The 54499-nt window shown below is 68.3% G+C and carries 57 protein-coding genes and 3 pseudogenes (1 of these 60 cut by a window edge); 12 read left to right on the top strand and 48 right to left on the bottom strand.

What is annotated here, in order from left to right:
- The 33 genes from ACK59X_RS16670 to ACK59X_RS16510 form a co-directional block, all read right to left on the bottom strand.
- Positions 1-125: the start of a hypothetical protein gene (locus tag ACK59X_RS16670; protein ID WP_409958931.1), read on the bottom strand. It extends 298 nt beyond the left edge of the window; only the first 125 of its 423 coding nucleotides appear in the window; its start codon is at positions 123-125; the stop codon falls past the left edge of the window.
- Positions 126-130: 5 nt separating this feature from the next.
- On the bottom strand, positions 131-1378 hold the full coding sequence (locus tag ACK59X_RS16665) for a beta-ketoacyl-ACP synthase (RefSeq protein ID WP_409958929.1): 1248 nt from the start codon (positions 1376-1378) through the stop codon (positions 131-133).
- Entirely contained in the window at positions 1375-2133 is a 759-nt protein-coding gene (locus tag ACK59X_RS16660; RefSeq protein WP_409958927.1) for a 3-ketoacyl-ACP reductase FabG2, read from the bottom strand. The genes ACK59X_RS16665 and ACK59X_RS16660 overlap by 4 nt, the downstream gene beginning before the upstream one ends.
- A gap of 58 nt (positions 2134-2191) precedes the next feature.
- On the bottom strand, positions 2192-2668 hold the full coding sequence (locus ACK59X_RS16655) for a hypothetical protein (protein ID WP_409958925.1): 477 nt from the start codon (positions 2666-2668) through the stop codon (positions 2192-2194).
- A 21-nt stretch (positions 2669-2689) separates the two neighbouring features.
- Positions 2690-3886 (bottom strand): beta-ketoacyl-ACP synthase, encoded by a 1197-nt coding sequence (locus ACK59X_RS16650; RefSeq protein WP_409958923.1) that lies wholly within the window; start codon positions 3884-3886, stop codon positions 2690-2692.
- A complete protein-coding gene (locus ACK59X_RS16645) occupies positions 3886-4470 on the bottom strand; it encodes a DUF3261 domain-containing protein (RefSeq protein ID WP_409958921.1) in 585 nt (194 codons plus the stop codon). Before ACK59X_RS16645 ends, ACK59X_RS16650 begins: the two co-directional genes overlap by 1 nt.
- Complete coding sequence (locus ACK59X_RS16640; RefSeq protein ID WP_409958919.1) at positions 4467-5741, bottom strand: NAD(P)/FAD-dependent oxidoreductase; 1275 nt, start codon at positions 5739-5741, stop codon at positions 4467-4469. The genes ACK59X_RS16645 and ACK59X_RS16640 overlap by 4 nt, the downstream gene beginning before the upstream one ends.
- Positions 5741-8092, bottom strand: coding sequence for an MMPL family transporter (locus ACK59X_RS16635; protein WP_409958917.1), 2352 nt, complete (start codon positions 8090-8092; stop codon positions 5741-5743). The genes ACK59X_RS16640 and ACK59X_RS16635 overlap by 1 nt, the downstream gene beginning before the upstream one ends.
- Positions 8089-8727, bottom strand: a complete 639-nt coding sequence (locus tag ACK59X_RS16630; RefSeq protein ID WP_409958915.1) for a LolA family protein — start codon at positions 8725-8727, stop codon at positions 8089-8091. The genes ACK59X_RS16635 and ACK59X_RS16630 overlap by 4 nt, the downstream gene beginning before the upstream one ends.
- A complete protein-coding gene (locus tag ACK59X_RS16625; protein ID WP_409958913.1) occupies positions 8724-9164 on the bottom strand; it encodes an acyl-CoA thioesterase in 441 nt (146 codons plus the stop codon). Before ACK59X_RS16625 ends, ACK59X_RS16630 begins: the two co-directional genes overlap by 4 nt.
- Positions 9165-9209: 45 nt before the next feature.
- Positions 9210-10205, bottom strand: coding sequence for an acyltransferase (locus ACK59X_RS16620; protein ID WP_409958911.1), 996 nt, complete (start codon positions 10203-10205; stop codon positions 9210-9212).
- Positions 10202-10975 (bottom strand): glycosyltransferase family 2 protein, encoded by a 774-nt coding sequence (locus tag ACK59X_RS16615; RefSeq protein ID WP_409958909.1) that lies wholly within the window; start codon positions 10973-10975, stop codon positions 10202-10204. The genes ACK59X_RS16620 and ACK59X_RS16615 overlap by 4 nt, the downstream gene beginning before the upstream one ends.
- Positions 10972-12699 carry an AMP-binding protein gene (locus tag ACK59X_RS16610; RefSeq protein WP_409958907.1) on the bottom strand — a complete coding sequence of 576 codons (1728 nt, stop codon included), beginning with the start codon at positions 12697-12699 and terminating at the stop codon, positions 10972-10974. Before ACK59X_RS16610 ends, ACK59X_RS16615 begins: the two co-directional genes overlap by 4 nt.
- Before the next feature lie 62 nt (positions 12700-12761).
- A complete protein-coding gene (locus ACK59X_RS16605; RefSeq protein ID WP_409958905.1) occupies positions 12762-13313 on the bottom strand; it encodes a hypothetical protein in 552 nt (183 codons plus the stop codon).
- A gap of 35 nt (positions 13314-13348) precedes the next feature.
- Positions 13349-13612 (bottom strand): acyl carrier protein, encoded by a 264-nt coding sequence (locus ACK59X_RS16600; RefSeq protein ID WP_409958903.1) that lies wholly within the window; start codon positions 13610-13612, stop codon positions 13349-13351.
- Between the two features lie 29 nt (positions 13613-13641).
- On the bottom strand, positions 13642-13902 hold the full coding sequence (locus ACK59X_RS16595; protein WP_409958902.1) for a phosphopantetheine-binding protein: 261 nt from the start codon (positions 13900-13902) through the stop codon (positions 13642-13644).
- Positions 13889-14665 (bottom strand): lysophospholipid acyltransferase family protein, encoded by a 777-nt coding sequence (locus ACK59X_RS16590; RefSeq protein ID WP_409958900.1) that lies wholly within the window; start codon positions 14663-14665, stop codon positions 13889-13891. Before ACK59X_RS16590 ends, ACK59X_RS16595 begins: the two co-directional genes overlap by 14 nt.
- Entirely contained in the window at positions 14658-15485 is an 828-nt protein-coding gene (locus ACK59X_RS16585) for a beta-ketoacyl synthase chain length factor (protein WP_409958898.1), read from the bottom strand. Before ACK59X_RS16585 ends, ACK59X_RS16590 begins: the two co-directional genes overlap by 8 nt.
- 235 nt (positions 15486-15720) lie before the next feature.
- Positions 15721-16029 carry a hypothetical protein gene (locus ACK59X_RS16580; protein WP_409958896.1) on the bottom strand — a complete coding sequence of 103 codons (309 nt, stop codon included), beginning with the start codon at positions 16027-16029 and terminating at the stop codon, positions 15721-15723.
- Between the two features lie 5 nt (positions 16030-16034).
- Complete coding sequence (locus ACK59X_RS16575; RefSeq protein ID WP_409958894.1) at positions 16035-16478, bottom strand: hypothetical protein; 444 nt, start codon at positions 16476-16478, stop codon at positions 16035-16037.
- A 26-nt stretch (positions 16479-16504) separates the two neighbouring features.
- On the bottom strand, positions 16505-18553 hold the full coding sequence (locus tag ACK59X_RS16570) for a hypothetical protein (protein ID WP_409958892.1): 2049 nt from the start codon (positions 18551-18553) through the stop codon (positions 16505-16507).
- A complete protein-coding gene (locus ACK59X_RS16565; RefSeq protein WP_409958890.1) occupies positions 18550-19248 on the bottom strand; it encodes a hypothetical protein in 699 nt (232 codons plus the stop codon). The genes ACK59X_RS16570 and ACK59X_RS16565 overlap by 4 nt, the downstream gene beginning before the upstream one ends.
- Before the next feature lie 18 nt (positions 19249-19266).
- Positions 19267-19608 (bottom strand): hypothetical protein, encoded by a 342-nt coding sequence (locus ACK59X_RS16560; RefSeq protein ID WP_409958888.1) that lies wholly within the window; start codon positions 19606-19608, stop codon positions 19267-19269.
- A gap of 69 nt (positions 19609-19677) precedes the next feature.
- Entirely contained in the window at positions 19678-20670 is a 993-nt protein-coding gene (locus tag ACK59X_RS16555) for a N4-gp56 family major capsid protein (RefSeq protein WP_184862000.1), read from the bottom strand.
- A 97-nt stretch (positions 20671-20767) separates the two neighbouring features.
- A complete protein-coding gene (locus ACK59X_RS16550; RefSeq protein ID WP_409958886.1) occupies positions 20768-21847 on the bottom strand; it encodes a hypothetical protein in 1080 nt (359 codons plus the stop codon).
- Between the two features lie 244 nt (positions 21848-22091).
- Positions 22092-22232, bottom strand: a complete 141-nt coding sequence (locus ACK59X_RS16545) for a hypothetical protein (protein ID WP_157405894.1) — start codon at positions 22230-22232, stop codon at positions 22092-22094.
- 21 nt (positions 22233-22253) lie between these two features.
- Positions 22254-22400, bottom strand: a complete 147-nt coding sequence (locus ACK59X_RS16540) for a hypothetical protein (RefSeq protein WP_409958884.1) — start codon at positions 22398-22400, stop codon at positions 22254-22256.
- Positions 22401-22488: 88 nt separating this feature from the next.
- On the bottom strand, positions 22489-22917 hold the full coding sequence (locus tag ACK59X_RS16535) for a hypothetical protein (RefSeq protein ID WP_007855371.1): 429 nt from the start codon (positions 22915-22917) through the stop codon (positions 22489-22491).
- Positions 22902-23564 (bottom strand): hypothetical protein, encoded by a 663-nt coding sequence (locus tag ACK59X_RS16530; protein WP_409958882.1) that lies wholly within the window; start codon positions 23562-23564, stop codon positions 22902-22904. The genes ACK59X_RS16535 and ACK59X_RS16530 overlap by 16 nt, the downstream gene beginning before the upstream one ends.
- A gap of 162 nt (positions 23565-23726) precedes the next feature.
- Complete coding sequence (locus tag ACK59X_RS16525; protein WP_409958880.1) at positions 23727-24599, bottom strand: hypothetical protein; 873 nt, start codon at positions 24597-24599, stop codon at positions 23727-23729.
- A 60-nt stretch (positions 24600-24659) separates the two neighbouring features.
- On the bottom strand, positions 24660-25394 hold the full coding sequence (locus tag ACK59X_RS16520) for a hypothetical protein (RefSeq protein WP_409958879.1): 735 nt from the start codon (positions 25392-25394) through the stop codon (positions 24660-24662).
- A gap of 198 nt (positions 25395-25592) precedes the next feature.
- Complete coding sequence (locus tag ACK59X_RS16515) at positions 25593-26105, bottom strand: hypothetical protein (protein ID WP_409958877.1); 513 nt, start codon at positions 26103-26105, stop codon at positions 25593-25595.
- Between the two features lie 236 nt (positions 26106-26341).
- Complete coding sequence (locus ACK59X_RS16510; protein ID WP_409958875.1) at positions 26342-27145, bottom strand: SHOCT domain-containing protein; 804 nt, start codon at positions 27143-27145, stop codon at positions 26342-26344.
- Positions 27146-27240: 95 nt separating this feature from the next.
- Between ACK59X_RS16510 and ACK59X_RS16505 the strand changes: the two genes are divergently transcribed.
- Positions 27241-27393, top strand: a complete 153-nt coding sequence (locus ACK59X_RS16505) for a hypothetical protein (RefSeq protein ID WP_409958873.1) — start codon at positions 27241-27243, stop codon at positions 27391-27393.
- A 141-nt stretch (positions 27394-27534) separates the two neighbouring features.
- Positions 27535-27939, top strand: coding sequence for a hypothetical protein (locus tag ACK59X_RS16500; protein ID WP_409958871.1), 405 nt, complete (start codon positions 27535-27537; stop codon positions 27937-27939).
- Positions 27940-28008: 69 nt separating this feature from the next.
- Here the strand turns inward: ACK59X_RS16500 and ACK59X_RS16495 are convergent, their stop codons facing one another.
- Positions 28009-28371, bottom strand: coding sequence for a VOC family protein (locus tag ACK59X_RS16495; RefSeq protein WP_409958869.1), 363 nt, complete (start codon positions 28369-28371; stop codon positions 28009-28011).
- Positions 28372-28384: 13 nt separating this feature from the next.
- On the bottom strand, positions 28385-29110 hold the full coding sequence (locus tag ACK59X_RS16490) for a class I SAM-dependent methyltransferase (RefSeq protein WP_409958867.1): 726 nt from the start codon (positions 29108-29110) through the stop codon (positions 28385-28387).
- 224 nt (positions 29111-29334) lie between these two features.
- Between ACK59X_RS16490 and ACK59X_RS16485 the strand changes: the two genes are divergently transcribed.
- Both ACK59X_RS16485 and ACK59X_RS16480 read left to right on the top strand, forming a co-directional pair.
- Positions 29335-29787: a MarR family winged helix-turn-helix transcriptional regulator gene (locus tag ACK59X_RS16485; RefSeq protein WP_409958865.1), complete on the top strand. Its 453-nt coding sequence runs from the start codon at positions 29335-29337 to the stop codon at positions 29785-29787.
- An 11-nt stretch (positions 29788-29798) separates the two neighbouring features.
- On the top strand, positions 29799-30908 hold the full coding sequence (locus ACK59X_RS16480; RefSeq protein ID WP_409958863.1) for an FUSC family protein: 1110 nt from the start codon (positions 29799-29801) through the stop codon (positions 30906-30908).
- A gap of 116 nt (positions 30909-31024) precedes the next feature.
- Here ACK59X_RS16480 and ACK59X_RS16475 read toward each other — a convergent pair whose 3' ends face one another.
- Together ACK59X_RS16475 and ACK59X_RS16470 are read right to left on the bottom strand one after the other, a co-directional pair.
- A complete protein-coding gene (locus tag ACK59X_RS16475) occupies positions 31025-31237 on the bottom strand; it encodes a hypothetical protein (protein WP_409958861.1) in 213 nt (70 codons plus the stop codon).
- Between the two features lie 496 nt (positions 31238-31733).
- A complete protein-coding gene (locus ACK59X_RS16470; RefSeq protein WP_409958859.1) occupies positions 31734-32636 on the bottom strand; it encodes a LysR substrate-binding domain-containing protein in 903 nt (300 codons plus the stop codon).
- A gap of 203 nt (positions 32637-32839) precedes the next feature.
- On the opposite strand from ACK59X_RS16470, the gene ACK59X_RS16465 reads away from it, so the two are divergent.
- The gene (locus ACK59X_RS16465) at positions 32840-33781 is read left to right on the top strand and encodes a tripartite tricarboxylate transporter substrate-binding protein (protein ID WP_409958857.1); all 942 of its coding nucleotides are present in this window, start codon (positions 32840-32842) and stop codon (positions 33779-33781) included.
- A 14-nt stretch (positions 33782-33795) separates the two neighbouring features.
- Entirely contained in the window at positions 33796-34950 is a 1155-nt protein-coding gene (locus ACK59X_RS16460; protein WP_409958855.1) for a trans-sulfuration enzyme family protein, read from the top strand.
- A 52-nt stretch (positions 34951-35002) separates the two neighbouring features.
- On the opposite strand, the gene ACK59X_RS16455 is transcribed toward ACK59X_RS16460, so the two are convergent.
- The 8 genes and pseudogenes from ACK59X_RS16455 to ACK59X_RS16420 all read right to left on the bottom strand — a co-directional run bounded on the left by ACK59X_RS16455 (position 35003) and on the right by ACK59X_RS16420 (position 40733).
- Entirely contained in the window at positions 35003-35584 is a 582-nt protein-coding gene (locus tag ACK59X_RS16455) for a hypothetical protein (RefSeq protein ID WP_409958853.1), read from the bottom strand.
- Positions 35585-35862: 278 nt separating this feature from the next.
- Positions 35863-36231 carry a DUF1428 domain-containing protein gene (locus tag ACK59X_RS16450; RefSeq protein WP_409958851.1) on the bottom strand — a complete coding sequence of 123 codons (369 nt, stop codon included), beginning with the start codon at positions 36229-36231 and terminating at the stop codon, positions 35863-35865.
- A gap of 260 nt (positions 36232-36491) precedes the next feature.
- Positions 36492-36995, bottom strand: coding sequence for a hypothetical protein (locus ACK59X_RS16445; RefSeq protein WP_409958850.1), 504 nt, complete (start codon positions 36993-36995; stop codon positions 36492-36494).
- The gene (locus ACK59X_RS16440) at positions 36992-37417 is read right to left on the bottom strand and encodes a DUF4375 domain-containing protein (RefSeq protein ID WP_409958848.1); all 426 of its coding nucleotides are present in this window, start codon (positions 37415-37417) and stop codon (positions 36992-36994) included. Before ACK59X_RS16440 ends, ACK59X_RS16445 begins: the two co-directional genes overlap by 4 nt.
- 25 nt (positions 37418-37442) lie before the next feature.
- Positions 37443-38438 carry an alpha/beta hydrolase gene (locus ACK59X_RS16435; RefSeq protein ID WP_409958846.1) on the bottom strand — a complete coding sequence of 332 codons (996 nt, stop codon included), beginning with the start codon at positions 38436-38438 and terminating at the stop codon, positions 37443-37445.
- Between the two features lie 64 nt (positions 38439-38502).
- A pseudogene (locus tag ACK59X_RS16430) lies at positions 38503-39078 on the bottom strand (substrate binding domain-containing protein); the annotation flags it as partial.
- A 266-nt stretch (positions 39079-39344) separates the two neighbouring features.
- Positions 39345-39689 (bottom strand): annotated as a pseudogene (locus ACK59X_RS16425) (LysR family transcriptional regulator); the annotation flags it as partial.
- Between the two features lie 54 nt (positions 39690-39743).
- Positions 39744-40733 carry a quinone oxidoreductase family protein gene (locus tag ACK59X_RS16420; protein ID WP_409958844.1) on the bottom strand — a complete coding sequence of 330 codons (990 nt, stop codon included), beginning with the start codon at positions 40731-40733 and terminating at the stop codon, positions 39744-39746.
- Positions 40734-41583: 850 nt separating this feature from the next.
- On the opposite strand from ACK59X_RS16420, the gene ACK59X_RS16415 reads away from it, so the two are divergent.
- Entirely contained in the window at positions 41584-43380 is a 1797-nt protein-coding gene (locus ACK59X_RS16415; RefSeq protein ID WP_409958842.1) for an RCC1 domain-containing protein, read from the top strand.
- 187 nt (positions 43381-43567) lie between these two features.
- On the opposite strand, the gene ACK59X_RS16410 is transcribed toward ACK59X_RS16415, so the two are convergent.
- Positions 43568-43852, bottom strand: coding sequence for a hypothetical protein (locus ACK59X_RS16410; RefSeq protein WP_409958840.1), 285 nt, complete (start codon positions 43850-43852; stop codon positions 43568-43570).
- Positions 43837-44829: a hypothetical protein gene (locus tag ACK59X_RS16405; protein ID WP_409958838.1), complete on the bottom strand. Its 993-nt coding sequence runs from the start codon at positions 44827-44829 to the stop codon at positions 43837-43839. Before ACK59X_RS16405 ends, ACK59X_RS16410 begins: the two co-directional genes overlap by 16 nt.
- A 139-nt stretch (positions 44830-44968) precedes the next feature.
- Between ACK59X_RS16405 and ACK59X_RS16400 the strand changes: the two genes are divergently transcribed.
- Positions 44969-45805: a dienelactone hydrolase family protein gene (locus ACK59X_RS16400; protein ID WP_409958836.1), complete on the top strand. Its 837-nt coding sequence runs from the start codon at positions 44969-44971 to the stop codon at positions 45803-45805.
- An 82-nt stretch (positions 45806-45887) separates the two neighbouring features.
- On the opposite strand, the gene ACK59X_RS16395 is transcribed toward ACK59X_RS16400, so the two are convergent.
- A complete protein-coding gene (locus ACK59X_RS16395; protein WP_409958834.1) occupies positions 45888-47930 on the bottom strand; it encodes a tetratricopeptide repeat protein in 2043 nt (680 codons plus the stop codon).
- A gap of 204 nt (positions 47931-48134) precedes the next feature.
- Between ACK59X_RS16395 and ACK59X_RS16390 the strand changes: the two genes are divergently transcribed.
- The 4 genes and pseudogenes from ACK59X_RS16390 to ACK59X_RS16375 all read left to right on the top strand — a co-directional run.
- Positions 48135-49982 carry an RCC1 domain-containing protein gene (locus tag ACK59X_RS16390; protein WP_409958832.1) on the top strand — a complete coding sequence of 616 codons (1848 nt, stop codon included), beginning with the start codon at positions 48135-48137 and terminating at the stop codon, positions 49980-49982.
- Between the two features lie 84 nt (positions 49983-50066).
- On the top strand, positions 50067-51914 hold the full coding sequence (locus ACK59X_RS16385; protein WP_409958830.1) for an RCC1 domain-containing protein: 1848 nt from the start codon (positions 50067-50069) through the stop codon (positions 51912-51914).
- A gap of 281 nt (positions 51915-52195) precedes the next feature.
- Positions 52196-52456 carry a hypothetical protein gene (locus ACK59X_RS16380; RefSeq protein ID WP_409958828.1) on the top strand — a complete coding sequence of 87 codons (261 nt, stop codon included), beginning with the start codon at positions 52196-52198 and terminating at the stop codon, positions 52454-52456.
- A 1092-nt stretch (positions 52457-53548) separates the two neighbouring features.
- A pseudogene (locus ACK59X_RS16375) lies at positions 53549-54499 on the top strand (hypothetical protein); the annotation flags it as partial.

Genomic DNA, 54499 nt, shown 5'->3' with positions numbered 1-54499 from the left:
ACGACCTGCGGCGCGTCGGCAAGTGCTTCGGCGCGCGCATGGACCGTGCCACTGTGCAGGGCCAGTGCCAGCACGGCCGCCGTGGCCAGGGCGGTCCCGCGGCCGATGTGCTTCTGAATACCCATGTTTGCTACTCCCTCCATCGTTTGAAAATCAAGGACGTGTTGATGCCGCCAAAGGCGAAGTTGTTGCTCATCACCACGTCGGTATCGAGCTGGCGCGCCTGGCCCATGATGTAGTCCAGCGCGCCGCAGCGCGGGTCGGGCTCGGTGAGGTTGGCGTTCTGGGCGAACCAGCCCTCGCGCATCATCTGCAGCGTCATCCAGGCCTCCAGCGCGCCGCAGGCGCCCAGGGTGTGGCCCATGTAGCCCTTGAGGGTGCTCACGGGCACTTTGCTGCCGAAAACCTCGTGCGTGGCATGGCTCTCGGCGATGTCGCCCTGGTCGGTGGCGGTGCCATGGGCGTTGATGTAGCCGATGTCGCCCGGCGCCAGGCCTGCGTCGTCGAGCGCCATGCGCATGGCCTGGGCCATGGTGGCTGCGTTGGGGTGGGTGACGTGGGTGCCGTCGGAGTTGGTGCCGAAGCCGATGATCTCGCCCAGGATCTGCACGCCGCGCGCCTGGGCGTGGCCGAGTTCTTCGAGCACGAAGGTGCAGGCGCCCTCGCCCAGCACCAGGCCGTCGCGCGCCGCGTCGAAGGGCCGGGGCGTGAGCTCGGGCGTGTCGTTCTTCGTGCTGGTGGCGAACAGGGTGTCGAACACTGCCGCCTGGATGGCGTCGAGCTCTTCGGCCCCGCCGGCCAGCATGGCCAGCTGCTTGCCGCTCTGGATGGCCTCGTAGGCGTAGCCCAGGCCCTGGCTGCCCGAGGTGCAGGCGCTGGAGGTGGTGACGATGCGCCCCGTGGCGCCGAAGAACACGCCGATGTTCACCGCCGCCGTGTGCGACATCATCTTGAGGTAGGTGTTGGCGTTGATGCCCTCGGTGCTCTTGCCGGCGATCATGCGGCCGAAGTCGCCAATGGCAGCCGGCGTGCCCGCCGATGAGCCGTACGAAATGCCCATCTGCCCGCTCTTGACGAAGGGGTCGCCCAGCAGGCCGGCGCCCTCCAGCGCGATCTCGGTGGCGCGCGTGGCCATCACGGCCACGCGGCCCATGCTGCGCATGGTCTTGCGGTTGTAGTGCGCGGGCAGCTCGAAGGGTGCGGCGGTGCAGGCCAACTGCGTGTTCAAGCCCTCGTAGACCGCCCAGTCGGGCATGCGGCGGATGACGTTGCGGCCGCTTCGCAGTTGGCTGCACACCGTGGCCCAGTCGTTGCCCAGCGGGCTGATGGCACCGATGCCGGTGATGACCACGCGGCGTTTGCTTGGGGAACTGCTCATCCGACCATTCCCCCATTGACCGAGATCACCTGGCGCGTGATGTACGAGGCTTCAGGCCCCATGAGGAAGGCGACCGCGCCAGCCACCTCGTCCACCGTGCCCATGCGGCGCATGGGGATCATCTCCAGCGCGTGCTTGAGCACGTCTTCGCTCACCATCTCGGTGTCGATCAACCCCGGCGCCACGCAGTTGACGGTGATGTCGCGCTTGGCCAGCTCGATGGCCAGGGACTTGGTGGCGCCGATCACCCCGGCCTTGGCCGCGCTGTAGTTGGCCTGGCCACGGTTGCCCATGAGGGCCGAGACCGATGCCAGCGTGACGATGCGCCCGGGCTTGCGCCGGCGCACCATGGGCATGACCACGGGGTGCAGCACGTTGTAGAAGGCGTCGAGGTTGGTGTGCACCACGCGGTCCCATTCCTCGCCGGTCATGGCGGGGAAAGCATTGTCCATGGCGATCCCGGCGTTGCAGACCACGCCGTAGTAGGCGCCATGGGCTTGCATGTCGGCCTCCAGTGCGGCGGCGCACGCGGCGCGGTCGGCCACGTCGAACTGCAGCACGCGGGCACCGCGGCCCAGGGCCTGGATCTCGGCCACGGCGCTGTGCGCCTGCTCGATGCCGCTGCGGCAGTGCACCACGATGTCGTGGCCGTTGCGGGCCAGGCGCAGCGCGATGGCGCGGCCGATGCCCCGGCTGGAGCCGGTCACCAGCACGGTGGTGGCTGTGGTGCTTGTCTTCGTTGTCTGCTCGGTCATTCTCGCTGTCGGTTGCCTGTTGTGTGTTGTTCTGTTTCTGCCCGCCCGGCGCGCCCGGTCACGCGCCCGTGCCGGCGGATGGGGAAATATAGGCGCTGCCGTCCTCTGGCTCAAAGACGGAAATGCGCGCACATGCCAATTCCTTCTCATCCGCGCCATGGATGCGGCAGTCGAACATGCCCAGTCCGTTGTCGCCCATCATGTCGCAGTCCACGCGGATCCGGAGCACTGCGCCCGGGGCGAAGAAGGCCTGGGTGGTCTCGTACCTGCGCGACCCCAGCAGAAAGCCGATCTTCACCGCCTGGCACTTGCGCAGCGCGTTCCAGCCAGCCCAGGCGGCCACGGTCTGCGCCATGTACTCCATGCCCACCCAGGAGGGCATGCCGGCATCGTGCAGGAACAGGCCGCCGCGCGGTACCGTGACCTCGGCCACGGCGCTGTCCACGTCGGCGGCCAGCAGCCGGTCCAGCAGCAGCATGGCGCCGCGGTGCGGCACATAGTTCTCTACGGGTAACAGTTCGGTGGTGGTGCTCATCGATCGGTGTGTCGTCAGTCCTCAGGCGGCCTCGAACAGCAGGCTGCTGTTGCTGCCGCCAAAGGCAAAGGAATTGCTCAGCACGGCCCGGGCCGCGCGCGACAGCCGCGTGCCCGGTGCCACGGCGGCCAGGGCCGGCATGGCGGGGTCGGCCACCCCGTCCCACCAGTGCACGGGCAGCACGCCCTCGGGATTGTCGTGCAGCACATGCCAGGCCACGGCGGCCTCCAGCGCACCGGCCGCAGCCAGGGCGTGGCCGGTGAGCGGCTTGGTGGAGCTTACAGCGACCTCGCTGCCCAGCACATTCTGCACGGCGCGGCTTTCCATGGCATCGTTGTGCGGCGTGGCCGTGCCGTGCAGGTTGACGTAGTCAACAGCCGCGGGCTGCATGCCGGCGCGCGCGAGCGCCTGCTGCATGGCCGCTGCCGCGCCCTGGCCCGTGGGGTCGGGCGCGGACATGTGGTGCGCGTCCTGCGACTCGCCCCAGCCCGCCAGACGCACCGGGCCGGCCTCGCGGCTCAGCACGAAGAAGGCCGCCGCCTCGCCCAGGTTGATGCCCCGGCGGTTCGCAGACAGCGGGTTGCAGCGCTGGTCGGACACGGCCTCCAGCGCGCTGAAGCCGCCCACGGTGAAGCGCGCCAGCGCATCCACGCCGCCGGCCAGCACCGCATCGGCCATGCCCGACTGCAGCAGCCGCGCGGCCGAGGCCAGGGCCTTGGCGCCCGAGGAGCAGGCGGTGGAAATGGTGTGGGCAGGCCCGCGGATACCGAGCTGCTGCGCCAGGAACTGGGCCACGTTGCCCATCTCCTGCACGGCATAGGCAAAGCCGGGCGGAAAGTCGCCCTCAAGCAGCAGGTGGCGCGCGGCCATCTCGCCTTCTTCGATGCCGCCCGTGCTGGTGCCCACCACCAGCGCCACACGCGTGGGGCCGTGTCGCGCAATGGCCTGCGCCACATCGCCCTGCAGCGCCTGCACGGCACCCCAGGCCAGCGCGTTGTTGCGCGATCGCTGGTGCACGGGCGCAAAGTCCAGCGCGGGCAGCACGGCATGCGCCGGCAGGCAGCCCAGGGGCAGCACACGGCCGGGGGAATAGCGCTCGGTCCACTGCAGGGTGGCGGGGTCGGTGGCGGTAAACAGCTGCGCGCGCATGGAGGGCGCATCCAGCCCCAGCGCGCTGTGGGCCGAGGCGGCGTTCAGGTAGACATGCGGGCGTGCCATCACGAAGGCTCCTGCGCCGGGGCGCACAGTCGGGAGCCCCCGGGCGATTCGACGCGCAAGGTGAAGGGCCCCTCTGGGTAGACGATCTCGACGGCCGAGCTGCCGACGAACTGCACGCGCACCTGCTCCTGGCCGTTGCGCAGCAGGCGCCGCCCGGTGGAGGATGCCTCCACACTCCAGGGCGGCTGCACGGCGCGCTGCACGGCGCGCGCGGGCCAGAAGGCCAGCTGCAGATCGCTGAGCACCTGCTCGGGCGTGAGCTGCGCGGGCCACTGGCGCGAGAGGTCTTTGTCCCACTGCCAGCCGTCCCACACCATGCGGCCCACGCCCTGCCCCACCACGAAGAAGGCCAGGCGCACGGCCTCGGCATCCACCTCGAGCAGGGCATCGAGCTGCTGCGCCGGCCGGCCGGGCAGCTGTACCGTGATGCGCTGCTGCACCGCCACCTCGCAGCGCAGGGCGGCGGGCGCCAGGGCCAGCGGCGGCGTGCGCGCGGCCTGTGGCGCGCCCAGGGAGGCACAGCCTGCCAGCAGCGCCAGCGCCGACACGGTGGCCGCCCGGTGGCCTGCCTTGGCGAACCTCATGCGGGCGTGCCCCTCGGTTGCGGCGGCTGCTGCCTGCGGCACAGCTCGGCCAGCACCTGCAGGCGGCGCTGCGGCTCGGCCACATAGGGGTTCTTCGCGTCCCAGGCATAGCCGGCCAGGATGGAGGCAATCATGCGGCGGATCTCGGGGTTGCTGTGCCGGTCGTGGAAAACCACGTCCTGGAAGCTGCCGTCGTACCAGCCCTGCACGAAGGCGCGGAAGGTGTTGACCCCGGCCTGCAGCGGCGCGGCGTAGTCCTGCTGCCAGTCCACCGCCTCGCCGCGCCAGGCACGATCAATGCAGCGCGCGGCCAGACTGGCCGACATGACGGCAATGGTCACGCCGCTTGAGAACACCGGGTCCAGGAACTCGCCCGCATTGCCCAGCAGCGCATAGCCCGGGCCCCACAGCGAGGTGACGTTGGCCGCATAGCCGGTGATGGAGCGGCCCGGCGTGTCCCACACGGCGTTGCGCAGCACGTGGGCCAGGCTGGGCGTCTCGGCGATGATGGCGCGCAGGCGCTCGACCTCGGTGCCCTGGTAGCGCGCCAGGAACTCGGGCGTGGCCACCACGCCCTGCGAGCAACGGCCGTTGGAGAATGGGATGGTCCAGAACCAGACCTCGTGGTGCGCCGGGTGCACCGAGATCAGGATCTTGCCGCGGTCCATGTCGCCATGGGCGATGCCGTCCCCTATGTGCGTGAACAGCGCACCCCGCACAGGGAAGTCCGACGGGCGCTCCAGTTGCAGCAGGCGCGGCAGGATGCGCGCGAAGCCGCTGGCGTCAAGCAGAAAGCGTGCGCGCACGGTGTACTCCTCGCCTTCGGGCGAGGTGACCGACACCTCGGGCTGCTCGCCCGACACATCCACTGCCGTCACGGTGTGGCGGTAGCGCACCTCGGCACCGGCCTTGGCGGCGGCGTCGGCCAGCACCTTGTCGAAATCGCCGCGCTGCACCTGGTAGGTGGTGCCCCAGCCGGGCGAGAACTTGTCGCGGAAGTCGAACTCCGTGCGCAAATCGCCCTTGGCAAAGGCAGCGCCGTTCTTGTACTGGAAGCCCGCCTCCACCACGTCCTGCAGCATGCCGGCCTCCTCGATGCAGGCCATGCTCTGGGGCAGCAGGCTTTCGCCGATGGAAAAGCGCGGAAACGTCTCCTTCTCCAGCACCAGCACCTGGCGGCCCTGCTTGCGCAGCAGGCCGGCGGCCACGGCGCCCGAGGGGCCTGCGCCCACGATCAATACCTCGGTCTGTTCGATGCGGCGTTGTGCCATCAATGTTCCTTGTTCCCGGTGGTGCTGCGAAACAGCGGCGCCCGCACCAGCACCAGCGGCAGGCCCAGCATGAGTGTGAGGCCAAAGGCCTTGAGCGCGGGCGTGGCCGACAGGCCCAGCAGCCCGAAGGACAGCCAGGTGCTGCCCGCACCGATGACCACGGCCAGCCATGCATGGGGGTCGTCCTCGTGCTCCTGCAGGAAGATGCCGTAGTCGATGCCCACGCCCAGCAGCAGCATGAGCGCCAGCACGTTGAACAGCTGCCAGGGCGCGCCGGTGGCCGTGAGCACGGCCACCACCACCAGGCTGGCCAGCACGGTAGGCATCCAGGCGCGCCAGGCCTTGCGGCCAAAGCGCAGCCACAGGGCGGCCAGCACCAGCGCATGGCCCAGCAGCAGCAGCTCGGTCATGGAGATGCGGTAGCGCTGCAGCAGGGCCGAGATCTCGGCCGGCTTGTCCACCCAGGCCACGCCCTCCAGGCCCTGGGCCGCGCCGGCCAGTGCGGGCAGCGACTGCAGGTCGGCCACGCCGCGCAGCATGACCAGGCTGCGGTAGTGGCCCTCGCGCTCGCCCAGCCACAAAGGGCGCGCGGCGGTCGCAATCGGCTGCGCAAGCCAGGCCTGCACGGTGAGCGGTGCGGGTGCCGGCGTGGCGGCCCGGGCAAAGCTTTCGCCCAGCGCGGCGTTCACGCCCTGGTAGACGGCATCCTGCGCGCGCGCCACCAGCTCGCCATCGCTGTCCTGGCGCCGGGCCGAGGGCACCCAGTCGGATACCGCGCTGTAGCCCGCCAGCAGCTGGCGCGCGACCAGGGCATCGAGCTTGTCCTTGAGCTCTTCCTCGCGCTGCAGCACCTGCTCGGGCGTGTCGCCCTGCACCAGGTAGAACTGGGCGGGGCTGGGCAGGCCCAGCATCTCGCCCACCAGGCGCTGCTGGGCCACCAGGGCAGGCGAGCCGTTCTGCAGCTGGCGCACATCGTCCTGTGCGCGCAGGCCACCCAGCAGCCACAGCGCCAGCGCCATGGCCGCACACACGGCCAGCGAGCCGGGCAACGCCTGGCGCCAGCGCGGCCAGGCCATCAGGGTCCGGCCGATGCGCCGGGCCACGCGGCTTTCGGGCATGCGGCCCCGGTCCAGCCAGGGGAACCAGCAGACCACGGTGAGCATGGCGGCCGTCAGCCCCACCACCGAGAACACCGCCATCTGGCGCAGGCCCGGAAAGGCCGCAGCCCCGAGCGCCAGGTAGGCGATGGCGCTGGTGCCCAAGGCCAGCCACAGCGCCGGCATGAGCCCGCGCATCAGCCCGTGTGGGCTGTGCCCGGGGGCGCCCTGGCGGCTGGCGAAGTAGTGGATGCCATAGTCTTCGGCCACGCCCACCAGGCTGGCGCCGAACACCAGGGTCAAGAGGTGCATCTGCCCGAAGAGCAGCGCCGTGACCGACAGCGCCACCGCGCAGCCCACCAGCAGCGACACCCCCACCAGCGCCACAGGCCGCAGCGAGCGAAAGGCCAGCCAGGCCAGCAGCAGCACACCGGCGAGCGAGCCCCAGCCGATGGTGTTGATCTCCCAGTTGGCCTGCACGGCAGCGGCCTCGGCATGCAGAGGTACGCCGGCCGTGACCATGCGGACGCCGGGCCATTGGGCGCGCACCTGGGCCAGCGCGGCCTGCAAGGCGCCATCAAGCACCGGCTCGCCCGACAGGCGGAAGGCCGAGCCCTCCAGCGTGTACTGCAGCACGGCCCACTGCAGGCCATCGGCCGCCACCCACAGCTCGCCATCGCGCGGGCGGGCCTGGCTTTGCGCGCCGCGCGCGGCCCACCACTGGGTCCACAGGCCCAGCGGGTCGTCCACCCAGTCGGACAGGCGGGCCTGCACGGCGGGCTGGTACAGGTCCTGCAGGGCCTTTTGCACCAGGGCGGCGTCGGGCGTGCCCGCCAGCATGGCGCGCTGTTGCGGGGTGAGCAGGCGCTCGCGCCAGGGCTGGTAGAAGCCCAGCGCGGCGTCCATGGAGGTCTTTTGCGCCACCGCATCCTCGCGCAGGCGCGCGCCGGCGCCGCTGGCCAGCGACTGGCGCAGCACCTGCACGGCAGCGCGCGCGTCGGCCCACTCGGCCGCGCCGAGCAGCACCACCACCTGGCGCGACATCTGGCCCACCAGTTGCTCGGTGGCCAGGGCCACGTCGGGGGCCTGCTCGTTCACGGGCAGCAGGGCCATCACGTCGGTGTCGATGCCGTCGTGCTTCCAGAACTGCCATTGGTGCACACCCACGGCCAGCACCGCCAGCAGCCAGGCCAGCGCGGCTGCACGCCACAACCAGCCGGGAGCGGCGTCCTGCGCGGGGGAGTGCACGCTCATTCGAACTGCGCCGCGTCCTGCGGGCGCAGGGCGTTCTCGGCCACGGGCGCGAGGATGCGGATCACGCTGGCGTCGCCGCGCGCCTCCTGCAGCTTCACCTCCTGCACGAACTGGTTGCCCTGCAGGTCCACGGCGGCCAGCCACTGGGCCAGCGTGGGGTCGCGCGGAACCAGATGCAGCGACCAGCCCTTGGCCGCCACCTGCCCCGTCACCTCGAAGTGCTGGGCGAGATCGGCCAGGTTGGCCGACATCACGGCGAACAGCATGGCGTTGACGGTGCGCAGCACGGGCTCGTCCTGCGCGCGCATCTGGGTGGTGAGCTTGCCGGCGCTGCCGCGCGACTGAAGGCTGTCGGGCCGCACCACCAGAGTCGATTCGAAAGGTTTGAGCACATGCCAGACAATGCCCTTGCCGCGCGCCACGATGAAATCGCCGCTGGAGCGCAGCGGCTGCTTGAAGCCCTTGACGGTTTTCAGCTGCTCGAACCCGCCGCGCACCACGGGGGCATCCTTCACTTGCTGGCGCACCTGGGCCAGCAGCTCCTGCGCCGTGGGCTCCGCCGCATGGGCCGGCAATTGCAACGCCAGCGCGCCCAGGGCCAGCACAGCAGCCCGCAGCCACAGAGTGATTCTCATGGTGCCACCCCCAGCCGCTCCCACAGCACGGGCGGGCAGACAAAGCACATGGCACGCGTCTGCATGTCCACCGCCACCTGGATGGTGTGGGCGCTGTTGACCTTCTGGCCCGTGGCGGCATCGGTGATGAGGTAGTCGATTCGCAGGCGGTTCTCCCACTCGGTGATGGTGGCGCGCACCTTGAGCACCTGGCCGAAGGTGGCCGGGCGCACGTACTTCAGGCGCATGTCCACCACGGGCCAGCCGTAGCCCGACTCGCGCATGCGCGGGTAGTCGTAGTCGAACCTGCCGAGCAGCGCGCTGCGCGCCAGCTCGAGAAAGCGCACATAGTGGCCGTGGTAGACGATCTCCATCACGTCGATGTCGTAGAACGCGGGCGTGATCTCGATCTCGTGGGTCAGCCGCTCGCGCGAGGCCAGTTCTTTCTCAGTGGACATGCGCGGGCCTCCAGGCGGGCGTGGTGGCGGGGAAGTGAGTCATGCTCATGCAATGTGGGCAGGGCGCGCGGGCGCGCCCTGCTCCCAAAAGGGGAAGAAGTTGAACCAGTCGCAGGGCGACCTGCGCAGCATGCGTTCAAGCTGTTGTGCGAACAGGCCAGCGTACCCGGCCATGGCCTCGTCGCGCCGGCCACGCGGCAGCAGCACGCGCTCGGCCAGCGGCACGAACTCCACGGCATAGCCGGCACCCTCGTGCACGCAGCCCATGAAGAACAGCGGGCATTCGAGCACCGAGGCCAGGATGTAGGGCCCGCAGGGAAACGGTGCCTGGTGGCCAAGGAAAGGGGCGTGCGTGATGCGGCTTTCGCGCACGGGCACGCGGTCACCGGCAATGGCAATGAGCTCGCCGCGCGCCACACGCTCGGCCAGCAGCATGGCGGTGGCGGCGTTGAATTCGGTCACCTGCAGCAGCTGCACGCCGCTGTCTGGGGCCAGGCGCTGCAGTACGCGGTTGAAGCGCTCGGCGTGTGCCGTGTGCACGAGGATGTTCAGGCGCAGGCCCGTGCGCCGTTCGGCCAGGGCCCGGCACAGCTCGATGCAGCCCATGTGCGCGGTGACCACCACGGCGCCCTGGCCGGTGTGCGCCAGCGCGTCCAGGCGCTCGCGCCCGGTGACGGCCACGCTCTCGAAGCGGTAGCGCCCGGTCAGGGCCAGGAGCTTGTCCAGGATCACCTCGGCAAACATGCGAAAGTGCCGCTGGCTCTGGCGCCAGCCCGGTGTGGTGGGCCACAGCCCATGGGCGGCCTGCATGCGCTGCAGGTACTGCAGCGAGGCGCGGCGCGCCACCGGGCTCACCAGCCAGTAGTAGGCGACGACGGGGTACAGGCACAGCCGGAACGGCCAGCGCCCCAGGAACCGGTGCACCTGGTAGAGCAGCCACATGCCGGCGACGAAGGTGTTCTCGCCCAGCTGCGCCCAGTGCGGGGCGGCGGGTGCGGCTGCAGCAGCTTCGGCCTGCGGCTTGGGCGCGGAGGCCGTCATGCCGCCTGCCCTGCCCCGCGCCGGCCCAGGAGCTTGCGCGCCAGCAGCAGCGGGCTGCGCAGCAGCATGCCGCCGAACAGGCGCGTGTGCATGCCCGAGATCAGCACGTTGTCGCGCCACACGCGAAAGTGCGACAGCCCGTCCTGCGGGTAGGTGACGGCCGTGCGCTGGGTGATGAAGGGCACGCCCTTCCAGTGCATGCGCACGAGGATCTCGGTGTCGAACTCCATGTGCTTGCCGATGCGCGCGCCGTCCATCACGGCGATGGCCTCGCGCAGCGGGTAGACGCGAAAGCCGCACATCGAGTCCTCGATGTCCAGCGACAAGGTGTTGATCCACACCCACACGTGGGTGGCGTAGCGGCCGTACAGGCGCGCCTTGGGCACGCTGGCGTCGTAGCGCGGCGCGCCGCAGACCATGGCCCCGGGCTGGGCCCGCGCCAGCGCGATGAAGGCAGGGATATCGGCCACGGCGTGCTGGCCGTCCGCATCGATCTGCAGGGCGTGGGTGTGGCCCGCTGCCAGCGCATGGCGCATGCCGGTCATCACGGCGCCGCCCTTGCCCTGGTTCTGCGCCAGGCGCAGCAGTGTGACCTGGCTGCCGTGCTGCACCGCCAGCGCATCGAGCACGGCAGCACAGCCGGGCTCGGAGCCGTCGTCCACCAGCATGCAGTGCAGGCCCGCGGCCAGCACGCCCTGCACCATGGCGCCGATGGTGGTGGGGTGGTTGTAGACCGGGATGATGGCGACGGGGTTGAACGCGGTCGTCATGCGGCCTCTCCCCCCCGCACCAGGCGGCCGCTGGCGTGCGGCCCGCGGCCGGAGGTCAGCGCGAACTGCAGCTGGCCCTTGTCGGGCACCCATTGCAACTGCACCTGCACGCGGGTACCGGGCAGGATGGGCTGCTGGAACTTGACCACCTCGGCACGCAAAAATGCGGCCGGGATGCCGAAGGCCTGCTGACCCAGCGTGACCACCCAGTGCAGCTGCGCCACGCCGGGCACGATGGGCGCGCCAGGGAAGTGGCCGTCCAGCACGCGCAGGCCGGGGTCGACCAGCAGGGTGGCCGTGGCCTGGTGTTCGCTGCGCTCGGTCCACTCAGGCGCGGGCATGAGCGGGCGGAACAGGTCCAGCAGGTCGTGCTGCGTGGTCTTGCCCTGCGCGTTCTGCGGCAGCGCGGCCACATAGCGCCAGCTGCGCGGCAGGGCCACGCGGTCCACCACGGGTTCGAGCAGGGTACGCAGCGCGGCGCCCATCTGCTTGCGGCCCTGCTGCTGAAGTGCCTGCCAACCGGCGCCGTTGAGCGCCAGCACCATGCCCACGCGTGCGGCGGCGGGCGACGCTTGCAGCACCACGGCCCGGGCCGCGGCCACCCAGCCGCTGGCCAGCAGCGCGTTTTCCATGGCGGTCAGCGAGATGCGCTTTTCGGCGATCTTGGCAATGCGGTCGGCCCGGCCCTGCAGCACGAAGCCGGCACCGCCATCGCCACCGTCTTGCGGCAGGGCGCGGTCGGCCGTCTCCCACCAGGCCTCGGCATCGGGCAGGTGGCCCGAGCGCACCGACAGGCAGCCGCTGTCGGCCAGGCGCACCTGCACGCCCGGCAGGGGTTGCCAGGCATCGCCCTGCTCCGCACGGCGGCGCCAGGCGATGCCGCCGGTTTCGGAGCTGCCGAAGACCTCGGTGGGGGAATGGCCGAGCAAGGCCAGCGCATGCGCCGAGGCCTCGGGCGGCAGCGGGCCGCCCGACGAGAAGATGCCGCGCAGGCCCTGCGACGCGGCCGCCCAGCCAAGCTGCTCCGGCAAGCGGCCGAGCCTGGCGGGGCTGGAGATGAGCAGCGTGGGCCCGGGCTGCGAGAGCTGGGCCACCAGTTCCTCGGGGTAGCGCGCGAACTCCATGCCCAGCAGCCGCCCTGCGGCCAGCGGCCACAGCACGCGGAACAGCAGGCCGTAGATGTGCTGGTGCGACACGGTGGCCAGCGTGCGCAGGCCCGGCGCATCCCGGGCCAGGGGGCCGAACACGGCCTGCAGCGCATGCACCTCGGCATCGAGCTGCGACAGGTGCTTGGCAATGCGCTCGGGCACGCCCGTGGAGCCCGAGGTGAACAGCACCACCTGCGCCGCACGCAACGACAGGGGCTGCAGCACCACCGCCAGGGCGCCGGACTCGTCGGGCTGGATGGCACCGGGCAGTTGGCCTGCACAGGCCTGCACCTGGGGCAGCAGATGCGCCAGGGTGTGGGGCTGCAGGTCGCTGGCCAGCACCGGGGTCTTGCCCGCATGCCAGGCGCCCCACAGGGCTGCGGCAAAGGCCAGCGGGTCGTCGAAATACAGGCCCACCTCGGTGCCCTGCACCTGCCGGAAGGCTGCGCACCAGGCCTGCACGCTGCGCACCCAGTCGGCATGCGTCACGGTGCGCCCGCCGGTGGCTGCAACCCCGTGCGCGGCGGCACGGGCCTGCGGCAGGGCCACGTCGGACAATGCGGAGAAAGTAGTCACCTTGCTCGATTCCTGGATTCTTGGAGTTGTTGGAACAGGGAAAGCAGTTTCTTGGGCCGGGCTCAGGCCATGGCGCCGCGGCGTTTCACCCACTGGCGCACGCACCATTCACCCCCCATGAGGCAGCCCATCAGCACATAGGCGATGAGCCCGTTGTACAGCGCCCAGGTGGCATTGCTGCTGAAGGCGGCGGTATAGGCCGCGGCAGCGCCGTTGGCCACGAAGAACGCGCACCACACGGCGGTGACCTTGCGGGTGTAGCGCACGCCGGACGGGGGCAGGTCCGGCGCGGTCAGCCGGGCCAGGCGCTCGATCACCGTGGGCGGGTAGCGCAGGCTCACCGCGAACACCACCAGCAGCACGGCGTTGACCAACACCGGATAGAGCTTGACGGCCAGCGCATCGCCCTGCCACCAGGCGGCCAGGGCCAGCACCGCTGCGCCCGAGGCCACGGCCCACCAGAAGCGCTGGCGCGTGACCACGGCGCGCGCCATGGCCAGCAGCACCAGCAGCACGGCCAGCCACTGCGGCGCCACGTGGCCCATGGCCAGGTACACGCCCAGCGGGTACAGCACCGTCAGCACCACCAGCACGGCGGTCACAAGCTTGTGCATGGCGGGCATGCTTGCGTGCTTGCAGCCGGCCCCGCTCAGGCCGTGGAGGCGGAAGCGTCGTTCACCAGCCGGTGCAGTGCGTCGACCACGTCCTGCACAGTGCGCACGGACTTGAAGGCGTCGGCGTTCAGGCGCTTGCCCACCCAGGGCTTGAGCTGCACGATCAGGTCCACGGCATCGATGCTGTCGATGTCCAGGTCGTCGTACAGGCGGGCCTCGGGCGTGATGCGCGCAGCGTCGATTTCAAACGTCTCCTGCAGGATGGCGGCGATGCGTTCGTAAATGGCTTCTTTGTTCATGTCAGGTTTTCCGTGAATGCCGCCCGCCTTCAGTGCGTGCGGCTGGCGGCCACGAAGGCGGCCAGCGCCTGCACGCTGCCAAAGTGCTTGCGCGTCTGCTCCGAGTCGGCCGACATGCTCAGGCCATAGCGCTTTTGCAAGGCCAGGCCGAGCTCCAGCGCGTCGATGGAATCCAGGCCCAGGCCCTCGACGAACAGCGGTGCGGCGGGATCGATGTCGTCTGGCGCGATGTCTTCCAGCGCCAGGCTGGAGATGATGATTTCCTTGATTTCTTGCTCAAGTTGAAGCACAGGCAGGTCCCTTGAAAAGTTGTACGGACAGGTGCTCGGTCACATGGCGCGCAGCCAGGGAATCGCTGGCAGCCGAGTCACAGAATTCTTCCACCGCGATGTCGGGCCGCACCTCGATGGTGACGTGCGGCTTGCGCACGGGCACCCTCCACCAGGGCGTGCCCTTGCTCAGCATGGGCAGGCTGCTGTGGATGTGCACGGGCGTGATGTCGATGCGGCCCTTCACCGCCACGTGGGCCGCGCCGCGCTGCAGCTTGGCGTTGCCGTGCAGCGGCGTGCGCGTGCCCTCGGGGAAGATGATGAGGTTGTTGCCGTCCCTGAGCGAGCGCACGCAGTCCTCCAGCAGGCCAGCGCCATCGCCGTTGGTGATGAAGCCCGCCGCGCGGATGGGGCCGCGCGTGAAGGGGTTGCGCGACAGCGCCTCCTTGACGATGCAGTCCGCATGGCGCACGAAGGAGATCAGGAACACCACATCGATCAGCGAGGGGTGGTTGGCCAGGATCAGAAGGCCTCGGCGCTGCAGGCGCTCGCGGCCATGCACCTCGTAGGAGATCACGCCCACGAAGTTCATGAGGCCCACGAACCAGCGAAAGCAGTGGTGGATGATGGTCTGGCACAGCTGCTGCTGGCGCGCGGCCCCGCGCACGAAGAGCATGACCACGGGGCACACCACGATGCCCAGCACGATACCGCCCAGGCCGAACACGGAAAAGCAGAAACCCGTGGCCACGATGCGCCAGGCCCGGTTGATCGCTTCACGCATGTACACGCTCCCACATCCATTGGCCCGTTGCATGGCCATGCACCAGGCTCTGGCGCTCGCCCTGCAGCAGAAAATGCAGCGCATCGAGCCCATGCGGCAGGCCGGAAGGCGCGCCGCCCTCCGAATGCGGCAGGCCGGAAGGCACGCCGACCTCCGAATGCGGCAGGCCGGAAGGCGCGCCTTGCTCCGCAGCCGGGCCCTCACCGTCGACTGCGTGCAGCGCAAAGCCTGCTTCGCCGGCCTGCAGGGGCGCAAGGCGCACGGCCCAGGCGTACTGCGCGGCGGGCTCGTCGTGGAAGGCTGCGTAGTCGGTCCGCAGGGGTTCGTCGTAGCAGACCAGCAGCACCTCGGCGGGCGCCTGGGCATCGCTCAGCAGGCCGACGGCCTCGACGATGCCGGCCTCGGGCGCGCAGTGCGAGGACGCCACGCAGACCGCGTTGGCGCGCATGCCGCGCAGGATGGAGTGCTGGGCGCCCACGGCGTTGTGCACCGACAGGCCGAAGGCCGTGGGCGACAGGGGTTCATCCTGCGCCTGCGAGCGCAGCAGGCCCAGGGCCTTGTCGGCATCGCCATAGCGCGAGGCCCAGACAACCGGAATGTCGGCACCCTCTTCGGGCGGCAGCACGCTGTCGGCCACGGAGACGGCCATCTTGGCCAGGTGGCCCAGGCGGCGCCGCGCCATGGCCGGCACACGGGGCAGCTCGACCGCCGTGTCCCCCACGGGGCACACCGGTGCGTCTGCCCACTGCAGCCATTGCTCCTGACTTTGCAGGCCTGGTGCTATCGCAGCCCACGCCCGAACGGCGAACGCAGCGCGCACGGCCCTCTCCCGAATGCATTGATGGATTGAACGCGCGCAATGTACGCGCAATGCAATTATCTCAGAAAGACCCTTTGCAGCGGCAGTTTTACCGTTACAAAAATACACAAATACCCACCCTGATGCGGGTTGCGCGTGCTGGCGCAACGGTTTAAGGCCCGGCCCCCACCCGTTCGGGTGGGACCGAGGTGCCGTTGCATAGAGGCGACAGCGCCCGCAGCCCGGCGGGTGCCGCCTATTCCTCGAAGCCGAAGCCCACGGCCGATACCCCGGCCGCGCTGGCCCGGGCCACCAAGTACTGGCCCGGCCCGACCACAATGGCCGTGCGCTCCAGCACGCCCGAGGGCGGCAGGTACACGTCGTACTCGATCCACTCCGCATCGGTGGGCGTGGCCGCAGCCGCCAGGGCCACGCGGGCCAGCACGGCCCAGGTGTTGCGGTTGACCAGCGACAGCGTGAGTGTGGCAGTCTGCGTGGCGGGCTGGTAGAGGGTGGTGGCCGTGGCCGCAGCCAGGTCCAGTGCAAAAAGGCGTCCGTTGGCCATGTCGATCAAGCTCCTGAAAGATAGAAAACCTTGCTGCGCGATTGCACCGGCGCCCACTGGTGCACGCCCTGGACCACGAACAGCGCCAGCGGCCGGGCCTGCACCGGTGCCACGGGCAGGCCAATGGTCTCGCCGGCCCGGGCGCTGACCCATGCCTGCACCCAGTTCGTGCTGGCCAGGGCCTGGCTGTTGTCGCCCGGGGGCAACGGCGTGTTGGCGGTGACGGCGCCAGCCACCGTGAGGTTGCCGGCCATGGACTGATCGCCCGTGAAGGCGTTGCCGCCGGCGAGGTTGGCCTTGGTTGCCAGGCCGGCATCGGTCTGCCCGGCCTTGGTGGCCACGCCGTCGAAACCCAGCTCGATGCGCTGGAATTCGTCCTTGAGGACCTGCTCGTCCACCCGCTGGCCGGGCAGCGGGTTGAAGACGCGGTGGTAGTAGGTATTGGCCATGGGGCTGCTGTTCCTTTGTGGGAGGGTTACCGGTCCAGGCGCCGGGGCGTGTACACGATGGACACGCTTTGCAGGGTGTGGGGCAGCTCGTCGCGCGCGCTGCTCACGATGTTCAGGCTGAGGTCGGTGCCCACGCCGTCCAGGCGCACCTTGGAGAGCACGTTGGCCGGCACGCTGTAGTAGCTCTGGCCATAGTTGCTCACGCTGTAATAGGCGCCGCCGGCGCTCTGCAGCACTGGCACCACGTCGGTCAGGCCCACATCGGGCTTGCCCAGGCTGTACTCGCCCTGCACCAGCAGGCGGCAGGCGCTGCGGTTCTTGCTTTCCAGGTCGGCGCGCCGAAAGCGCTTTTTCTCCATCGGGCTCCGGGCGTGGTTGAAGGCCAGGCGCATATAGGCCTGGATCGGGGCGCCGTCGAAGCTGCGGCCACGGTCGGCCTCATAGACGAAACCATCGTCGCTGCCGAAGAAGTTGCGGTGCTCACCGCCCACCACGGCATCGCAGGTGCAGCGCACGCTGCGGCCGTAGTCGATGGGCATGAAGGCCAGCGCGCTGCCGCCGTCCTGCGTGGGGATGGGCGTCACGCTCAGGCTCTCGCCCGTAGCGAAGAAAAGGCGCATGCGCTTGTCGGCGCGGTTGACCACCGAGGCCGTGACCTGCCGCGCCTTGAGCAGGCGCTGGATGCGCGAGGACAGCGGCAGCCGCTCGAAGTTGCCGAAGGCCTGTGTGGCGCTGACTACCGCCACGCCCAGCGTATCGAACACCAGCACGCGGCCCAGGTTCTGCACGCTGCCGCGCTGCGCGCCCACGTCGTCGGCAAAGTTCACGAAGCGCCAGTCGGCACTGCTGCTGCCGTACAGCACCCAGGTGCGCTCGGCCGCAAACACCATGAGCGCGCCGCCCTCGGCGTCGGACGGCAGTACCTGGAAGCCGGTGACCACGTCGCCGGCTGCAATCTCGGCCGCGCCCACCACGGCGGACCAGCGGTACGGATCGCCCACGGCGCTGTGCTGTACCGAGCCCTCGAAGCTGAAGAACAGGTGGTTCTTGTGCGCCACGCAGTGCACGGGCTTGTCCACCGCCATGCCGGTGGCCAGCGGCACCAGCAGCTCGCCATCGAACTCAAAGCCGCGGTTCACGCCATCGGCGCCGTAGATGCGCTGCTGGCCTGCCCGGCCGTTGAAGTTGTAGACCACGGCATCAAGCCGACCACCGGGCAGTTGGGTGATGGCCGCCTCGGCCCCGCCGGCCACGGCTGTCACACCGGCCGTGAAGGCCCCCGCGGTGAACGCCCCGCCCGAAGGCGCGCTGATGATGAAGCGCCCCTTGGCCGTGCCGGCCTGCCAGGTCCCCGACTCCACCACCACGCGCTTGACGATGGCGGACACCGCGCCCTTGGTGATGTTGGCCCCCACCGCGGGCTCGGCCCCGCTGCCACCGCTGAAGGCCAGCTCGTGGTGGTGGAACACCGGCGCCCAGCCGGTGGCAGCGCTCTTGTAGACGCTGCAGGCGGTGGCAGCCAGGTTGTCGCGCCAGGCGTAGACGGTGCCGTTCAATACGGCGATGCCCCGGATCGGCCCCGACCCTGGCACAGCGCCAATGGCCGTGCGGTAGTGGTCGGCGGCCAGCGCCGCAAAGGCGTTGTCGTCAAAGCCATCGATGTCCGAGGCATCGCCATCGAACACACCCACGGCGCTGCCTGCCACGGTGAGTGCCTCGCCCACGGCGAACACACCCGAGAGCCGGGTCACCACCATCTGCGCCGCGGTGCGCAGCAACAGCACCACCGCCGTGGCGCCCGAGGTCGCGCCCGTCACCGTGTTCCCGACGGCAACCCCCGTGAAGGCGGTGGCGGCGCGCAGGCACTTGTAGACCGCATCGCTGGGCCGGGGCCGGCCGTCAAAGCGCTCGTAGCCGCCGATGCGCTCATAGCCCTCCAGGGCCGAGCTCTCGTAGTTGATCGCGCCCGTGACCATGCCCGGGCGCAGCGTGAGCTGCGCGGACTCGGCATCGAGCCCCCCGGACAGCGGGAAGTACTGGGTCTTGAGCGCAGGCATGCGCACTTCGCCCGTCATGCCAAAGGCCTCGCGCCAAAGCCGAGGCGTGGCAGCTGCGACTGCGCCAGCGCCGGAAAGCCCATGCTGTAGTTCTGCTCGGCACGCTGGTAGACCTCGCTGGCGGCATCGAAGCCGCCATATTCGCGCAGCGCGCGCCAGACGATCAGGGGATGGAAGCGCGCCGGCAGGGCCGGCTCGTCGGCATCGAGCACCAGGCTGGCCACGTCCTTGACATAGGCGGCCCGCACCATGTGCGCCGCATCGGGCGTGGGGCCCACCAGCAACTCGCCACCGGGCGCCATGCTCCAGTACTGCAATGCGCCCGGTGCGTGCGCTCCGGTGAGGAAACGCCGGCGAAACGCCTCGTAATCGAGCCAGGCCAGCGCATGCTCGCTCACCTGGCCATCGGCCACGCGCCAGGCGCTGGGGCGGTAGCCGTCGGCCGCGGGCTTCCAGGCCGCAAAGTCGGCCAGCGCAAAGCCCGGGGCCGCGGCCTCGGGCACCATTACCAGGGTGCCTGCGGGCACCTGGCCCAGCGCCTCGCCACGGCGGAACAACCAGGACTCGTGCGCCAACGCAATGTCGCGCCAGGCCCAGTTCACCCACTCGAACACGCGGGCATCGTCGCCACTGGCCGTGCTGGCCGAGGCCGGTGGGCCGCCGGACAAGCCGCTTTCGCGCTTGACGGCCCGGGCCAGTTGCAGGAAGTTCATGGTGTGCGCCCTCCCCGCTCAGCTCTTGCGTTGGAGGGGGAAGCGCGGCTTCTCGACCCAGCGCATCTTGTCGATGTTCTCGGGCTCCTCGGGGTCGGCTTCGCGCACCGTATAGGCCAGGCCTTCGATGTGGTCGGCCATCTCCACCGGCACGCGCACCCAGCGCTCGCGCTGGATCTGGATCTGGTAGTTGTTGAGCCCGAAGAAAGGCTGCTGCGGCTCGTGCAGTTCGCCCTTGAAGAGCTTGATCTCGCAGGTCTGGCCCGAGAAGCCATGCTGCTGCACGGCCACGTCGATGTCGGTGTCGGTGCCGGCGATGGGTTCGGCCAATGCGGCGGCCTTGACGGGTGCTTTTGCCATGGGTGTTCCTTGTTCGGTGAATGAATGAAGGGGCAGGCTGCATGCCTGCCCCGGGGTTTCAGGCAGGCGTCACGAAGACACGCCGTGCTCGATGCGGGTCATCCAGGCGTCGTTCAGGATGGCCGCCGCCGACCACATCTTGAAAGCCACGTGCCCGCGCTGGCCCATGGGGTCGCTGTCGCTGGGCTTGGGGTTGACCACGATGGGCGTAAGGCCCGAGCCCGATGCCGACAGGTTCACCGTGGCATAGGCCTCCTTGCCCACGATGACCGACTGGTACACATCCACCGCCGTGCCGCCCAGCATGCCATTGAGCGTGGCGTTGCCGGCGTTGGCCAGCGGCGCGTACAGCGTGGACGAGACGAAGCGGATGTTTTCGAACGAGCCGATCTCGTTCTCGCACAGCGGCTTGAAGGTGCCGTAGTTCTGGATGCGCGTGTAGCCGGCCGGGAAGAACGCGGGGTTCTGCAGATCCATCTCCACGTTGGGGTGCACGAAGCACACGTAGCACGGCGGAATGGGCAGCGTGCCCACGCCGTCGGTGGCGTTGAGCACGGTGGTCAGCGGCCGCGCGTCCTGCGCCTTGAGCTGGCGGATGGCGCGGCGTGCCACGTTGGCCGTCATCGTGGTGTTCACCGCGTTGCGCGCCACGCCGTTGGCATACAGCACCTGCGTGCCGGCCTTGATGGTGTTGTAGAGGATCAGCTCCTGCGTCTGGCCCGCGGTCTCGCCCAGCGAGGCGCTCAGCTCGCTGAGCACCGGGTCCTCGTGCGTGTCGGCGATCACGTCGGTGATCTGCACGCGCTGGCCATACTGCTCCAGGTTGGCCGACACGTCGGTGCTGGTGATGTTGCCCTGCACGGGCGTCACGCCCTCGGTCAGCGGCGTGGTGGTGGGCGCCAGGCGGCCATAGCGGCGCCACTTGACCACCTTGGTCTTGCCCTTGGGCACGGCCGTCACCACGGCGAACTTGGCCATGTTCAGGGAGGGCTGGGCACGCTCCAGCATCTTGTCCACCGCATAGGCGGCGGTACGGGGGGTGATGTCACCGTAAACGGTCATGTCGATTGCTCCTCATCGGGAAATTGGGGTGTGGGTGTTCCAGGCGCTGCGGGTGGCCGCAGCGCCGGGAGGGCGCACTGCCGTAGCGGGCCGTCAGTCAGCCCGCGCGGTTCAGGCGCTGGCGCCGAAAGAAATCCAGCGACGCCTCGAAGTCGTCCTCAGGCGGCAGGCCGCCCTTGGCGCCGCTGGCGCGCGAAGGCAGGCCCGCCGCCGATTGCAGCCGCGCGGCATTGGCACTCGCGCGCTGGGCGGCCGGCTGCTGGGGGTAGCGGGCAATGGGTGCGCGGCCCGCGCGGCGCAGATGGGCGTCGTAGGCGTCCATCACGGCGATGGCCTCGCCCGGGTCCTGCCCCTGGTAGAAGGCTGCCTGGATGGGCTGCGGCTGCGTGCCGATCCAGGCGCTGAAGTCGGCGCTGCGCACCACCTCCACCGCGTTCGGGTAGGTGGCCTCGAAGGTCTGCATCGCGGCTTGGTAGGCGGCGCTGCGTTGCTCCTGGGCACGCTGCTCGTGCTCGGCGCGCAGGCCGTGCAGCGGCTCGACCATGCGGGCGGCGGTCTGCTCGGCCACCGTCTCGGCCTTGGCATCCACGGCCTGCAGGGCCTGCTGTACGGCGCCCACCAGCCCCTGCAGTTCGGGGAACTGCTGCACCTTCTGGGACAGTTCGGCCAGCCGGGCAGCGGCGGCGGATCCATCAGCGGCAGCGCCCGGCGCGGCCTTGCCGCTTCCCTTGAGCTGGGCGTTCTCCTGCAGCAGGCGGTCGCGCTCGGCCCGCGCCTGGTTCAGGTAGCGGTTGAGCTGGCCCACGCGGCCCATCTCGCTGCGCGCCTTGTGCAGCTCTTCCTGCGTGCGGCGCAGCTGCTCGGCGGGGTCGGGGCGGCCATCCCTGCCGGCTTGCTGCGCAGCGGCTTGGTGCGCACGGGCCTGCGCCGCATCGGTGCCAGCAGAATCGGCGCCCACCCCCATGACTGCGGGCATGCCCCCGTCGGGGCCTGCCGGCATCGCGGCGGTTGGCGCTTGTGCATCCCCACCCGTTTCCGCACGCTCCTGGCGCAGCGCATCCAGCGCCTGCGCCATCTGGTCCTCGGCATCCATTGCGCTGGCGGCGCCCTCGCCGGGTTCCTGGCTGGCCACGAAGGTGGAGTGGTTGCTGTTGCTGCTGCTGTCGGTGGCGTTCATGGTGCGGTCTATCCTTCTTCGGCATGGCCCGTGCGGGCCAGAGGCAGTGGTGGTTGCTGACACCGGGCACATCGCCCGTGAAAGCAATGTCCGCGAAGAGGCGACCGCGCTGAAGGGGTGGCATATATGCCGCCGTTTCAAAAGCCCGCCAAGTCGAGAGGAGTGATGAAGATGGTGGCGTTTCACGGCACGCCAAGAGAAAAAAAAGCCCGCACTTGGCGGGCTTGGCTCATCGGATTCCCCATCAGATGTCGGAAAAATTCTGGCGGACGAAAGACGCCACAAAGGCGAGCGCATCGGGCTGCAGCCGATTTATCTGGCATACCTCCTGGTAGCTGCTCGAGAACATCTGCACCCGATCGGTCACGCCCGGTGGAAAATCCATCTGCCTGGCCACGATCTCCTGCTACGACCCCCGGTCGCGGTACACCGCGGCCAATCGCGGCTGCATGGCAACCAGTGCAGCGTTCTGAGCCTCCCCCAACTGGCCGATCACATCCAGAAAGTAGCTGTCCAGCAGCCTCAAAAAGGATTTGCCTGCGTAGCGATCCATCTCAATCCTACTTGGGTTTATCGGGTGCAGACGAAATTGCCCCTGGGCACAGGACACTCCAAAAACGGGCGATCACAAATCAGAAAACTCAACCGCCCAAAGCATCCCTGCCGCCACCGAAGCGACGGAAAAATACTGCATCTGGCCATTCATCGTCGTAAGCCTCCAAAATGCTATGCAAGGCGGTTGACATCTTTCTGGAGTGGAACTCGAAATTCTCCTGCTGAGCAAACGCCAGGATTTCCGGCCAACGAAGTTCTCGCATGCAATACCCTATGGCGGTATCCGAAAAGCATATCTCGCCCTGCCGCCCGCCATACCGCTGCCGACGGATGTCGTCCATAAGGAGCTGCGCCAACTGCTGGCGGTGCTGAGCGTTACGCTGCAAAAGACCTAGCAGTTCCTCGTACAAAGGCTCCATCTCATCTTCGCCGGTTTCAGCGTAGTTCACAGAGCGGAATTTTTGACACAACGTATTGAAATTTTCGACGATGAGATCATTCATTTCTTCACCCATTTCCTGCTCTTGAAGTCAAAGATTTTGTTGATGTATCTTTCATCAGAAACTTGGAAGCCATGGTTGCGAAAGGCCTTGACTGCGGCCGCCGCCGCTGCGTCTCCGTTGGGGAGGTAGTGGCCTGATGCGTTATCGATGTACTTGACAGTTCCCCACAGCACCTTGGCTTCACCGGCGGCAATGACCTTTTCTCCTCGTGCCAGATCAACATGGCCAAAACCTCCCGGATCGTGCGGTTTGCGCGCCATGATCAACGCACCATTTTCCTTGACCACATAGAGAACATTTGCAGGCATTCTCAACGCTTGGTCTGTCGTCAAGGCCGGCACATCGCGAAGCTCGCTTGCGTCGTCGGGAAATCGATTCGCAAAAACCGGCCCTGGCGGCAATGCATGCATGGGCCAGGCAGGCGGCCCATCGAATGCCTGTGCACCATTGTGAAAACCAGAGCGCGCTGGCACAAGCTTTTCAGCACCTGTCGCCGAGAAAATCTGCAGCACTTTCTGGACACTGCCTGGCGGCACCAGCACCCCTCCTGGAATTTGCAACCGCTCAGTCTCTCCGATCCCAGCCCGAAGGAGTTGATCCACAATTTCGGCAGGATCACCGCCCGTTACCGCCAGCGAGCCTCCATCCAACAAAACCATTCCCGGATGCGAAGGAGTCAAGGCAGGGGATGCGACCGGCAAGACAGGCCCCTGGCGCCCTGAACCTGCGTCCAGAGCCTGCGCAAGGGGCGACAATATCCCCCAGGCGCGCTTGGCACTTCGGGGCGCCACCAAAGCGCCTTGGGATCTTGGGAAGATATCCTAAGCAGCAACACCCGCCTGCAACAAGGCGTCGCGGATGAGCGCCGGATATCCCGTCACGGCCAGCGTGCCGGTGGGCTGCGTGTCCATCCGCAGGACAGCGGCGGCCATAGGTTGGGCCACTTCCTGAGCCGGCTCGGCTTGCGCTGCACCCCCCTGAGGATCCATTGTTGCCCGTGCCATGTGCGCGGCAGGCTCGCTTACCATCGCAAGCTCAGAGCCCCCTTGCGCCGCTGGCGGGTTCGCGCGCTCGACCCCGCCCAGGGCGCGATCAGGCAGCAGGTCGGAAGGCATGGGCAAGTAGTCCTCAGGCAATGCAGAAGCCTGTTCGGCATGCACTGGTGGGGTTGGCGTGGTGTGCTGCTCCCCAACCATTGGCACATCGGCCCTGTGTGCTCCAGGCTGGGCCGACGCTCCAGTTGGCTCGCCACCGCGCAAGCCGCCCACCGTGCCGGCATGGGCACCGAACAGGGCGCCGGCTGCGAAGTCATCCACATACTGGGCGCCAGTTCCCTTACGAAGCGGATCTCGGCCAGCGCCCAACTCTTCAGGCACACGCTGCACAGCCTCGGTCCCTCCCTGCACGGCCATCTGGATGCCCACGGACTTGCCCAGGCGTTCCAGCGCGTTGCCTTTGAATGCCTGGGTGCTCCGGGCGTTCAGGCCTATCCGATCCGCAAGCGTGTCGATGGCGGTGGAGACCGTGGCACCGGCCAGCATCGTGGAGAGATCGAGGGATTTGCCAGTCCTGCGCGCCTCTTCAACCGCCTCACCAAAGACAGAACCAAAGGTCTGAACGGTGCTGTTCAAGGCAATGCCGACCGCCTCTCCCAGCGCCTTCTTGCCCACGGTGTTGGCGATCAGGCCGCCCATGCCGGCCGACAGGATGGTGGTCGCCGCCTGAAAACCTGCATAGCCGCTGTTCTCCAGCGCCTATTCCACTGCATCGCCCGTGTTGCGGATGCCGGTGAAGCCCGGGGCAAGACCGATGTTGTTGACGCCGCGCATGGTCTCCCGGTACCCCTCCAGACCCCAATCGCGCAGATCCTCGCTACCGGTCAATTCACCCGCCAGGCCTGCTGCGCCCATGGCGGTTGCATAGAGCCCACCCGCACCCTGCGCCAGCCCTCGCACCACGGACGGCATCTCCTGCGCTGCGGCGCGCTGGCGGGCATCGGCGCGCAAGGCACGCATTTCCTTTTCTTCGGCGGCCACGCGCTCGCGCTCAGAATTGGGGTTGTAGCGCTGCACGATGCGCTCGCCTATCACGGCGTCAGGACGCGCCTTTTGCGTCCGCGCATTCAGGCGCTGTTCCAGATTGGCGTCGAACCGCGCGTTGCCAGTGGCATCGGCAGTCGCATAGCCCAGCGCCATGTACTGCGCCTCCCGGTCCACAGGCTTCTGCTCGATGACCGGCTGGGACAGGTTGAACTGCGCCAGCGCGCGCAGCCTCTCACGGCTGGCAGGGTTGATCTCTACAAGCCGCTGCACCTCCTGTTCCAGCGCCAGTTCGCGCCGTCCAGCGTCGGTATCAAGCCGCATGCCTGAAGCAGCCCCCCGCCCTCCACCGGCGCCGCGCCAGGCGTGGGCCGACGTGATGACCTGCTGCTCGGACATATCCTCCTGGTCATCGGCAGCGCCAGGCCAGGCCAGCTTGAAAAGGTTCATTGGCAGCCCTCCAACGGGACGAGTGGATCGGCTCGCCACTGTCCACGCCGGCAGGTTGGCCGCACAGGATCTGCATATATGCGCAGGCAGGGCTGCGCCGCGCTCCAAGGCCCTCAACCTGACCGAAGCAGCGGCCAAAAAGAAGCCCGCACAGGGCGGGCTACTTGGGGAGGGGTGTCGCGAATGGCCGCGCAATCATCACCACAGCACCCCAATCAGCGCAAACGCCCCGCCCAGCACGAACATGGTCTGGAACAGCATGCTGCGCAGCTTTTCGTCGGCACTCTCGCCGGACCACGACTCCACGCCCGTGAGCTGGATCACCGAGCCCCAGGTGGCGAAGATGGCGCCCAGGGCGGCCAGCACCTTGCCCATGTCGTCCGGAAAGACCAGCTCCAGCGGCCGGCCCAGGCCCGAGTACATGATGACCAACAGCATGAACACGCCCACGATGGCCAGGCCCGAACGCCAGAACTGGGTGCGCGTGCGCAGCAGGCGCGCGAGCGATGCCTGGCGCATGGCCTCCAGCTCGGTGCCTGAGCTCCAGGCTCCGGCCTTGTAGCGCGCTAGCTGGTCTGCGGGCTGGACGATGATGGCCAGGTCGTGCGCGGTCGCCATGTCGGCAAAGCGCCTGCGGCTGAACAGAAACGCCCACAACGTCGGGAAGGTACTGAGACGCTTGGGCACCACAGGGGGCACCGGGAAAGACATGGCTAGATTTCCGCCCTCTTTCGCACTTGCGGCATCGCACGCCGCACGGGCAGCGCAGCGCACGGCGGTGGGGCGGTGCTGCAGCCTGCGGGGTGGAACGTTCGATCTTCTGCCATCTCTGGATCATAGGCGCAGGCGCGGCGGCTGCAATGAACCAATGGCCGGCCAGGCGCTGGCGGTGTCTTGCACCGCTGCCGGCCGGGCTCAATCAGGCCCGAGCGCACGCTGGCCGCGGCTCATCTGGCCAGCAGCTTCGCCTTGAGGTTCTGGAATTCCTGCTCGGTGATGGTGCCGTCGGCCCGCAGCTTTGAGAGCTCTTGCAGCTCATCGGCCACCAGGGCCTGGCCGGGCGGCACGGCCACGGCCGCGGGCGCAGGCATTGCTGCGGCAGGCGCGCTCACGCGGCGGTACTTGGCACTCTCCACACCCGCACGGGCCACCAGGTCGTTCACGGTCTGCGCGTCCAGCTCGATCAGGGCGGGGGCGGCGCCCGGCCCCGACAGCTGTATGCGCAGCGGCTGCGTCCTGGCCCGCTCCACCACGCCGGGCGTGAGATCGATGAACAGTTCTTCCGAGAAGAAGCAGCCGTTCAAGCACGACACCATGCGCGCGCTGAGGCGGCCGACCTTCAGGCCCTCGCTCGCGTCCGTCTGCGCCGCGGACAGGGATTTCCAGCCGCTTGCGCCGTAGATCTCGTAGTAGTGCACGTAGTAGTCGATGCTCCCCGTGCCCTTGTCCACCAGGGCGGAGAGGGTCCAGCGCCGCATGTCCAGCGGGCCGGACTCGCGGCTCACCGGCAGGGCCTCCAGCTTGGCAAAACGCAGGGACTCGGCCGATGCAGGCTGGAAGCCGCCGCGCTTCTTGGCCGCCGCATTCGTGGAGCTGCCGCCCGCAAGGGCACCCAGGGGGGCTGGCGCGTCGACGAAGACGCCACGGCTCCTGGCCTCCATGTCCATAGTGTTCTGCGCAAACGCAGTGGCAGCACACATCGCCATGGCGGCAATGGCAGCGGCGGCCCGCTTTTTCGACACTCCCTGCATGGGTCTCCCTTTCGACATCTGTGTTGTTGTGGCGGCGTCATCTTAGACAACGCCTCACATGCCCCCGCGGATGATTCGTCCAGAGCGGCCGCGTCGTGCCCCTGGGCATCACCAGCGCCGCGCGCCACCCGTCACGGCCCCATGTGCCCCCCCTGGCCGAGCACCCGCTGCTCAAGGGCTACGACCTTGTGGGCTGGTTCGCCATGGCCGCGCCAAAGACCCTGCCGCCCGCCTGGCCCAGCAGTTGAGCCAGGGACTCAAGTCGACCTGGCCGCGCTGATGCGCAGCGGCACCGCGCAGTACGCGAAACTGGTGGACTTCGCCAAGACAAAGGATTGAGGCCCCGGGCCGTGCGATCATGCGGCAGACCCATTCCAGATCCTCCGCCCATGACGACCACCACTGCCACCACCCCTGAACAATGCGCCGCCCTGCGCACCGCCCTGCTGGGCCTGCACCGTCACCTGATCGAGCTGGAGCGGCGCGACTACGAAAAGCTGCACGGCCGCCAGTCGGCCGGCGAATTCCTGCAGGTCATGGCGTACGCCGAGTCCATGCGCTGGCTGGAGCCGCTGAGCCGCCTGATCGTGATGCTCGACGAGGCCATGGAGCCCGGCAATGCCGACGCGGCCGAAGCGCCCCACATCGTGGCCCGGCGCGTGCGCGAGATGCTCAAGCTCGAGCAATCGGCCGAGGCGGATTTTTCAAGCCACTACCAGAAGCATTTCCACACCTCGCCCGAGCTGGCGATGGCGCATGCGGCGGTGATCAAGGCGCTGGGAGCGCCCGCTTAGATCGGCTTGCCCCGGGGCCGCATGCACCGTGTGCCCTCACTCATGGCGCATCCGGCTGAACGAGGTTGATCAGGTTGCCGCAGGTATCTTCCAGCAGCACCATGGTGATCGGCCCCGCGCGCATCGGCTCGCCACGGAACACCACACCGCCGGCCTTGAGCCGCGCGTAGTCGCCCGCCAGGCCTTGGTGATGAAGGCCGTGGCAGGGATGCCCGCCTCGAACAGTGCGCGCTGGTACGTGGCCGCTGGTGCAAAGGCCATGGGTTCGAGCACCAGCTCCACGCCCTCGGCCCCGTCGGGCGAGTTCACGGTGAGCCAGCGGAACGTGCCCATGGGAATGTCCTTGTCCTTCACGAAGCCCAGCTGCTCCGTGTAGAACTTCAGGGCCTTTTCCTGGTCGTCCACGAGGACGCTGGCGAGTTTGATCTGCATGGTGCTTGGCTCCTCAAAGTGGTTTGCGCGCTACGGCATTGAGCAGGGTTTCCTCGCGCACCTTGGGCACGCCAAAGCCCAGCCACTCGAAGGCGCCCAGGTCCTTGCGGCTCCACCACAGGTAGGGCGTGCTCACATGCTCAGGCTTCACCTCGAAGCCGGCCTCGCCCAGCATGGCCAGGAACTCCGGCGCGCTGCGCTGCACGTGCATGGGGTGGCGAAACAGCAGCCGGATCACCCAGCTGTGGATATAGGCGCGCGTGCTCTCGGCCAGCAGCACGTGGCCGCCGGGCTTGAGCACGCGAAAGATCTCGGCCAGCGCGCTCTGCTGGTCCACGATGTGGTGCAGCGTCTGGTGGCACAGCACCAGGTCCACCGAGGCATCGGGCAGCGGGATCTTCTCGGCATGCGCATGGTGCAGCGTGACGGGGGCACTGGCCGCCTCGCGCATGGCGCCGCAGCGCTCGGCGAAGTCCGGCTCGGGGTCGAGCGCATGGATCTGGCTGGGGCGAAAGCGCTCGGCCAATTCAGGCAGCGAATGGCCCTGGCCAGTGCCGATATCCAGCACCGCACCGCCCTTGGGCAGGTCGGGCGCCAGGGCCTGCAGGTCGTTGAGGGCACGCTGCAAAACATGCACGCGCCAGGTCTCTGTGGACAGGAACCACAGGCCAAAGCGGGTCTCGGGGACGAAGGCGTGGGACGACGTGGTTGCGGCCGGAGGCGACGAAAGAGAGGGCATGGATGGACGGGCTTGGGCGGAAGGCCGCCGGTTCGATGTTCTGGTGGGCGGGCCGATGACCGATGCGGCATCGGGCGGCTTGCTCGTGATTACATGATAGGCCAAGAGAAGGCCCCGCCCCCTGCCCCCCGGTGCATGCAACGGTAACAGGAGCCAGCCTGGGCAGCCACACCATTAGCATCACAATTATTTGAATTCAAATGATTGTGATAAAATCATTCCCCATGAAAGAAGACCTCCCCGATCCGCGCCACCGCATTGGCATCCGCCTGGTGGGCCTGGCAAGGCGCTGGCGCCAGGCGCTGGATGCGCGCCTCTCTGCCAGCGGCCTGAGCGATGCCACCTGGGCACCGCTGATGCACCTGCACGAGCTGGGCAGCGACAGCGGTGTCTCGCAAAGCGCGCTGGCGGCGGCCGTGGGGCTCGATGGCTCCAGCCTGGTGCGGCTGCTCGACATATTGGCGGAGCGCGGCCTGATCGAGCGCCGCCCCCACCCCGAGGACCGCCGCGTGAAGCTGGTGCACCTGAGCACCGCCGGCCGCCGCACCGTGGCCGCCCTGCGCAAACAACTGCAGGCCATTGAATCGGAGCTGCTGGCCGACATTGGCGAGCAGGACGCGTTGACCCTGCTGCGCGCCTTCGAACGCATCGAAGCCCGCATTGCAGCCACGGCCTGATGGAGCCACCCATGCATGCACACCACCCATCGCACAGCCACCTGGCTGCCGTAACCCACCTGCTCGCCCCCGCGCGGCTGCGCGAGGCCTGCGCCATCACGCCCCCGGCCTCGGTGCGCAATGCCGCCGTGGCCGGCCTGCAGACCGGCCTGGCGGTGCTGATTGCCGTGGGCGCCACCCATTGGTCGCCCTGGGCGCACCTGCAAGGCTTTCCGGCACTGGGTGCCCTGGCGGCGCTGTTCGGGCGCTTTGCGCCGGCAGGCCAGCGCATGCCCGCCGTGCTGCAGGCGGGCCTGCTGCTCATAGCTTCGGTCGCACTCATGTCCGTGGCCGCGCTGGCGGGCGCCGCGCCGGCCGCCCTGCTGCTGTGCCTGGGGCTGCTGGCCGGTGCCGTGACCTGGCTGGCGGGCCATTGGCGCCTGGGCGCCCCGGGCGCGGTCATCTTCGTCTTCGCAGGCTGCGCCGCCATTGGCCCGGTGGACGGCTGGCAGGCCGCCGCCGAGCGCGTGCTCTTCACGCTGGCAGGGGTGGCCGTGGCCTGGTGCGTGTGCCGCGCGAGCGACCGGCTGCGCGCCGAGGTGCCCGCGCCCGCCGCCCCGTTGGCCGCAGCCTGCCCCACGCCACTGCCCCCGTGGGCGGCGTTGGCGCGCACCGCCCTGTGCACCGCCAGCGCTGGCATGCTGGCCCTGGCTGCCGGCTGGCAGCACCCGGCCTGGGCCGCCATCGGCGCCATGGCGGTGCTGCAGGGCAGCCACCTGCACCTGGCCATGCACCGCGCGGTGCAGCGCACCGCCGGCACCGTGGCCGGAGCGGCACTGGCCTGGCTGGTGCTGGCCCAGCACCCCACGTTCTGGCCGCTGCTGGCGGCCGTGATCGTGCTGCAACTGGTCACCGAGGTGGTGATCGGCGCCAACTACGCACTGGGCCAGGTCTTCGTGACGCCCATGGCCCTGCTCATGACCTCGCTGGCCGCGCCCGGCGCGGCAGCCGGCATGCCTCTGGCGCGCGTGCTGGACACCGTGCTCGGCGCCCTGGTGGGCATGGTCTTCGCCGTGGTGTTCTCCACACTGGAGGACCGGCTGCACCTGGCGCAGCACCATGCGCGGGCGCGGGGTGCGTGAACGCAGCGCCAGCAGCGCTTACAGAAAACGTTCCGGCCGGTACTTCGCCAGCGCGGCCAGCCGCTCGCTGCTGAGAACCTCCTGCGCCGCATGCCTGCCCAGCAAGGGCGCCAGGGTCACGCCGCTGTGGGTGGCACCATGTACATGCCCGCGGCGCCCGGCCCATGGCCGCTCATGGGCAGGCCGTCCAGCGGCATGGGGCGGTAGGCCACGATCACGTCCTTGAAGCGCGCATCCTTGAGAACCTGTTCAAGGTCTTTTTGCAGCCGCGTTGGAGTGCACTCGGGATGAATGGCTGCTTCGGATGCGCCGCATGGGCGCATGCCCATGCAAGCAGCGGGGGCGCCAACATTCCGAATTCGTCGGCCCGATTTCACTCCAAAGCGACCCCTGCAGATTACACTAGCTAGTCGGCGTTCACGGTGCCAGGCAAATGGTGCGTTGTGGCCCTGGGTTATCCAAAAACCACCCCAAGCCATTACCTATTGCGCCAAAATAAATTCACCCGAATATGCGGCAGCACGGCCTTTGAAAGGCCGCCAGGTGTTTAAAAACAGGCATCGATCAGGGCTGCAGGCACTGTACGGCCAGCCACCCCATGAAAACATTGACGCCGATGGCACCTGCCATTACCAAACCTGATAGCCCCGGTTGGCCAAACAAGCCCTGCTCTTTATGGCAACGTGCGCCATCGCTTGAAACTGGCGCGAACAAGGCCAGTGCCCCCGTGCAAGGGCCGCCCCGCCGCACCGGGGGCGTCCCCCTGCCGACTCGCACAGCGAGTCGAGAGAGGGGTGAAGGCGCGACGCGATTCAGAGGGTGCATTCAATGCACCAGCCGGTCGGCCCGTAGGTTGCGCGCCTCGAACAGGCAGGCCGCCAGGTCGCGCACGATGCGCGACTTGGGCAAGTCCGGACGAAAGATCAGCAGGGTGCGAAAGTGCACCGCCGCCGAGAACGGGCGGAACACCACCCCGCGCGCGGCATAGCCGTCGGCCGCATAGGGGTTCACCAGGCCCACGCCCAGCCCCTCCATGGCCAGCGCGCAGACGGTGGAGGAGTTGGGCGTCTCGGCCACCACCCGGGGGCGCACGGCCTTGGCCGCGAACACCTTGTCCAGCTTGCGGCGCACGGTGTCCTCGGGCGCCAGGGCGATGAAGGGCTCGCCCGCCAGGTCCTCGGGCGTGACCACCTCGCGCTCGGCCAGGCGGTGCCCCGCGGGCATGGCACACACCGCCTTGGGCGTGGCAAACAGCTGGTGCTCCAGGCCCGTGACATCGATCTCGTCGGCGGCAAGGCCCACGTCGAAGCGGTTGCCCATCACCAGCTCCCGCACGGAGGATGACGCGCCCACCTGCAGCGTCACCGCGATCGAGGGGTGGCGCTCGCGGAACAGGCGCAGCGCATGCGGCACCAGGGTCGAGCCCATGGCCGCCAGGCTGGCCATGCGGATGTCGCCCGTGCCGAAGTCGCGGATGCGCGCCGCGCTCACGCGCAGCCGGTCCAGCCCCTGGAAGCTGCTCTCCACATCGCGAAAGAACAGCTGTCCCTCGGCCGTGGGCACCAGGCGGCCGCGGATGCGGTCGAACAGCTGGAAGCCCGTGAGTTTTTCCAGCTCCAGAATGCTGCGGCTGATGGCCGGCTGGGTGATCTGCAGCAAGTCCGCCGCGCGCGAGGCGGAGCCGGTGACCATCACGGCGCGAAAGGCTTCAACCTGGCGGAAGTTCATGGATCACCTATCAGGTTTGCACATCGATGACTCCATTTGAGTCATTGATTGTAATTGATGGCGATTTTAGAGTACGCACCAAGGCGCCGGACAGGGATTTTCATTTCCTCCGGTTTTTCAAATCACAATCGATGGGCGTGGTAATCCGTATGAACGACTCTTTGAATCGCCGCAATGCACTCGCAGGTATTGCTGCAACCGCCATGGGCTCCCTCCTGCCGTGGGGCAGGACCTGGGCGAACGCAGCCTATCCCGACCGGCCGGTCAAACTGATCGTTCCGTGGTCGGCCGGCGGCAGCACGGATGTACTGGCCCGCGCGGTGGGGCAGAACCTGGGCGACCTCCTGGGCAAGCCCGTGGTGGTGGACAACCGGCCCGGCGCATCGGGCCGCCTGGGCGTGGATGCCATGGCCAAGTCCCCGGCCGACGGGTACACGGCCTCGGTGATCGAACTGGCGCATGCGATTGCGCCCTCGGTGTTCCAGAAGGTGTCCTACGACCTCATGAACGACACGGCCGCCGTCTCCCTGCTGGGCGACTCGCCGCTGGTGCTGTTCGTCAGTGCGCAGAAGTACAGGGAGGGGCAGTTCCAGAACTTCCTGGCCGATGCACGCAAGGCCGCAGACCCGTTCACCCTGGCCACCAGCGGCAACGGCAGCATCAGCCACCTGGCGGCGGGGCTGTTCGCCAAGGAGACCAAAGTCCCTTTCGACCAGATCCCCTACAAGGGTTCCGCCCCTGCCCTCACCGACGTTGCGGCGGGCCTCGTTGCTGGCCACTTCTGCACGCTGGCCAGCGCCAGCGCCCTGCTGGGCGCGGGCAAGATCGTTCCGCTGATGGCCACGGGCAGCCGCCGCATTGCGCAGTTGCCCCACGTCCCCGCCGCGAGCGAGTTGCGCCTGTCCAGCCTGGACTTCGGGCAGTGGTGGGCACTGGTCGTGCCGGCCAAGACGCCCAGGCCCATCGTCGACAGGCTGCATGCCTCCACCGCCAAGGCACTCGCGGACAAGCAGGTGCAGGCGCGCATCTCCAGCCTGGCCATCAACCTGCGCAGCAAGGCGCCCGACGACACCATGGCCTTCATCCGCGCCGAGGCGGCGAAATGGGCCAAAGTCGTCTCCGACCTTGGCATCAAGCCTGAATGAACACAGACGAGCAAATGAAAGACCCCACCCCAGCAACCGGCAAGCACACCGAAGGCTTCCAGAGCCTGTCACCCGCCGTCTGGCGCGCATCCACCGTGCTGTTCGACAACGTCGCGGACTTCACCACGCGCAAGGAGCGCCTGTTCGACGGCTACACCTACGGCATCACCGGCACGCCGACCACGCGCATGCTGGAAGAACGCATCGCCCGGCTCGAAGGCGCCAGCCACTGCATCGTCACGCCCTCGGGCCAGTCCGCGCTGTGCCAGGTGGCGCTGGCGCTGCTGGGCGCGGGCGACCATGTGCTCATCGCGGACTCGGCCTACGGCCCGCTGCGCAGCTTTGCCAGCGACTACCTGCAGCGCTTCGGCGTGGAGTGCGAGACCTTTGATCCCAGCGCCGGGGCGGAGCTGGCAGAACGCTTCAAGCCGAACACGAAACTCATCTTCCTGGAGTCGCCCGGCTCCCTGACCATGGAGATGCAGGACCTACCGGCCATCGTGCGCGCCGCGCGGGCGGCCGGCATCCTGACCGTGCTGGACAACAGCTGGGCATCGCCCCTGGGCTTTCAGGGCGTGCCCGCGGGCATCGACATCGTGGTGGAGGCGGCATCCAAGCTCTTGGGCGGCCACTCCGACCTGCTGCTGGGCGCCATCGCCACCGACAGCCGCGCCCTCTACGAAAAGCTGCGCACCGCCCAGAGCGTGCTCGGCCAGGCCGTGGGCCCCGACGACTGCTTTCTCGTGCTGCGGGGGCTGGACACCCTGGCGCTGCGCTATGCGCACCAGTGCGCATCGGCACTGGCCGTGGCCGGCAGGCTGGCCAGCAACACCTATGTGGAGCGCGTGATGTTCCCGCCCCGCCCCGGCGACGAAGGGCATGCACGCTGGGCCGCCTCGTTCCAGGGCGGCGGGTGCGTGCTGTCCTTCGTGCCCCGGCTGGCATCGGCGGCGCAGGTGCACCAGTTCTTCGATGCGCTTGAGGTCTTTCGCATCGGCGCCAGCTGGGGCGGCGTGCACAGCCTGGCCGGCTACTACCCCGAGGCCGAGCAGGCCCGGCGGGCGTATTGCCACATCCGGCAAGGCATCGTGCGGCTGGCCATCGGTGCCGAAGGGGCCGAGCTGCTGGCGGCGGATGTGGAGCAGGCGCTGCGCAGCGCTGCGGGGTGAGCCCGTCCCGCGGTCGAACGGCAGGACATGGTGGTGCCCGGTCTGACCTTGTTCATGTATGAAGGTGCATGAGGAAATTTGGCACTTTGCCGTGCCGAATTTTCTTCTCCCAAACATCTACCCAGGTGTTTCCCATCGTCCAGAACGAAAGACACTGATGCAGAAAAGCAATGACCTCATCTTTTTTGCCGAGCTCTACGAGTAGTTTGGCGAGTCGCATCGTTGGCCCGAACGATGCCAGTTGTGGAGATCCCGTGTTCTGGGCTGACGCGTGAAGCGCTTGTACAGCTTGCTCCACATCTCCGCGGCGTAGCGCAAGAAGACCACGAACAGTGTGCCCTGCGAACATGGCGTTGCCATAGTTCCAGTCGTCTTGGAACGACTGCGAGACTTCGAGCGCTCTTTGGGCGATTGCCTCTGCTTCCACAAACTTCTCCAAGTCGTATGCACCGAAAGCGGCCTGTGCGACTGCGTAGAAGACTTCTTCCTGGGTTGTTGCCTTTTCCAGCTCCGAAAGCGAGGTAGCTGCCCGTAGCAGGCGCAATTTCTCAGTGCGGCGCTTCATCGCAGAAGTGACCAAAAGACGCTCGCTCTCAATTTCCCAGCTTACTTTTTTGACGCGGCGTTTTGGCATTTTCTAACGTGATGTATCCCGCAAAACCTGCTGGATGAACTGGATCTTGCGAGATATCCTAGACACTGATTCCCCCTGGACATGACTTGCGGATTGGGCTTGCGGTCAGCGGCCGTTGGCCGATTGCCGCCATACTGGCCGCGAAGAGCGCGGCTCGGCAAGCCGACAGTATGCCAACAGCCGCCGGGCGCTGCCGCCACCGCCAACGCGCCCTTCGCACCAAAAAGTAGACGTGCGTTGCCCAGCGCATCCGACGTGGGCGCGCAAAGCTACCGCCCTCAGGCCTTCACTTCAACCACCTGCTCGAAGCCGCCGAAGATCATGCGCTTGCCGTCGAAGGGCATCGGCGGGTTGCCGGGGTTGGCTGGGTCCATGCGCGGGTCTTCCATCATCTTCTTCATGCCCGCGTCGCGCGTGACCTTGTCAGGCCATTCGACCCACGAAAAGGCCACCGTCTCCTCGGCCGTGGCCTGCACCGCGCGGCGGAAATCGGTGAGCTTGCCGTCGGGGACATCATCGCCCCAGCCCTCGATCACCCGGATGGCGCCCAGCTCGATGAAGATCGGGTCGAACTGGCGCGCGTGCTCAATGAACTTCTGCTGGTTGGCGGTGGGGACTGCGATCACGAAACCATCGATGTAAGACATAGCTTGCTCCTGTGAGGTTGATTCGGGCCTACACCCCCCGGTGACGTGCCCGTCTATCGCGGCACCCCGTATCCACACGACGAACGACGGCAGGCCAAATCGACATGGTGTGCCTGCGCGCCCCCCATAGTAGTACCCATGGCCCTGCGCGCTGCGCAACGCGGAGCACCGCCTGTTACCCGTGCTTACCCCTGATCTGCAGCAGCCAAGGTATCAGCGGCTTGAGTGCTCAATCAAGCCACTGCAAATGCACCTGTCCTTCATCTTTTCACGAGAGAGCACCGAGCGGATCCCAGCGAGTTGTCGCAGAAGGCCATCACGGTGTGAATTTCAAAGCGCATGGCACCGTCGGCCAATTGCTGCTTGGTCAGCTCGCCATTGAGCACGCGAAACTTCCCGCCCACCACGCATTTCTGGTTGGCCACCCACTCACCGTAGTAGATGTTCGCGGCGCTTCCTTCATAACCACAGAAGTTCAGTATGGTGGCCGTGGAACCGCCTGCTGCGGCACCCACCTGGAACTCCGCCGTAAGCCGCTCCTGCCGCAATGTCACGTCGACCACCACCGGGCAGTTGGGCGACTCTTCACCCACGCAGGATATGGACAGCTCGCCCGCTAAAGCGAGCAGAGGAAGGCACAAGGCCAGCGCAGAAATGCATCGTTTCACAAGCTTCTCCAGAAGAATGGTTGATCGGCCAACAGCGCCGCGGGGCTTGGTGCCATGCGCACCGCGCCACCAGTCCACCGGGTTATCTCGCGTCATGCCGACTCCCGCGCATACAGCCCGGCCAGCCGCTCCATGGCCGCCTGCACGAAGTCCTCCGGCAAGTCCTGGATGATCTGCGATGCGGGTGTGAACACCTCCTCGCCATGCTGCGCCTCGATCACCTCCAGCACGGCCATGCGCACATCACGGTCCAAAGGGTAGGTGGCACCGAAATAGGCCAGCGTGGAACCCAGTGCAGCCAGGGTGATAGTCATGCCCAGGCTGCGCAGGCCATCGCGCGCCAGCAAGGCCAGGTCGCCCGAGCTGTTCCAGTAGAACTGGTTAAGTGTGCCGTTCATGGTTTCGGCTTCCAGCCACCAGAGGGCAATGGCCTCCTGCTCCTCGCGCAGCAAGGTGTCGAAGCCCTGGTCCCAGCGCGCTTCGAGCTGCTTCCAGGTGGGGCTGCTGCTCACACCCATGGCGTTGCCTCCCTGGTACGGCCCATCATGGTCTGGCCTTGCCCGGCGCGGTGACAAAGCGCACTATGGCGTCCACCACGCCCGGCGCCAGCGGCTGGCCCGGGTTGGCATAGGTCGCCATGTTGGCGGCGGCATCGTCCGTGGGCACGGCCTTGAGCACGTGGTTGGTGTCGGGCAGCAGCACCAGTTGGGCATTCGGGTTGGCCTGGGCCAGCAGGCGCGCGTCCTGCACGGCCACCTGGAGGTCGCGCTCGCCCTGCAGCACCAGCACAGGCTTTTGCGCAGCCGCGATGAGCTTGGCCGGGTCTTGCGCGAAGGCGCTGATCAGAAAGCCCTGCACCGCCTCGTTGAACAAGGGCTGCAAGGCAGGGTGCAGGCTGGCCGGGTCTACACGGGCACCTCCCTCCAGCCGGGTGATGGCCGCCAGCGCCTGATCCAGGATGGGGGCGTTGGCCGGGTTGGCGCGCAACTGGTCGCGCAGCACCTGGCCCACGGGGCGGCCGGGCGTGGCCGCCAGCACCAGGCCGCAGATGCCGCTCGCGGCCTCTCTGCCTTGCAGGGCCGCCAGCGCCACCATGCCGCCTTCGCTGTGCCCCAGCACCCAGACGCAGGGCACGCCGGTGCTGCGGCGGATGGCGCCCACCCAGCTGTGCACGTCGGCCACGTAGTCGGGAATGGTGACGGCGTTGGCATCGGCCACGGCCTTGCTGCTCTCGAACATGCCGCGCTTGTCGATGCGCACGCTGGCAATGCCCCGGGCCGCCAGGCCCTGCGCCAGCAGCCGGTAGGTGGCGGCGTTCACCCCCAGGGGGTTGTTGCCGTTGCGATCCGTGGGACCCGAACCGGGCACGATGAGCACCACCGGCGCGCCCGCTGGCGCGGGCGCGCCCAGCAGGCTGCCCTTGAGCGGGCCGAACGGGCCGCGCGCTTCGATGGGCTGATCGCGCGGGCCAGCCGCCGGCTGCGCCACCGCAGCCAGGGCCGCGGCCGACACCGCCAGGCCGAACAGAAATGCTTTCATGGAGCCGAGTATGCCCACCGCCCGGGGCAGGAATGTGAGAAGTCGTTGCTCCATGGCGTATTCATCACAACCGCCACGGCGCCCCCTGCGCGAACTGCCCCACCATCCACGCCTTGAACGCGGCCATGGCCGCCGTGCTGAAGCGCCCCGAAGGCCGCACCAGGTAGATGCCGGCATGCGCATTGAGCCCCCAGGGTGCCAGCACCGGCACCAGGTGGCCTGCAGCGATGTCGGGACTGACCAGCCAATCGCCCGCGGCCATGATGCCCAGGCCCAGGCGCGCGGCGGCCTGCAGGGCCTCGTTGTCGTTGCTGATGAGGGTGCCCTGTATCTGCACCGATTCGGTCACACCATCGCGCGTGAGGCGCCATTCGGGGTACGAGCGCAACCCCGTGAAGCCCAGGCAGTTGTGCTGCGCAAGATCGCCCGGCACCTGCGGCGTGCCATGGCGCTGCAGGTAGGCCGGCGCCGCGCACAGGATGCGGCGGTGCTCGCACAGCCGTGTGGCGACCAGGCGGCTGTCTTCCAGCTCGCCGATGCGGATGGCTGCGTCGAAGTGCTCGGCCACCACATCGACAAAGCGCTCGGCGTACTCCACCTTCACCAGCACCTCGGGGTGGGCCATGGCAAAGCCCGCGACCATGAGGTGGGGCCTGTTAGCCCTATTTTCGGGGTCGCGAAGGCCCTTGTCGGCGTGCCAATCTAGGCACGCGACGCCGCGTGTGCATGTGCACAGGCAAGGAGCGCAACGACGAGTGGCGCGCCGGCAAGGGCCTTCCCTTCGGGTTGCCCGGCCTGGGGGCCGTCTGCGGCGTTGCCCGCGCTTGCAAGGTGCACACCTTGCTGCGCACGGGTGACTAGAATCCAGCCCCCAGGCCGGGCAACGCGATCCCCGAAAATAGGGCTAACAGGCCCCAGCCACCTTCGCCCCATCGCAGCGGGCATGGAAAGGCGCAGGCGCCCACGCACCTCGCGCGCGCCCTGCGCGGCCTCTTTCTCGGCCTCGGCGATCAAGAGCGCGGCATGGCGCACTTTCTCGACCAGGCGCAGCCCATCGTCGGTAAAGCGCAGCTGGCGCGTGGTGCGCTCCACCAGGCGCACGCCCAGGCGTGCTTCCAGCGCGGCCAGGCGCTTGGAGAGGACAGAGGGGTGCTTGTTCAGCGCCCGCCCTGCAGCCGCGAACGAGCCCTCGGCATGCAGTGCGAGCAGCGTGGCAAGTTCATCGGCGTGTTGGCTGTCGAGCAGGTCCATGGGGTATTCGCAAAGCAGTCACGGGGACTGTACGCCATGCCCCATCCCGCCCAGTCAAGGCACCAGCACAATCGCGCCCTGAGAACGCCCCTGCTCCAGGTCCGCATGCGCCTGCGCCACTTCGGCCAGCGGGTAGCGGCGCCAAACCTGGGGCCGGACGATGCCGGCCGCCACCGCATCGAGCACGTCGCGCGCCCGCTCCTGGTACTCGGCCGCCATGGCGGTGTGCGCCGCCAGCGAGGGGCGCGTGGCAAACAGCGAGCCCTTGGCATTGAGCGTGCCCATGTCGATGGGCGCCGGCGCGCCCGAGAGTGCGCCGAACGACACGAACAGCCCGCGCGGGCGCAGGCTGTCGAGCGAGGCCTCCAGCGACACGCGGCCGATGGGGTCGTACACCACGTCTGCGCCCTGGCCCCCTGTGGCCTGCTTCACCTGCGCGGCCAGCGTGGCCGGGTCGAAGACGAAGACCTCGTGGCAGCCCGCGGCCCGCGCGCGCTCCACGCTCTCGGCCTTGGACACCACGCCGATCACGAAGGCCCCCAAGTGCCGCGCCCAGGCCGCCATGATCTGCCCCAGCCCGCCCGCCGCCCCGTAGAGCACGATGCGCGTGCCCGGCCCCACGGCGTACGTCGTCTTGAGCAGGTACTGCACCGTGATGCCCTTGAACAGCACGGCCGCCGCGTCGTCGAACGACAGCGCATCCGGCAGCTTCACCAGCCGGTCCGCCGGGAAGCGCCGCGCACTCGCATAGGCCCCGAGCGGCCCCGTGGCATAGGCCACGCGGTCGCCCGCGGCGACATTCGTCACTCCCGTGCCAATGGCCGCCACCGTGCCCGCCCCTTCGAGCCCCAGGCCCGAGGGCAAGGCGATGCGCACCGCACCCTTGCGCTGGCTCACATCGAGCGGGTTCACGCCGATGGCGGCCTGGGTGAGCCAGACCTCGCCAGGGCCGGGAGACTGGATGTCCGTGAATTGTTCAAGGTGCATCACCTCGGGGGCGCCGGTTGCGTGGATGACGACGACCTGTTGTTGCTGCTGTGCCATGCGGGCTTTCCTGCTTTTTGCGGTTGGGATCCGCCAAGAGTAGGCATGCGTGCCCGCGCCAGCAATCGGGCTGGCTGCAGTTGAGCCGTGCATGGGGTGCAGCAATGCAATGGGTGCTGGCGCGCCCTCGGCCCGCTGCGGGCCGGTGCAAGCTCAGTCGTGCGAGTAGTGGAAGGGCCGCGGGTCTTTCTTGGGCCACAGGTTGGTGAAGTCCTCGCCCGTGGCTTGGCGGAACGCCACCCGCAGCTTCTTATCCACCTTGCGCGTGCCCAGGTACTTCCTGAAGGTCCGGAAGCCGCATTGGGATAGCCGCTGTAGATGAAGAAGTTGACGGTGCCCCAACCGACATCGTGTCCATCGACATCGCAGGTTTAGAACGTGTTTACGATCTTTGCGAGGCCGCGTTGGGGTGCAATCGGGATGAGTGGATGCTTCGGGTGCGCCGCATGGGCTCGTGCCCATGCAAGCAGCCGGGGCGTCCAATCGCCCGATTTCGCCCCAACCTTCGGGCAAGTGCCTTGCCGGGCGGTCTGCGGCGTTGCGGCACTTGTTGATAGCCGAGCTATCAACTGCGCACGGCCCCGTAAAGATCGTAAACACGTTCTTAGGCATGCAGGCGATCAGGCGGTCTTCAAAGGCATGCACCTAGTCCAGCGAGGTGAAGTAGCTGCCGGGAAACTGGAGGACCAGTTGCTAGCGCACGGGCTCGGTCGTCATGGGACAGCTTGGATTGAAGGGTTTGCAAACGGAAATTCCGGTCGGCATTGTGCCGCGCCTGGGCGCCAGGCCATTCGTGACCAGGTGTTTTTTTGTGTGTGCATACGGCAGCAAAGCTGATAAAACGGCCGCCATGCGCAACACCTTCCCAGCTCCCCTCCTCTGGCTTGGGGCCCTGCTCGCCAGCCTATTGCTTCTGGCCGCTGCGCCGGCCCAAGCCACCACGCTCAGCACCGGCTACGACACCTCGTGCTCCGTCTCCAACGACTGGGTCGCCCAGTGCTGGGGCGCCGTGCCGCTGGCCAGGACCAGCAGCGCAGGCATTGCCGACCTGCGCGCGGGCAAGGGCTTCAACTGCGCGCTGCGCAAGGACGAAACCGTGAGCTGCTGGGGCAGCATGGGCAGCCTCTCGTTCGGCCCGGCCACGGCTGACACACCGGGCCAGGCCATCGCAGGCGTGCGGCAGGCCACCCAGTTGGCGGTGGGCGCCACCCATGCCTGCGCGCTCAGCGGCGCTGTTGTGTACTGCTGGGGCGATGGCAGCCGGGGCCAGCGCGGCGCGCCGGTGAGCGCCACGCCATCGGCCCAGGCCTCGTATGCCGAAGGCCTGTACGACGTGACCCGTGTGGCCGCCGGCAACGGCAGCACCTGCGCGGTCAAGCGCGATGGCAGCGTGTGGTGCTACGGCACCGGCAGCCCGCAGCTCACCGCGCCGGGCGGCATGGCCCCCGCGCCCGGCACGGGCACGCGGGTGCCGGGCATCGGCGATGCGGTGGACGTGGCCCTCTTCGACGGCCACGCCTGTGTGCTGCGCAAGACCGGCGCCATCGCCTGCTGGGGCAGCAATGCCCAGGGGGAGCTGGGTACGCCGGCCAGTGCCACGCCGGTGACCGCACCGGTGGAGGTGCAGGGCCTGGGCGGTGCGGCCAAGGCCGTTGCCGTGGGCCCCGGATACAGCTGCGCCGTGCTCACCGACGGAACGGTGAAATGCTGGGGCGGCAACGCCGGCGCACAGTTGGGCATCGGCTACCACCGTGATTCAGCCGCGCCGGAAACGGGCAATGTGCTGGGCATCACCGATGCCACCGCCATCAGCACAGGCGCCACACACGCCTGCGCGGTACTCGACGGCGGCTATGTCAACTGCTGGGGCACCGGCATCGGCCGCGGCGACGGCCTGTGCGATACTGCAGGGGCTTACTACCCGGGCGTGCAGTACAGCCATCCCACTTCCAATCTCGCTGCCTGCTTCAGTAGAGTGTCTGCCACGCCCTACGCAGTGCAGGATCTTGGCCCGCTGGCCGATGCGAACATGGTGCTGGACTGGGCAGAGGCCAGCCTTCCAAGGACTTTTCCACCCCAGTTCAACCTCCCCTCGTTGCCCGGTCGCATCGGAAACTACCTGGTCCGCGCCTACCCGGGCAACACCTACCTCGCCGTCAACGGCCACGGCACCCCGCACCTGATGTACCTGGGCCCCGACAGCGGCGGCCAGCTGCGCGACCTGGGCCGCCTTGCCCACTGGGCACGGCAAGCCCGTGCCTCCCAGCCCGTCACGCCGCCCATCAGCAACAGCTTGCAGCTGCAGCATGTATCGGTCAACGTGGACTTCTTTGGCAAGTCGTCCCAGACCAGTTGCAACAACCTGTATGTCTGGTTCATGGTGAGCCCCACCCCTGGCCATACCCTGCCCGCCGGATTCAAGCCGACCTCGATCCGGCTGCTCAAAGGCGACACCTATGTGGATGTGCCCAACGTGACAGAGGAAAGTCAATACACCCCATCACCCGACGTTTACAGGGGCCGTGCCTCGGGCTGTCCCGCCACCATCATCCGCGGGGACGCCGACGTGGAGCTGGTGCTGTATTTCACCATCGACGGGCAAGCGGGGCAGGTGCGGGCGCGGGCCAAGGTGTTGGAGACGTCCTGAGAACAAGTCCCGAGTCCTGGCCTCGGGTCAGAAATCACATGTGGTGCGTGCCGTGCACATGTTGCCGCGCTGGCCGTAGGCCTAGCCATACAGGCAGGCCGCCTCGCTCTTTACCAGCCTGATGCTGCCGAAAAGCGCCGGCCCGGCGCGGCGCGACTGCTCGCGGTGAGGCGCCCAGTAGGCCCGGTCATCGGCCGTGCACCTGCTGCACATGCAGGCCCAGCCGCGAAACGCGGCCAGATACAGCGACCGTATCGCCCGCTGCTGGCACCGCTCCCGCAAGTCGGCCATCCAGGCAGATGCGGGCCGTAGCGCCCTTGAATTCAAGCCGGGCAGATTGATCGCAGTTGCGCTTCCTTGCATCGTGCACCTGCACCGAGGCGACACGCACATCCACGCGCGAAGGCGCGCCGAAGGTCCACCCCAGCAGGGCCGCCCATCCCCATGGGATGGAAATCAAAAAGCCCGCCATGAACACCACCATCGTGGGATACAAGAAAACCCAGCGCACAAACCCTGTAGGGTACTGCGCTCGAATCGACCCGGTCGATCTTTCATGGAGATACAGGCCCACCGCGCATACCGGTGCCAGCACCACAAACAATTGCCCTTGGCTGCCAGGCGATCCTCCACGCAGATGCGTGCAACCGTGCCACGGAACTCCAGGCGCGCATGCTGGCCGCAGGGAACATAGTTGCGCAGCACTTCGACCGAGACCACGCGCGCGTCCACGCGCTGCGGCGTGCCGGCCATCCACCCCAGGTAAGCCACCCAGCCCCAGAGCGCAGCGGCCATCGCTGCTGCGCACATCAACGCCAGGAAAGGGTACGCGATCACCGTGCGGAAGAACGCGCCAGGAATGGTTTGCGCCAGCTCGGGCAAGACCCGTTCAAAGCGAAAGAATGCCCAGACGAAGACCGGGACCAGGGCACCCACCACCCAAGGCATGGCAGCGCGCAACGCGGCGCTGCCGAAGACCCGGAAGCCCCCGCCCAGGGACAGCTCGACATACACGCCGCCAAGCACAAACACCAGCGCTACAACGGCGGGAATCGCGAAGCGGTAAGCCAGCAGCTTCCTGGCGGAAAGCCTTTCGCGCTGCAGCCGGTTCAACCGGGCCTGCCGCGCCCGCGAGGCATAGGCATCACCCATGCCACTGCGGATCTGGTCCAGCACCTGCAGCTCGGCATACCGCTGCCGGGCGGCCAGTTCCTGCGGGCTTTTACGACGGCTTGGCTGAGCGCCGGCATGGGCGCTGCTGGTCAGTGGCGTCACCTCCCCTGTGCGAAGCGCCTTGCCAGGCGGTGCATTACTGGCCGCAGGCAGCAGGGAGGCTCCCGGGCGGAGCCTGTCTCTCATGTTCTGGTCGTTCTTGTTTGTTGGATGGAAAAAATCCCTCGCAACCATCGTAAGCGCAGCCCCGGAATCGGCCAATTCCGCGTTTGCCATGCAGTTTGTGGGTGATTTGGGCAGCCCTCAAGGCACCGCGCAACGGCGCCAAAACGCCTGCAGCATTCATGTTTGTCACGTACCATGGCACGCCCTGCCGCAACTGTTTTGTTTTGACCGAAAAGGAGCTGGACCTACCATGTGCGATTCCAACGACGATCTCCACAAGTACACCCGCCGCGACTTCACCGCGTGGGCGGCTTCCGCCGGTTTGCTGACCACCTTGCCGGCGGTGGCCAACGCCGCAGCGGTGGCCGAGCGTGACGTGACCATCACCACGCCGGACGGCAGCTGCGATGCCTACTTCGTCGCCCCGACCTCTGGCCCGGCCCCCGGCGTGCTGGTATGGCCCGACATATTCGGCCTGCGCCCGGCCTTCCGGCAGATGGGCAAGCGCCTGGCGGAGTCGGGTTACAGCGTGCTCGTCGTCAACCCCTTCTACCGGCAGAAGAAGGCGCCCACCGCGCCACAGGGCGGCCAGACGCCGATTGCCGAGGTGATGCCGCTGATGCAGGCCCTGACGCCGGCCATGCACCTGAGCGACGGCAAGACCTTCGTGGCCTGGCTCGACGCCCAGGCCGAGGTGGACAAGGCGCGCAAGATCGGTACCACCGGCTACTGCATGGGCGGGCCGATTGCAGTGCGCACGGCCACGGTGGCAGCGGGCCGCGTGGGTGCCGTGGCGAGCTTCCATGGCGCCGCCATGGTGACGCCAGCGCCCGACAGCCCCCACCGCCTGGTGGCGCAGACCAAGGCGCAGTACCTGATTGCGATTGCCGAGAACGACGACACCAAGGACCCCGAGTCCAAGACCAGCCTGCGCACCGCGTTCGAGAGCGCCAAGCTGCAGGCCGAGGTGGAGGTCTACCCCGCCGCGCACGGCTGGTGCCCGCCTGATACGCGGGTCTACGACGCCGCCCAGGCCGACCGCGCCTGGGCACGCCTGCTCGCCACATTCGGCAAGGCACTGGCCTGATCCCGGCCTGAATGAACGCATCCCCGGCGCTGCGGCGCCCGGGCATGCATGTGCCGGGTTGCCTCAGGGCAGCCCAGGTGGTTCAATCCCGCCCGCGAAACGACTTCATCAGCATCCAGATGCACACGGCCATGCCCACCAGCGGGATGGCCGCCACCGCGGCCACCAGGGCGCGCGCGGCCGGGCCCCAGTCGAAATCGCGCCCCGTGCGCCAGGCGCCGAAGGCGGCGATCAAGCCCAGGATGTACATGCCCGTGCGAAAGCTCGGGCCGGATTTGCCCGAGGCGATGAGCAGCACCACGCTGGCCGCGCCGATGACCAGGCCCAGGTGGCCCAGGTGCACAGAGGTGCCCTTGCGGGATGCATCGCTGCGGCGCGCCCCGGCCCGGCGGGTGCCGTTCTCCTCATCGTCTTCTTCGTCGGCGCGGTTGCGCGAGGGCCTGGGCGGGGAGGATGGCGACGGCGATGCACCACCCTGCGGCGGTGCGGCACCGCCGCCAGCACGGCCCCAGTCGGTGCCCGACAACCCTGCCATCGCTGCACCGCTGGCCGCACCTGCGACGGCGGAAGCGGCGGGCGCAACGCCCCGCCCTGCCGCGCTGCCGGCGCCAGCCTGCAAACCCTTCTCGCGCAGCACGGCGCGCAGGCGGCCGGGTTCGCGCAGGGCCGCGACCAGCGCGCGCACAGGGCCTTGTTCGTTTGGCGCGATCTTCAGGGCGTCCACGCGCACGGTGGTGCCGCGCGTGTTGGCCAGCATGAAGAGCGCCTGGGCCACCAGCCTATCCCTGGGCCCGCCGCTGCCGTTCTCGATGGCCACCCCCAGGTTGTAGGTCGCGTCGGCGTGGCCGGCCTCGGCCGCCTGGGCATACCAGTCGCGCGCCAGGGCCAGGTTCACCGCGCCGCCGTCGCGGCCGTGCTCGTCCAGCGTGCCCATATGGTAGGCCGCATGCGGGTTGCCCTCGCGCGCAAACCAGCCCACCAGGTCGCGCGCGACCGAACCGGTCCACACGACGGGAGCGGTCGCGTGCGCGGCCGGCTCCAGGGGCGCCAGGCTCAGCCCGCCGGGGGATGCGGCCGCTTCCTTCGCCTGGCGCTGCCTTTGCTCCTGCTGCCGCTGCTCTTGGGCCGCGGCGTTCCACTTGGCGGCCAGGGCCATGTCCACCGGGCCGCCCCAACCGCGCTCGTGCATCAGCGCGAACAGGCGCTTGGCGGGCTCGTGGTCCCAATCCACGGCGCGCTGGCACCAATAGCGCGCGTTCTCGAAATTGGGCTGCTCCCAGCCGATCACCGCCTCCAGCGCGCGCTGGAAGGCCGCCACCTCGTGGCCCTGCAGGGCCGCAGCCTCCAGGCCGTCGGAGGCCTCGATGCGCTTTCGGCTGTAGAGCATCATCTGCTCGGTGCGCGCAAAGGCCTCGTCCAACGCCTTGCGTTCGCTGTCGATGATGGACAGCAGCAGCGAACCCGATGCGGACTTGAGCCGCGCATGCAGGGTCTGGATGCGCCCCTTGGCATCGTCCGGGAAGCGCTCGTAGAAGGCCTGCGCATCCGCGCGCGTGGCCTGGTCGTAGGCGCCCATCATCTGCAGCGCGGCCGCCAGTTCGAAGTGGCGGCGCCGGTCCAGCGTGCCGAAGCGCAGCGCCCGGCCCAGCGCGTACTGGGCATGCGGATTGCCGCGCGCGGCATGGTGGCGGTACTCGGCCCAGGCGGTGTCCAGATCACCCGCCTCGCGCGCCTGCTCTGCGCGCCGGACCTGCAGGTCCGGCTCCTCGGGCGTGTCGCCATTGCCCAGGTAGTGCACGCCGCTTTGCGGGTCGTACAGGTTCAGGCCCAGCCGGGTGGCCTGCTCCCAAGCCAGGTTGAAGGCCGCATCCCAATGCTCCGTGCGGGTGTTGATGCCAAAACCCAGCGTGGCATCGTCGGTGACACCGTCCTCGCTGCCGTCCAGCCACACGTCCATCGCTTCGGGGTAGCGCTCCTGCAGCGCCCGGCCCCACTCCAGGAACTTGGGGTTCTGCCCTGGCGGCGGGCTGTCGCTGACGCGCTCGAACTGCGCGTCGGCCTCCTTCTTGGTGGTCGGCCACGGCCAATCGGCGGGTTTTTCCCACAGCTGCAGGGTGTAACTCATCGGTAGGTCCCTCCCAAGAACGCGGCGGTGCCGGTGTTTTGGGGGGAATTCTAGGGCGCTGCGTGCGTGTCGGGCGGGCCACGGCAGCGCCGCAGCCGGCTCATCTGCCGCATTTCGTTACACCAAGCCTGTGACCGCAGCCACACGCGCCGGGGAAGCCGCGTTCCTAGAATCGCCCAAAAGCATCCCGAGAGGTTGAGGACCATGGACGACAGACACACCCCGGTGCGTGCACCACGGCTGGTGCGCAGGGCATTGGCCATCGTTGCGCTGGCGCTGCCCGCTGCCTTTGTGCCCTCGGCATCGATGGCCACCACCGTGAGCATGGGCTACGGGCACGGCTGCTCGGTGGCCGATACCAATCAAGTGACCTGCTGGGGCAGCCTGCCACTGCCTACCCTGGGCACCATTACAGTGAGGGACGTGCAGGTGGGCCGCGACTTCAGCTGCGCGCGGCTGAACGGCATCGTCAAATGCTGGGGCAACAATGACTTCTCGCAACTGGGCGAATCGGCCACCAACCCCGAAGGCCAATGGGCGCGCGGGCCCGAGCAGGCGCAGCAGATCGCTGTGGGGGCCCGGCACGCCTGCGCACTGTCCTACGGCGCACCGTACTGCTGGGGCGACGCCAGCCAGGGCCAGATGGGCGAGCCCGCCCGAACCACGGTGGCCAAGGCCACTGTGCTGGCGGGCTTGAGGGGCATCTCACACATTGCGGCAGGCAATGCTGCCACCTGCATGGTGCGATCAGACCGGAGCGTCGTCTGCGTCGGCGCGGGCAGCGGCCTGGCGGGCGCTGATGTGGAACCACGCACGCCGCGAACGGTGCCCGGCATCACCGACGCACTGGAGGTATCTATCTTCGACGGCCACGCCTGCGTGCTGCGTGTGGCAGGTCAGGTCTCCTGCTGGGGCAACAACCGCTACGGCGAGCTGGGCGTACCCGCAGGCAGCGGCCCGCTCACAACCCCGGTCGAGGTCCCGGGCCTGGGCGCTGCGGCCAAGTCCGTGGCTGCAGGCAATGGCTACACCTGCGCCCTGCTCGTCAACGGCACCGTCAAATGCTGGGGCACCCATTTCAATGGCCAATTGGGCACCGGCCTGGGCCCCGACACCGCCACTCCGTCCACCGGCCTGGTCATCGGCATCACCGATGCCACCGCCATCAGCGCGGGAAAAACCGCCGCCTGTGCAGCGCTCGAAGGCGGCTATGTGCAGTGCTGGGGCGAAGGCACAGGCTGGAGCAGCGCCTACTGTCGCGTGCCAGGCGGGCTGTACCCGGGTGTTCCCGCCTCCTACGGCCTTTACCCCGACCTCCCGATCTGCCGCGTGCCGGGCTCGGCCGCGCCCATGGCGGTCCAGGGCCTGGGCCCGGCGCGCGACGCGGCCCAGGTGCTGGAATGGGCCGAGAAAACCATGCCGCAGACCTTCACTGCCCAGACAACAGCCACCGTGCCAGAGCACATCGACAATTTCTACGTGCGCGAGTATCCAGGCGGCCACCAGTTGGCTATCAACGGCCATGGAACCCCGCACCTCGTCTACGCAGGCCCCCTGACCGCAGGGCAAATGGCCGATCTGGGGCCCTTGTACCAATGGCTGCGCAAAGCGACCCAGGACGAGGGCCAAAAGAGTGGCCTGCAACTACAGGCGATGCCGATCATTCACCAGATCAGCTTTGGCAATGTATGCAATGGGTTTGTGCTTCCCCACGCCATCAAGGGTGGCGTGAACGGTTTGCCAGCCGACTTGAAAACAACCTCGGTGCGTGTGGAAAGCGACGCTGGCTTCATGGAGTTCCCAGTCCAGGAACGCTACCGCATGACGGTGCTGACCTCCGAAACAGACTGGATTTCCCAACGCATGCGCCGGGAGGGCGAGCCCATTCCCCCAGGGATGAAAGAAGAGCCCGTGCTGTTCGGCCGCACGGATGCTTGCCCGAAGTTTGACCTTTTGGGACAGACCGTGGATGTGGTCGTTTTCTACACCCTCGGCAATAAAAAAGGGCAGTTGCGCACCCGCGTCAAGGTCATCCCGAGCCCAACCGTGTAGCACGGCTCCGTGCAAAAAAAGCGACACGCCCCTTGCTGCTCACCAGCTTACCCATCGGCCCGTGGCATCCCTGAAGGACTTCCCATGAACAGCATATTCCACGCCCCACAGCTTCTGCAGAAGCTGTTTGCCACCGCTGCCCTGTTATTGACCACAGTATTCACGCCGTCGGCATCCATGGCCACCACGATCAGCGTGGGCCACAGCCACGGCTGCTCGGTATCCGACACCCACCAGCCCACCTGCTGGGGCAGCCTGCCCATGCAGGACCAGGCGCCCGACACGGTGATCGACGTGCGGGCGGGGCGCGAGTTCAGCTGCGCCCTGATGGCGGGCCGCACCGTGCGCTGCTGGGGCAACAATGATTTTTCGCAACTGGGGGTCAACGCCCCCACCACCGCCGGCCCGGGCGTGGGAGGAATGTGGCGCTTCACGCAGCTGGCCGTGGGCGCAACGCACGCCTGCGCCCTGCTCGACAACCATGCCTACTGCTGGGGCGACGGCAGCCGGGGGCAACTGGGCGCCGGCAGTGCCGCCAGCTCGGCAGCGCCCATCGCGGTGGCGGGGCTGAACAAGGCCGCGCACCTCGCGGCCGGCCAGGGCGTCACCTGCGTGGTGCAGTGGGACGCCAAGGTCGTCTGCGTCGGCCTGGGCAGCGAGCTCTCGGGCGGCCTGGACGAACCCCGCGTGGCGCGCACCGTGCCCGGCATCACCGATGCACGCGAGGTCGCGCTCTTCGACGGCCACGCCTGCGTGCTGCGCGCGCAGGGCAAGGTGTCGTGCTGGGGGCGCAACAGCCATGGTCAGTTGGGCACGCCGGCCGGCAGCGACATCCAGCGCAGCCCGGTCGAGGTGGCGAACCTGGGCGCGGCGGCCAAGGCCGTCGCCGTGGGCAACGGCTTCAGCTGCGCCCTGCTGGTCAATGGCACCGTGAGGTGCTGGGGCAACAACACCAATGGCCAATTGGGCACGGCCCTGGGGGGTGCCGCCACCGGGCTGGTCACCGGCATCACCACTGCCACCGCCATCAGCGCCGGGCAGACGGCGGCCTGCGTGGCCCTGCACGGCGGCTATGTGCAGTGCTGGGGCCAGGGCACGGGTTGGGGCAACGGCATCTGCGGCACACTGGGCGGCACCTACCCGGAGCACCCTGCTTCGTGGGGGCCCATCGTCGACATCGCCATCTGCCGCCCACCGGGCTCGTTCGCACCCCTGGCCGTCAAAGGCCTGGGCGCTGCCAGCGATGCAGCCCAGGTGCTGGACTGGGCCGAAAAGGCCATGCCCGGGACCTTCCAGGCCCAGGCATCCACCGATCCGGATCCGGGCAATACCCAGCTCCACTTGCGCCAGTACCCGGGCGGCCACACGCTGGGCGTCAACGCCCATGGCACGCCGCACCTGCTGTACCTGGGGCCCATCAGCGAGGGCCGGCTGCTCGACCTGGGGCCGCTGGACCGCTGGCTGAGCGAGGCACGCCAGGAGGAAGGCGAGAAAAGCGGCCTGCAGCTGCAGGCCGCGCCCTACCTCAACCTCATGCCCGGCGTCATCTTCACGGACCGGATCCCCAGCCCGTGCAGCGACTTCCTGGTGCCCTTTGCCATTCGCGGCGGTGCGAACGGCTTGCCCAAAGGGCTGGTCGCCACCAGCGTGCGGGTGCAGAACACCAGCGGCACGGGCATGGAGTTCCCCATCCGCGAGCAATACCGCCAGGAGCGCCTGACAACCGATACGGACTGGATCATGCAGCGCATCCTCCAGCCAGGCCAAGCCGTGCCGGCCGGGATGAAGCAGGAAACGGTGCTGGCCGGCGTTGCCGCAGGCTGCCCGGTGGCAGTGGGCACGAACGACGAGGTGGGCGTGACGGTGCTCTACACCCTGGACGGCCGCAAGGGACAGCTACGCACGCGGGCCTCGGTGAGCGCAGCCTACTGACCGCGGCCTGGGGGCAGTTGCATCCGCCTCAAGCATTCGCCCGCAACGCCAGGGTCACGCCATGCGGCAGGCGGCGAAAAGCAAAGTCTGGAAAGGATCGGGCGAGGCCTTCTGGCCACCGCCAGGCACGCGGGGCCGTCCACGGCGGCCAGCATGCGGGCGCCGCGCTTTGGGCGGTCGGATGACAGGGTGGGTGCTGCTGCGGCAACTGCGGCTGCGCTACCATGCGAGGACCGGCCGGCACCCGGCCTGGCCGCCTTGCAACAGGAGTACGCACACCCATGGAGGGCTTCCTTGAGCTGTTTGTCTACGTCCTGGTCAACTATGTCTTCCTCTACACGGGCAAGGCAGTTGTCTATGTACTGACCTTGGGGCGCTGGCGCGGCGAGTGCGGCGACAACGAAGGCCGCATCCACGGCGCAGCGGGCGCACTGACTTTTGTGCGTGATGGGCAACGGGTACTCACGGACCGCAGCGCCGCCTTCGTGGGCGGGATTGCCTGCATCGTGCTGGGTTTTGCCTGGGTGGTGGTGGCGCAGTAGACGCTGTCTTGCCCACCCGCCTGCCCGCACAGGCTGCGGCGCCAGGCCCAGGCGGCGGCGAGCCCCGGCCTACGCCCGCTGAAAATGCTGTTCAAAGACCTCCACGTCGTAGGCCGTGTGCTTCTCGCGCAGCAATTCGGCGGCGGCGATCGGCTTCGCAGCCCCGGTCGAAGAGGTTGTCGATGTTCAGCGCCAGCTTGAGGTGTGGCGTGATCGGGTAGGCCGCATACAGCGACCACACGCTGTAGCCGCTCGCCCGCCAGTCCGCCAGCGCACCGTGCCCAGGGCGTCGTAGACATCGCTTACCGCGTGCACGCCCGCGCCCAGCTCGGCCCGCCGCACACTGCCGGCGGCGGGCAAGGCGCACACGCAGTCTTTCAGGGCGCAAAACCGGGCCGGTTGAGCAGGTATTGGGTTTTGGGCGGTAGTGCCATGACCCGGCTTTCGGCCTGGGTCAGCACACAAGGTGGACATGTCTCTGGGCGTGACCAAGCCTGCCGGAAAAGAAGCCCATGGCAGGGCCCACGGCATGCCACGCCGTGCCCTGCATATATGCCGCAGCTGTGCACGCCCCCCGTGCGCGCGACACAGTGGCAGACCTCAAGAACCTGTTCACGACAGGTTCCAAACCACGGTCGCTGCGCGGAGCCCTTCCATGAACCTGTACCAACTGGCCTCGCAAGACGAGGCCTGGGGGGCTTACGCCCCCGATGACGACACCACACCCTGGACAGCCTGGCCTGCGGACCCGCCCGCCCCCATGCCGCCCGGCCCAGTACCTCTTGACGCGGCCCTGGATGCCGCCGCGCGCGAATACGGGGTGAATGCCGGTGTGCTGCGCGCGCTGGGCCCTGGCAGCTCGGTCGATTCCATTTTCGACACCGCAGCCTCGCTGCGCTCGCGCCTGGAGGCCTTTGGCGGCGACTACGCTCAGGCCCTGGCCTCGTATCGCCAAGCGGAAGAAGGCCAGGGCCTGCGCGGCTCCCGGCAAGCACGCCCGTGCCAGGGGCGCCGCCACCGCAAGCGGCAAGGCCAGACCAGCCCCCTGCCCCGCCAGACGGCCGGCTGGGCTCCGCCGACGCCCCGCGCAACATGCTGTACCGCCCGGCCCCGGCAGCGCAAAAGCCCGTGGTGGATGAGGTCAAGAATCAGCTGGCATCGGGCACCAAGACCCTGGCTCGGATGCTGCCGGGCACCGGGGCTGCAGCACACTGGGTGGCCAGCCAGTCCGAACCTGCTGCCGGCCAAGCCGCGCCACCCAGCGCAGGCAGCGTCTTTGAGCGCACGGCGTTGCCAGTGGCAGACCTGCCCTCCCGCGATTTGCCGCTGCGGCCCGAAACACGCAAGGCCGCCAACAACGCCTGGGACGCCGCCAGCCCGCAGGACCGCCAACGCATGCAAGCCCTGCCCGGATGGCAAGGCCAGCTCGCACGCGAAAGGGCCGCGCAATTCGCGCAGGCGGACAAGGGCATCTTTGCGGAATCGCCGACGGCGGCCTTGTTCGATCCCCGTGTCGAAGGGCGTACGAGGACGCTGATCGCCAAGGGCGAGCACCCCGACTTCGCACGGCGCGCAGCCCGCGAAGGCGCCGCCGCTGGCGTCGCGCCAGGGCAGGAGGTAAAGGCACTGGGGTCCACGGTGCAGCAGGCCCCCCGCCACGCCGCCAAGGTCCCGGTGCACGCGATGACCCCCCTGTCGGTTGCGCAAGACGCGCTGTCAGGGGCCTTGCAGATGGGCCCCACCGCCGCGAAAGGGGGCGCCGACATCGTGCGCCTGGCCACCGGCGATGCCGTGGGCAAGGATTTTTCAGACTCGATGGCTGCCCGCGCGCAGATCATCAAGGACATGGTGGGCAGCGACCGCTCCAAGGCACAGGAGCACAACTTCCAGGTCGACTGGGCCGACCCGAACGTCAGCGCCATGCAGATGCTTGCACGCAACAAGGGCGCCGTCGCCGACAAGCTGCTGCCCTCGGCGGGCAGCATGCTGTTGCCTGCCGGCGTCGCAACCGGCGCGGGCAAGGCAGCCACACTGGGCAGGACA

Origin of the sequence: Acidovorax sp. (genome assembly GCF_046339755.1) — a bacterium.
Taxonomy (GTDB): domain Bacteria; phylum Pseudomonadota; class Gammaproteobacteria; order Burkholderiales; family Burkholderiaceae_C; genus Acidovorax.
This window is presented reverse-complemented; position numbering and strand designations above follow the sequence as displayed.

Coding starts and splice junctions, on each gene's coding strand:
- ACK59X_RS16435 (WP_409958846.1), bottom strand. CDS start 38,438: ATGAAAGCATTTCTGTTCGGCCTGGCGGTGTCGGCCGCGGCCCTGGCT.
- ACK59X_RS16490 (WP_409958867.1), bottom strand. CDS start 29,110: ATGCCCTCTCTTTCGTCGCCTCCGGCCGCAACCACGTCGTCCCACGCC.
- ACK59X_RS16380 (WP_409958828.1), top strand. CDS start 52,196: ATGGAGGGCTTCCTTGAGCTGTTTGTCTACGTCCTGGTCAACTATGTC.
- ACK59X_RS16635 (WP_409958917.1), bottom strand. CDS start 8,092: ATGAGCGTGCACTCCCCCGCGCAGGACGCCGCTCCCGGCTGGTTGTGG.
- ACK59X_RS16455 (WP_409958853.1), bottom strand. CDS start 35,584: ATGCCAAAACGCCGCGTCAAAAAAGTAAGCTGGGAAATTGAGAGCGAG.
- ACK59X_RS16645 (WP_409958921.1), bottom strand. CDS start 4,470: ATGAGGTTCGCCAAGGCAGGCCACCGGGCGGCCACCGTGTCGGCGCTG.
- ACK59X_RS16590 (WP_409958900.1), bottom strand. CDS start 14,665: ATGCGTGAAGCGATCAACCGGGCCTGGCGCATCGTGGCCACGGGTTTC.
- ACK59X_RS16445 (WP_409958850.1), bottom strand. CDS start 36,995: ATGACGCGAGATAACCCGGTGGACTGGTGGCGCGGTGCGCATGGCACC.
- ACK59X_RS16395 (WP_409958834.1), bottom strand. CDS start 47,930: ATGAGTTACACCCTGCAGCTGTGGGAAAAACCCGCCGATTGGCCGTGG.
- ACK59X_RS16615 (WP_409958909.1), bottom strand. CDS start 10,975: ATGACGACCGCGTTCAACCCCGTCGCCATCATCCCGGTCTACAACCAC.
- ACK59X_RS16415 (WP_409958842.1), top strand. CDS start 41,584: ATGCGCAACACCTTCCCAGCTCCCCTCCTCTGGCTTGGGGCCCTGCTC.
- ACK59X_RS16460 (WP_409958855.1), top strand. CDS start 33,796: ATGAAAGACCCCACCCCAGCAACCGGCAAGCACACCGAAGGCTTCCAG.
- ACK59X_RS16665 (WP_409958929.1), bottom strand. CDS start 1,378: ATGAGCAGTTCCCCAAGCAAACGCCGCGTGGTCATCACCGGCATCGGT.
- ACK59X_RS16575 (WP_409958894.1), bottom strand. CDS start 16,478: ATGGCCAATACCTACTACCACCGCGTCTTCAACCCGCTGCCCGGCCAG.
- ACK59X_RS16510 (WP_409958875.1), bottom strand. CDS start 27,145: ATGCAGGGAGTGTCGAAAAAGCGGGCCGCCGCTGCCATTGCCGCCATG.
- ACK59X_RS16640 (WP_409958919.1), bottom strand. CDS start 5,741: ATGGCACAACGCCGCATCGAACAGACCGAGGTATTGATCGTGGGCGCA.
- ACK59X_RS16530 (WP_409958882.1), bottom strand. CDS start 23,564: ATGGTTTTGTTGGATGGAGGCTCGCTGGCGGTAACGGGCGGTGATCCT.
- ACK59X_RS16620 (WP_409958911.1), bottom strand. CDS start 10,205: ATGACGGCCTCCGCGCCCAAGCCGCAGGCCGAAGCTGCTGCAGCCGCA.
- ACK59X_RS16405 (WP_409958838.1), bottom strand. CDS start 44,829: ATGGCAAACGCGGAATTGGCCGATTCCGGGGCTGCGCTTACGATGGTT.
- ACK59X_RS16655 (WP_409958925.1), bottom strand. CDS start 2,668: ATGAGCACCACCACCGAACTGTTACCCGTAGAGAACTATGTGCCGCAC.
- ACK59X_RS16400 (WP_409958836.1), top strand. CDS start 44,969: ATGTGCGATTCCAACGACGATCTCCACAAGTACACCCGCCGCGACTTC.
- ACK59X_RS16535 (WP_007855371.1), bottom strand. CDS start 22,917: ATGGGTGAAGAAATGAATGATCTCATCGTCGAAAATTTCAATACGTTG.
- ACK59X_RS16450 (WP_409958851.1), bottom strand. CDS start 36,231: ATGTCTTACATCGATGGTTTCGTGATCGCAGTCCCCACCGCCAACCAG.
- ACK59X_RS16420 (WP_409958844.1), bottom strand. CDS start 40,733: ATGGCACAGCAGCAACAACAGGTCGTCGTCATCCACGCAACCGGCGCC.
- ACK59X_RS16545 (WP_157405894.1), bottom strand. CDS start 22,232: ATGGATTTTCCACCGGGCGTGACCGATCGGGTGCAGATGTTCTCGAGC.
- ACK59X_RS16390 (WP_409958832.1), top strand. CDS start 48,135: ATGGACGACAGACACACCCCGGTGCGTGCACCACGGCTGGTGCGCAGG.
- ACK59X_RS16485 (WP_409958865.1), top strand. CDS start 29,335: ATGAAAGAAGACCTCCCCGATCCGCGCCACCGCATTGGCATCCGCCTG.
- ACK59X_RS16555 (WP_184862000.1), bottom strand. CDS start 20,670: ATGACCGTTTACGGTGACATCACCCCCCGTACCGCCGCCTATGCGGTG.
- ACK59X_RS16625 (WP_409958913.1), bottom strand. CDS start 9,164: ATGTCCACTGAGAAAGAACTGGCCTCGCGCGAGCGGCTGACCCACGAG.
- ACK59X_RS16580 (WP_409958896.1), bottom strand. CDS start 16,029: ATGGCCAACGGACGCCTTTTTGCACTGGACCTGGCTGCGGCCACGGCC.
- ACK59X_RS16500 (WP_409958871.1), top strand. CDS start 27,535: ATGACGACCACCACTGCCACCACCCCTGAACAATGCGCCGCCCTGCGC.
- ACK59X_RS16650 (WP_409958923.1), bottom strand. CDS start 3,886: ATGGCACGCCCGCATGTCTACCTGAACGCCGCCTCGGCCCACAGCGCG.
- ACK59X_RS16480 (WP_409958863.1), top strand. CDS start 29,799: ATGCATGCACACCACCCATCGCACAGCCACCTGGCTGCCGTAACCCAC.
- ACK59X_RS16550 (WP_409958886.1), bottom strand. CDS start 21,847: ATGAACGCCACCGACAGCAGCAGCAACAGCAACCACTCCACCTTCGTG.
- ACK59X_RS16470 (WP_409958859.1), bottom strand. CDS start 32,636: ATGAACTTCCGCCAGGTTGAAGCCTTTCGCGCCGTGATGGTCACCGGC.
- ACK59X_RS16525 (WP_409958880.1), bottom strand. CDS start 24,599: ATGGGCGGCCTGATCGCCAACACCGTGGGCAAGAAGGCGCTGGGAGAG.
- ACK59X_RS16570 (WP_409958892.1), bottom strand. CDS start 18,553: ATGACGGGCGAAGTGCGCATGCCTGCGCTCAAGACCCAGTACTTCCCG.
- ACK59X_RS16565 (WP_409958890.1), bottom strand. CDS start 19,248: ATGAACTTCCTGCAACTGGCCCGGGCCGTCAAGCGCGAAAGCGGCTTG.
- ACK59X_RS16660 (WP_409958927.1), bottom strand. CDS start 2,133: ATGACCGAGCAGACAACGAAGACAAGCACCACAGCCACCACCGTGCTG.
- ACK59X_RS16515 (WP_409958877.1), bottom strand. CDS start 26,105: ATGTCTTTCCCGGTGCCCCCTGTGGTGCCCAAGCGTCTCAGTACCTTC.
- ACK59X_RS16605 (WP_409958905.1), bottom strand. CDS start 13,313: ATGCACAAGCTTGTGACCGCCGTGCTGGTGGTGCTGACGGTGCTGTAC.
- ACK59X_RS16560 (WP_409958888.1), bottom strand. CDS start 19,608: ATGGCAAAAGCACCCGTCAAGGCCGCCGCATTGGCCGAACCCATCGCC.
- ACK59X_RS16600 (WP_409958903.1), bottom strand. CDS start 13,612: ATGAACAAAGAAGCCATTTACGAACGCATCGCCGCCATCCTGCAGGAG.
- ACK59X_RS16540 (WP_409958884.1), bottom strand. CDS start 22,400: ATGGATCGCTACGCAGGCAAATCCTTTTTGAGGCTGCTGGACAGCTAC.
- ACK59X_RS16520 (WP_409958879.1), bottom strand. CDS start 25,394: ATGAACCTTTTCAAGCTGGCCTGGCCTGGCGCTGCCGATGACCAGGAG.
- ACK59X_RS16385 (WP_409958830.1), top strand. CDS start 50,067: ATGAACAGCATATTCCACGCCCCACAGCTTCTGCAGAAGCTGTTTGCC.
- ACK59X_RS16495 (WP_409958869.1), bottom strand. CDS start 28,371: ATGCAGATCAAACTCGCCAGCGTCCTCGTGGACGACCAGGAAAAGGCC.
- ACK59X_RS16465 (WP_409958857.1), top strand. CDS start 32,840: ATGGGCTCCCTCCTGCCGTGGGGCAGGACCTGGGCGAACGCAGCCTAT.
- ACK59X_RS16440 (WP_409958848.1), bottom strand. CDS start 37,417: ATGGGTGTGAGCAGCAGCCCCACCTGGAAGCAGCTCGAAGCGCGCTGG.
- ACK59X_RS16410 (WP_409958840.1), bottom strand. CDS start 43,852: ATGGCGGGCTTTTTGATTTCCATCCCATGGGGATGGGCGGCCCTGCTG.
- ACK59X_RS16630 (WP_409958915.1), bottom strand. CDS start 8,727: ATGAGAATCACTCTGTGGCTGCGGGCTGCTGTGCTGGCCCTGGGCGCG.
- ACK59X_RS16475 (WP_409958861.1), bottom strand. CDS start 31,237: ATGGGCATGCGCCCATGCGGCGCATCCGAAGCAGCCATTCATCCCGAG.